The organism is Micromonospora sp. NPDC049679 (genome assembly GCF_040659735.1).
Taxonomy (GTDB): Bacteria; Actinomycetota; Actinomycetes; order Mycobacteriales; family Micromonosporaceae; genus Micromonospora_I.
Genome location: NZ_JBFANZ010000042.1, coordinates 1 through 47,125, shown reverse-complemented (window position 1 = coordinate 47,125; position 47,125 = coordinate 1). Strand labels below are relative to the sequence as shown.

Genomic DNA, 47,125 nt, shown 5'->3' with positions numbered 1-47,125 from the left:
CCGACGTCAGCACGGCACCGTCGCTCTCGAACACGAAGGTCCACCGGAAAGAGACAAGGTTGCCCCGAACGTCGGTCACGTCCACCCGCCCCCCGCGTTTCTCCTCAATCAGACGCCCCGACGGTCGATGGATATACGACGGGGCCACGGACGGCACCCGACGCAGTGACGACCCAAGGACGGATAGTCGTGATACTCGTGACGCGCCTCAACGGTGCCGCGTTCGCTCTGAACCCGGACCTGGTCGAGCGTGCCGACTGCACGCCCGACACGGTCATCACCCTGGTCGACGGCACCAAGTACGTGATCTCCGAATCGGTGCCCACCTTGATCGAGCTCGTGCGGCACTACCGCGCGTCCGTGATCGCGCAGGCGCACCGCATGGAAATTGAGCCCCCTGTCGTACGGGAGCACTCCGACGCGCAGGACGTGGACGCGACGGTCCTGCGGCTGCACCGGAAGGAACGCTGATGGACCTCGCCGTGATTGTCGGGCTGGTGGTCGCCTTCGGCGCGATCTTCGCCGCCCAGATCCTGGATGGCGGCAGCCCCACGTCGCTCTTCCTGGCCGCGCCGCTCCTGCTGGTTTTCCTGGGCACCTTCGGCGCCGCCATGATCGGCGGCATCATGAAGGACAGCCTGGGCATGTTCGCCCAGATGAAGCGGGCGGTGACCGCCAAGGTGACGCCACCGAACGAGCTGGTCGACAGCGTGGTGAGGCTCGCCGAGCGGGCCCGCCGGGAAGGGCTGCTGGCGCTGGAGGACACGGTCAAGGAGGTCAACGACCCGTTCCTCAAGCGCGGCCTGCAGCTCGCCATCGACGGCACCGACCCGGAAGAGCTGAACGAGATCCTCTACGCCGAGGTCGGCGCCAAGCGCAAGGCCGACAAGGTGGGCTACAAGATCTTCGAAACGATGGGTGGATACGCGCCCACCATCGGCATCGTCGGCACCGTCATGGGCCTGGTGCACGTGCTGGAGAACCTCGACAAGCCGGAGACACTCGGCCACTCGATCGCGGCGGCCTTCGTCGCCACCCTCTGGGGCGTCATGAGCGCGAACGTGATCTGGCTGCCGCTGGCCGGCCGCCTCAAGCGGATCAGTGACCTGGAGTGTGAGCAGATGGAGCTCGCCATCGAGGGGGTGCTCGCGATCCAGGCGGGCTCGAACCCGCGTCTGGTCGCCCAGAAGCTGCGCAGCCTGCTGCCGCCGGGTGCGGCCAGCGGCGACGGCGGCGACAAGGCGAAGAAGGCGGCCTGACATGTCGCACAAGAAGCGCGGCAACCACCATGAGGAAGAGGAGCACGTCAACCACGAGCGGTGGCTCGTCTCGTACGCGGACATGCTGACGCTGCTCTTCGTGCTCTTCGTGGTGCTGTTCGCGATGAGCAACGTGGACAAGGCGAAGTACGAGAAGCTCGCCACCAGCCTCGCCAGCGGCTTCGGCGCGTCCACCGCGGCCATCTCCGGCAACCCGCAACCGCTGCAGGGCTCCGGCAACGAATCCAACGTGTTCCCGATCGACCCCGGCGCCAACCCGGGGCTCGAGCAGGAGGTCAGCAAGGGCGCTCCGCAGTCAGCGGAGGAGAAGGCCCGCAAGGCGGGCGCCGCCGCTGCCGATCGCGCCCGGGCCTCCGCGAACGCCCGTGCCGCGAACCGTGAGGTCAAGAACCTCAAGGAGATCGAAAGGAAGATCAAGAACGCACTGGAGCGGGCGGGCCTGCAGGACACCGTGCAGTTCGCGATCGACGAGCGCGGTCTGCACGTCACGGTCGTGACCAGCGAGGTCGTCTTCGCCGGCGACCGCGCCGATCTGCTGGCCGCGGGCCGGGAAATCATGGACACGGTCGCCCCGGCGCTGCGCCCCCTGCCGAACAACATCCAGGTCGACGGGCACACCAACCAGCTTCCGGTGCCGACCCGCAACTACCCCAGCGCGTGGGAGCTCTCCACCGCCCGCGCCTCCACCGTCGTCCGCTACCTCAACGGCAAGGGGATCGAGTCCGTCCGGCTGTCCGCCGCGGGCTACGCCGGCACCCGGCCGCTGATCCCGGCGGACAACCCGCAATCGGTGACCATGAACCGCCGGGTCGACATCGTCGTCCTGTCCAGCCTTCCCCCCGAACAGCGCGCGCTGCTGCCGTCCGCAGCCGGATGATCCCGTCCCGCGCAACTCCCGTCCCGCACGATCAGCAGTTGAGGTTCTGATGAGCAAGAACGACAAGGACGCGTCGGCCGAGGCCGAGGCGAAGCCGAAGAAGTCCAAGAAGATGCTGATGTTGATCCTGGCCGTCGCGCTCCTCGGCGGCGCGGGCGGCGGCGGCTACTTCATGTTCATCGGCGGATCGAGCGCGGAGACCGCACCGCCCGCGCCGACCCCGGGGGTGGTGGTCGCCATGGACTCGGTGACGGTGAACCTCGCGGACGGGCACTACCTCAAGATGAAGATCGCTCTGCAGGCCACCGCCGAGGCGACCGAGGAGCCGAACGGCAGCAAGGCGCTCGACCTGGCCATCACGAAGTACACCGACATGCAGCTCGGCGAGCTCTCCTCGGCGGCGGGGCGGGCGAAGGCGAAGGCCGAGCTGTTGGAAAAGGTCAAAGAGGCGTACGACGGAAAGGTGATGGACATCTACTTCACGGAGTTCGTGATGCAGTGACCGACTCGGAGTGACCTGGCGGGGTTTATCCGCCGGGTTTCCTCACACCGCCACCGGTCGCGCCGATGGATACGCCGTGACCAAGTCGCCGTCCGCGGTCTCCACCACCCGTACCCGAGGCGCCATGACGCGCCGCGCCGGAGGGGGTGGGCCCCAGCCCTATGACTTCCGCCGGCCCATCAAGCTCTCCCGTGAGCACGTGCGCACGCTGCAGATCGCGTTCGAGACGTACGCCCGGAGCGGCAGCACCCTGCTGACCACCCGGTTGCGGACCGTCTCGAACATGAACCTGCTCGCGATCGAGCAGCTCACGTACGAGGAGTACGTCGCCTCGCTGAACAACCCGACCGTGCTGGCCGCCGTCACCGTGGAGCCGCTCGCCGGGTCGATCCTGTTTGAGATCTCTCTCGCCACGGCAATGGCCGCGATCGACCACATGCTGGGCGGCCCGGGCGGCCCCCAGCCGGAACGGCCGCTGACCGACATCGAGCTCCCGCTGCTGCGGGGGTTGCTCGACCGTCTGCTGGACGAGATGCGCTACGCCTTCGAGCAGCTCGTCGACATCCACCCCAAGCTCGGCGTCATCGAGTACAACCCGCAGTTCGTCCGCAGTCACTCCCCCGGCGACGCCGTCGTGGTCGCCTCCTTCGAGCTGAAGGTGGGCCAGGAGGAGTGTGTGGCGAGCATCTGTCTCCCCTTCGCCTCGATCCTGCCGGTGCTGGAGGCCGAGGGGGGCGAGGCGGTGCTCTCGGAGAAGGAGCAGGCCGCGCGCCGCAGCGCCCGCCGCAACGTGACGGCGGGGCTCTCGGCCGCGCCGCTGGACGTCGCCGTGCGGTTCCAACCGATCCGGATGCGCACCGACGACATCGTCCAGCTCCGCCCCGGTGACGTCGTGCCGCTCGGCCACCCGGTCAGCCGCCCGCTCGCGGTCACCGTCAACGACACCACGTTCGCCCAAGCCGTACCCGGCAACCAGGGGTCCCGCCTGGCCTGCCTGATCGTGCCTTCGCCCACCGAGGAGAACCGCCGATGACGTCCCCTACCCTCGCCGACGCCCATCTCGACCTCGTCCGGACCGCCGCGCGCGCCGCGCTGGCCGTTCTGCCGACGAGTGAGGCGCTGCACGCCGACGAGCCGCGCGCCGACATCCCCCAGCCACTGCCGTCCGGGCAGGCGGTGACGGCCCGCTTCACCGGTTCGGCCACCGGCGAGGTGGTCGTCGTGGTCGGCCAGGACCTCGCCGACGCGCTCCGCGAGAGCCCGCTGGGCGCGCTCGACCTGACCACCGCCGTGCGCCCGGCCCTGGAGGCCGCCGCCAGCACCTTCGGCCCGGTCGTGCTCGACCCGGGCCTCGCCATGGAGCCGTCGGTGGCGCTGAGCGCGCTCACCGCCAAGGGCGGCGCCGTCCTGGTCCCGCTCAGCGACGACACGCAGATCCGCGGACTGGTCGCGCTGCGGCTGGAGCCGTGGCCGGGCGAGAGCGCGCCGAGCCAGCCGGCGAACTGGAACGCGGCCCAGGCCGCGCCGAACACCGCTCAGCGCAGCCGCGGGCTGGATCTCCTGCACGACGTGGAGATGGAGGTCTCGGCCGAGCTGGGCAGGACGCGGATGAGCGTACGGGAGCTGCTCTCGCTGACCCCGGGCGCGATCATCGAGCTCGACCGGGCCGCGGGCACCCCCGCCGACCTCCTGGTCAACGGCCGGCTCATCGCCCGCGGCGAGGTCGTCGTCATCGACGAGAACTTCGGGCTGCGGATCACCGAGCTCGTCGCGCCCGGCAACGAGCACGCGTAGGGAATCGGTGTGATCGAACTAGTCCTCCGGATCACGCTGTCCCTCCTGGTCGTCCTCGGCCTGATGTGGGGGCTGGCCAAGCTGGCCCGCCGCCCCCTGTCGGGTCGGGGCGGGGCGGCGCTCGCCGTCATCTCCCGGCAGCAGCTCACCCGCGGCTCCTCCGTCGCGCTGCTGCGCGTGGTCGACCGGGCGCTCGTCGTCGGCATCACCGACGGCCAGGTCACCCTCCTCGCCGAGACCGATCTGGCGGCTGTGGAGCGTCAGCTGCAGGAGCCGGCGGAGCAGCGCGCCGCGGTGGAGCTGGAGCCGCACCCCGCGGACCCGGAAGCCCGTCCGGGCCGGCTCGACGGCTCCCTCCTCTCCCCCGCCACCTGGGTGCGCACCGTGAACCTCCTGCGTGAACGGACGGTGCGTCGCTGATGCGCCGGATCCTCACCACGCTCCTGCTCGGAGCGGGACTGATGCTGGCCGGGCTCCTCGGCGGCCTCACCCCCGCGGCGCCGGCGCTCGCCGCGCCGACCGCGCTCACCGCCCCGGTGGCGGCAGCACCGGTCGCCGTCACATCGGTGGCGGCCGTCATGGCGTTGCCGGCGGCACCGGTGCCGCCGACCGAGCCCACCGAGCCGAACGACGGAACGATCTCGGTCAACGTCGGGGGCGGCAGCGGCAAGCCGACCAGTTCGCTCGTCGTGCTGCTGGGGCTGACCGTGCTCTCGGTGGCCCCCGCGCTGCTGCTGCTCTGCACCAGCTTCACCAAGGTGTTCGTGGTGCTCAGCATCACCCGCAACGCGCTGGGTCTCACCACCGTACCGCCGAACCAGGTACTCGCCGGGCTGGCGCTCTTCCTGAGCCTGTTCATCATGGGTCCGGTTCTCTCGGAGGTGAACTCCCAGGGCGTGCAGCCCTTCCTGAAGGGCGACAAGACCCAGTCGCAGGCGTTCAACGACGGGGTCCAGCCGCTGCGGGAGTTCATGCTCAAGCAGACCCGCAAGGACGAGATCGCGTTGCTGACGAAGGCGGCGAACGATCCGCAGCCGGCCACGCCGAAGGACGTCCCGCTCACCACGCTGGTGCCGGCGTTCGTCCTCTCCGAACTGCGCGCCGCGTTCATCATCGGGTTCGTCATCTTCGTGCCGTTCCTCGTCATCGACATGGTCGTCGCGGCCTCGCTGATGTCGCTGGGCATGATGATGCTGCCGCCGGTCATGGTCTCCCTGCCGTTCAAACTGCTGCTCTTCGTGCTGGTCAACGGGTGGGGTCTGATCGTCACCGCCCTGATCGCGAGTTATTAGCGATCCCCTTCCGGCCGACTCTCCGCCACCAACAGAAGGTGCCTCGACAGATGACCGACACCCAGGTCCTCCACATCGGGCTGCAGGCCATGACCATGACGGCCAAGCTCGGCGCGCCCATCCTGCTGACCGCCCTGCTGATCGGCTTCACGATCTCGCTGTTCCAGTCCGTGACGCAGATCCAGGAAGCAACGCTCTCCTTCGTGCCGAAGGCGATCGGGATCGCCGTCGCGCTGCTGTTCAGCGGCAACTGGATGCTGCACGAGCTGATCTCGTTCACCACTTCGCTGTTCGATCAGATCCCCCGCCTGCTGGGCAGCGCCTAAACCATGACCTGGCAGGTTCCGACCGCCACCCTGGTGACCCTGCTGCTGGCCACGCTGCGCGCGTCCGCCTGGCTGGTGGTCTGCCCGCCGTTCCAGGGGCGGATGATCCCGGCCGCGGTCAAGCCGCTGCTCGCCGTGGCGCTCGCGCTGCCGGTCACACCCGACCTGGTCGACCGGGCGCCCGAGCCGACGGTGCCGGTGCTGATGGCCAGCGCCGCCGAGCAGGTGGTCATCGGGGTGGCGCTGGGCTTCCTGACCGCGCTCTTCTTCGCCGCGATCCAGGTGGCCGGCGACCTGATCGATTTGTTCGGCGGCTTCTCCCTCGCCTACGCGTTCGATCCGCTCTCCGCCACGCAGAGTTCCGTCTTCGGTCGCTTCTACAACCTGATCGCGGTCACCCTGCTCTTCGCCAGCGACGGGCATCAGATGGTGCTGCACGGGTTCCTGCAGTCCTATCGCACGCTCCCGCTGGACGGGGCGCTGTCGCTGGCCAACCTGAGCCGGCTGCTGACCGACGGGCTGGGTGAGATGTTCCTGGCCGGGCTGCAGATCGCCGGGCCGCTGATCGCCGTGCTCTTCCTCACCGACGTCGCCTTCGGCCTGCTCAACCGGGTCGCGCCCTCGCTGAACGCGTTCGCGCTCGGCTTCCCCGCGAAGATCTTCCTGACCGTCGCGCTGGCCGGGACGGCGATCGCCGTGCTCCCCAACGCGCTGGACAACCTGCTCCGCAAGGCCGTCTCCGCCGTGCTCACGGTGGCCGGCGGATGAGCGCGCGGAGCGGAGCCGTGGCGTGAGCGGGGAAAAGACCGAGAAGCCCACACCGCAGAAGCGCAAGCAGGCGCGGCGGGAAGGCCAGATCGCCCGCTCGCCCGACGTGGGGGCGTGGGCCGGGATGCTGGCGGCGACCCTGCTGCTGCCGATCACCCTGCGGATGGCGACCGGCACCATGCAGACCCTGCTGGCACGCGTGCCCTCGGTGATCGAGAACCCGGACCCGGCCGCCGCGATGGCTTTGCTGCGGACCGGTCTTATCGGTGCGGCGCTGGCGGTGGCGCCGCTGGCCGGCGCCCTCCTGGTGATCGGTATCGCGGCCGCGGGCGCGCAGGGCGGCATCCATGTGGCGACCAAGCTCTTCGTGCCGAAGTTCTCCCGGCTCAATCCGCTGCAGGGGTTCAAGCGGACGCTGGGCCCCCAAGCCTGGTGGGAGGCGGCGAAGGCGACCGTGAAGACGGCCGTCCTCGCCGGCGTTCTCTACTGGACCGTGAAGGACCTGGTCCCGCTGCTGATGACCGCCGGACAGCTGCCGCTCGGCGCGCTGATGCACATCGTCGGCGGCACCGTGCTCACCCTGATCCGCACCGCCGCCGTCGCCGGCCTGGTCATGGCCGCCGCCGACTACATCGTCGTGCGCCGGCGGACGGACAAGCAGATCCGGATGAGCAAGCAGGAGGTCAAGGACGAACACAAGCGCTCGGAGGGCGACCCCATGATCAAGGGTCAGATCCGGGCCCGGCAGCTGGCGATGAGCCGGAACCGCATGATGTCGGAGCTGCCGAAGGCCGACGTCGTGGTGGTCAACCCGACGCACGTCGCGGTGGCGCTCCGCTACGACCCGGCGAAGGGCGCGCCGCGGGTGATCGCGAAGGGCGCCGGCACGATCGCCAGCAAGATCCGCGAGGTCGCGACGCAGCACCGCATCCCTCTCGTGCAGGACGTGCCGCTCGCCCGGGCACTGCACGCCAGCTGCGAACTGGGCGACGAGATCCCGCCGGAGCTGTACGGCGCGGTGGCCAAGGTGCTCGCGTTCGTGATGGGGCTCAAGGCACGCGGCTCCGCCGCGGGCGTGCACCGGCCCTTCGCCGATTCGTCGCAGATCTCCTGATCGCTGCGGAAATTCTCAGCTCCGCCCTCCGGCGTCCGATAGGAGGGGGCCAGGACGGCACGCGATAGGGCATGGACAGGCCCGGCATAGCTCCCACCCGTGGAAGGTGCCGTGAATCCGAGGCGACTGAGCCAGTTCGTCGTGCCGATCGGCGTAATCATGATCATCGTAATGATGGTCGTGCCGCTGCCGACGATGCTGCTCGATCTGCTGATCGCGCTGAACATCATCGGCGCGCTGCTGATCCTGCTCGTGAGCATGTTCGTGCAGCGCCCGCTCGATTTCTCCATCTTCCCGTCGCTGCTTCTGGTGGCCACCCTCTTCCGGCTGGCGCTGAACATCAGCGCCACCCGGCTCGTGCTGCTGGACGGCTTCGCCGGCAACGTCATCGAGGCGTTCGGGCATTTCGTCGTCGGTGGCTCACTCGTCGTCGGCATGGTGATCTTCCTGATCCTGATCATCGTGCAGATCGTCGTGGTCACCAAGGGCGCCGAACGCGTCGCCGAGGTGGGCGCGCGGTTCACCCTCGACGCCATGCCCGGTAAGCAGATGGCGATCGACGCCGACCTCAACGCCGGCCTGATCGACGAGTCCGAGGCCCGTCGACGCCGCGCCGAGGTCGCCTCCGAGGCCGACTTCTACGGTGCGATGGACGGCGCCTCGAAGTTCGTCAAGGGCGACGCGATCGCCGCCATCATCATCACCCTGGTCAACCTCGTCGGTGGCTTCATCGTCGGGATGATGCAGCACGGCATGTCGGCCGGCGAGGCGATCCAGACGTACAGCCTGCTCAGCGTCGGCGACGGCCTCGTTTCGCAGATCCCGGCGCTGCTGTTGTCGGTCGCGACCGGCCTGATCGTCACCCGGTCCGCGACCGAGGGCGACATGGGCACCAACGTGGCGCAGCAGCTCGGCCAGCACAAGCTCGCTCTGCAGATCGGCGGCGGCGCCTCGTTGGCCCTCTGCGCCATCCCCGGCCTACCCAAGATCCCGTTCCTCCTGGTCGGCGGCGGCATCCTGCTTCTCGCGCAGCGGCTGCCGTCGGCGAATTCCCCGACAACCGACACGCCGGAGATCCCGAGCGGCACCGCCCCGGACTCGACCGAATCGCTCATCGGCGAGATGCGGGTCGACCCGCTGGAGCTGGCCCTCTCCCCCGACCTGGTCGACCTGGTCGACCCCTCGAGCGGGGACCTGCTCGACCGGGTCCGGGCCCTGCGCCGCAAGATGGCGATGGAACTGGGCATGGTGATGCCCCCGGTACGCACCCACGACGACCTCGATCTGCCGCTCTCCACGTACGTCATCCGGATCAGCGGCGTCGAGGTCGGGCGGGGGCAGGCGCCGCCGGGCACCGTCCTCGCCATCGGCGACGGGCTGCAGTCGCTGCCCGGTCGCGCCGGCACCGAGCCCGTCTTCGGCTTGGCCGGCAAGTGGGTCCCGGCCGAGCTGCACTATCAGGCCGAGCTGACCGGGGCGACCGTCGTCGACCGCGCATCAGTGATCATCACGCACCTCGCGGAAGTGGTCCGGAGCAACGCGAGCCGGCTGCTGGGCCGCGAGGACGTACGGGCCCTCGCCGAGATGACCAAGCGGACCCATCCGATCGTCGTCGAGGAGTTGACCCCGACGCTGCTGAGTCTCGGCCAGATCCAGAAGGTGCTGCAGTCCCTGCTCGACGAGGGCGTACCGATCCGCGACCTGGTGCGCATCTTCGAGTCCCTCTCACTGCGGGCCAAGGTGTCGACGGACGCGGACGGTCTGGTCGAAGCGGCCCGGGCCGCGCTGGGCCCGGCGATCGCCGCCCAGCGCGCCACCGGCGGCGCCCTCCCCGTGATCACCCTCGACCCGCAGCTGGAGCAGGCGCTGCTCGAGTCGCTGCGCCCGGCCGAGGCCGGGGCGTTCCTCGCGATCGACGGCGGCCGGGCCGAAGCGATCGTCAGCGAGATCGGCCGCCTCGCCGAGGCGGCCGAGCAGGCCGGCACCACGTGTGTCGTCGCCTGCTCACCACAGTTGCGCGCGCCGCTGAGTCGGCTCCTGCACGCGGCGGCCCGGAAGGTGGCGGTCCTGTCCTACTCGGAAATCTCCGGTTCTGTATCGCACATCGAGACGATGGGAGTGGTGAACGGTGCCTACGCGAGTGCTGCTTGAGGGTCCGGAAATTGAGCCGCTGCTGGCGCAGGTGCGTGACGAGTACGGTGCCTCGGCGCGGATCGTCAACGCCGAGAAGGTGCGCAGCGGTGGTGTCGGCGGGTTCTTCGCCCGCGAGCACTTCGAACTGTCGGTCGAGGTGCCGGACGGTGCCGTGACAGGGCCGGCCGCGACCAACCAGGCGGGCATGTCCCGCCCCACGACGTCGAGCGCCCCGTGGCCGGCGAATCCATCGGGCGCGGGGGGCATGGCGCCGTCCCCTCCGGGTGGAAGCGGTGGACCCGCCGCGCAGAACGCGCCGCGCTCCCTCGACGACCTGCTCAACCTGGCCGAAGCGCAGGAGGAGCGGCTCCCGGCGCGGCCGCTCGCGACCCCCGCCGAGCCGACCCCCACGAACGCGCCGCCGACTCCGGCCGCCACTGCGACGCCCGAGGCCGTGGCTCCGGAGCCCGTGACTCCCGGCCGCGTCACTCCCGGCCCCGTGACTCCCGGCGCTTCGGCCGCGCCCACCGCGAGCCCCTTCGTGGCGAGCACGTTCGCCACCGCCTCCATTCCGTCGCCGGCGGCCACACCGGCGACCGGCATGCCGCTGAAGCGGCCGATCCGGTCCGCGTCGGCTGTCCCGCGCGCCGCGCTCGTCTCCACGACCGGACCTGCGTTCGCCGAGATCATGGCGGAGCTGAACGCGCCTGCGGTCACCGAGCCGTCGACCACCGTGGCGACGCGGCCACACCACGCGGCCACGGTGGCCACCGTCGCCACGACGGCCGCGCCGGCGCCGGTCGTCGCCCGGCTGGTCGACCTGGGCCTGCCCGAGCCGCTCGCCACGCGCGTGATCGGCAACGACCCGTACCAGGAAGTGCTGGACGCCCTCGCGGCGCTGCCCGCGCCGCCGCGCGAGCCGCGCAAGGCGGGCGACGTGCTGGTGATCACCGGAGAGTTGGCGCATGCCCTCCCCATCGCCCGCGAGGTCGCGCAGCGGATGCACCTGGATCCCGCGAAGATCCTGCTCGCGGCGCCGACCACCGGCGGCACCGGGCTGCACGCGTCGCGCCGGATCTCCGGCCCGGCCGAAGCGCACCGGCGCGCGCGGATGCTGCACCGCGCCGAGGTGCCGCACGTCGTGGTGATCGACACGCCGATCACGACCGCGGACGACGGCTGGGGGCGGTCGATCTGCGACGCGCTCGGCGCGACCGCGGTCTGGGCGGCGGTGGACGCCACCCGGAAGCTCGCGGACACCGCGCGGCATCTGCGGCTGATGGGACCGGTCAACGCGACGGCGGTGTACGCCACGTCGGTCTGCTCGGACCCGGCCGCGGTGCTCGCGCTCGACCCACCGGTGGCCCTGCTTGAGAGCCGCCCCGCCACGCCCGCGGCCTGGGCGCAGCTGCTGACCGAGCGCCTGCGGGGGATCGCGGGCGACGCGGAGTACGGAACGGATGTGAGGTCCCTATGTCGCTGATCAGGCCCGCCGCGCTCGGGTTGGCCGCGCTGATGACCGCGCCGGCGCTGTACCGCGCGTTCGTCACCCAGACGCTGGACGTGCAGAGCGCGCTGGCACGGTTCCTCATCGCCGTGCCGATCGCGGCGCTCATGCTCGCCGCGCTCCGCACGATCACCGAGAGCTACCGCAGTCGCCCGCGCCTCTTCGACGCGCAACTCCAGGCGCAGTCCCGCAATCCCGAGATACCACCGCCACCGTCCTGACCACCGCGACCTGGCAGTTGTGGTCCCGCTTGTGCCGGCTTAGCCGGCACAAGCGGCGGCCACAGCTGCAAGATCGCCGGGTACGGGGCCGCGGTCAGGCCGCCACGTCCCGACCCACCGGCAGCGACACCCGAACCCTCGTCCCCTCCGCCGGCGTCGATTCGACGCCGACGCTGCCGCCGTGCGCGTCCACGATCGCCTTGACCACGCTGAGGCCGAGCCCGAGACCGGCGATCGCCTGATCGCGGGCGTACGCGCCACGAAAGAACCGCTCGAACAGATGCCGTCGCTCATGCGGGGGAATTCCGACCCCGGTGTCACTGACCTCGATGATCACGTCGGGCCCGCTCGTCACCCGGACGTCCACGCGGCCGCCGGCCGGCGTGAAGGCGATCGCGTTGTCGACCAGGTTCGCCGCCACCCGCGTCAGTTGGCCGTCACTGACGTGGACCAGTGCGGGGCCGTCCGTCACCAGGGTGAGCCCCACACCGGCGCGCGTGGCGTCGGAGCGGCAGCGGTCGACCACCGTTGTCACGATCGCCCCGACGTCCACGAGGGACACCTCGGGGCCGCTTCCGACCGTGCGTCGCGCCGAGGCCGCCTCCAGATCGTCGATCAGCCGGACCAGCCGCTCACCGTTGCGCCGGACTCGTTCGATGATCCGCGTGAGCTGCGCGGGATCGCTCCCGTCGCCGAGCAGTTCCAGATAGCCCTGGATCACCGTGATCGGTGTGCGCACCTCGTGCGCCATTTCGGAGAGGAACTCCCCTTCGCGCGTACGGGCGGCGGCGAGCCGACGTTGCAGATCGGTGGCCGCGGCGCGCGCACGTCGCAAGGTCAACTGCCCGACGGTGAGTTCGCCGAGCATGGTCAGGCCGTCCCGCTGGTCGGCGGAGAGTTCCCGCGGCCTGGGGTCCATGACAGAGAGCGCGCCGAGCGCGTAGCCGTCCGGGTCGATGAGCGGCACCCCCGCATAGAACCGGATGTTCGGGTCGCCGGTGACCTGCGGGTTCTCCCGGAACCTCGGATCCGCCGTGGCGTCGGGCACGACCAGCACCTGGCGGTGGGCGAGGGTGTGCGCGCAGAAGGAGATGTCCCGCGGGGCGCGCGAGAACTCCAGGCCGGTCTGACCGAGGAACCGCTGTTCGTGCTCGTAGATCAGGGAGACCGCGGACATCGGGGCGCCGCACAGGACGGACGCTAGCCAGGCGATCCGGTCGAACATCGGCGTGCCCGGGTCGCCGGGCAGGCCGTAGCTCTGCAGGGCAGCAAGACGGGCGCCCTCGTCCGAGGGTATCGGTGCGCTCATCCTCGGCCGCCGATCATCCATGTGTAACGGGGCCTGAGAGCGCCCCGACTCGTGTCCCCGAGCCTTATGAACATCCCGTTACTCCGTCGTGCTTCGGGCAGGCGACGGTTGCAAAACAGGTGCATCCGATTACCCGCGTGAAAGACCGCCGGCAAACCACCCTCTATCAGATGAAATAGACCGCCATTACGCATTTGTAGCGTTACTCTGATCCATATGGCAACAGAAAAGCGGCGTGAGCGGGAGCAAGCGTGACGACGGTACTCATAGCCGAGGACGACGAGGACATCCGTGACCTCGTGGTGTTCAAGCTCGAGCAGGCGGGGTTCACCGTCATCGCCGCCCCGGACGGCACCGCTGCGCTCGCAGCGGCCCAGGCGCAGACGCCCGACCTCGCCGTGATCGACGTGTCGATGCCACAACTGTCCGGACTGGACCTCTGCCGCCTGCTGCGGGCCGATCCCCGGACCGCCGGGACGCTGATCATCATGCTGACCGCGCGCTCGCAGGAGGGCGACGTCGAGGCCGGCTTCTCGGCCGGCGCCGACGACTACATCGTCAAGCCGTTCAGTCCACGCGAACTCACCTCCCGCATCCGCGCGCTGATGCAGCGGCACGGCCGGGAAGAGGCCCGGCGGAGCGAGGCGCTCGGGTGATCCAGTTGGCGTCGGTGACGATCGGCGTCCTGCTCGGCATCTCGACCGCCGCGGCCCTGCTCATCGCCGTACTGCGTGCCGCTCGCGGCCTGCGGCAACGCCGCCGCGCCGAACGCGCCGCCGCCCCGCGGCGGGCCCTGCTGGCGCTCGCCGCCGGCGGCGAGGGCGCGCCGGAGCTGGAAGCCGTGGCGGGCATGCCGGACGACGCCTGGCGCGCCGTGGAACCGACGGCGCTGGACCTGCTGGCCAAGGTACGCGGGGAGGCGCGCGAGAGCCTGGCGGAGGTCTTCGCGCGTCGGGGCGTGGTCGCCCGGGCGCTGCGGGACCTGCGCGACGGCCGTCCGATCACCCAGGCCCGGGCGGCCGAGCTGCTGGGTAGGTTGGGCCGCCGGGAAGCGGTCCCGGCGCTCTGCTCGCTCGTCGCCGACCCCCGCGCGCACAGCCGTCGCGGGACGGTCACCGGTGTTCGGGCCGAGTTGCGCGTGGTGGCGATCCGGGCGCTCGGCCGGCTCGGGGACCCCTCCGCCGTCGCTCCGCTGGTGTCGAGCCTCGGCGGCGCCGATCCCGCGCCCTCCCAGTTGGTGGCGCACGCGCTGATCCAGCTCGGACCCGACGCCGCGCCCGCGCTGATGACCGCGCTGAACGCCCCGCAACCACTGGTCCGGATGACCGTCCTGGACGCGCTCGGCCGGCTCGGCGCGGCCGGCGCCGAGCAGCGCGTCGCCGCGTTGCTCCACGACGACCCATCGCCCTCCGTACGGGAGACCGCGGCCACCGCGCTCGGCCGGTTGGGCACCGGCTCCGCTCTGCGACCACTGCTCGACGCGGCCAACTCCGACGAATCGCTGGCACTGCGCGCGTCGGCGGTGCGCGCCCTCGGGCAGCTCGGGGCGCGCGAGGCGATCGCCCCGCTCACGGCGCTGATCGCCAGTCCGCATTACCGCATCGCCCACGAGGCCGCCGGCGCGCTGCGGCGGCTCGGGTCGGCGGGGCACGCAACGCTGCGGGAGCTGGCCGGCCGATCGGGCACGGACGGGGCGGGCGCGCACGCCCGGGAAGCACTCGGCATGGCCGAGCTGACGGGTCAGCGGTGACCTCCCTCGCCGGCGTGCTGCACACCCTGCTGCGGTCCGCCGACACCGCGGTCCTCGTCTACTTCTTCCTCATCAACACGAGCTACCTGATCCTCGTCGTGCTGGCCGCGACGGAGTTCGTCCGGCACCGGCGGCGGATTCCGTTCGACGGCGCGGAGGAGGCCTACCGGAACCCGTTGACCCCGCCCGCGTCGGTCCTCGTGCCGGCGTACAACGAGGGGCCGGGCGTCGTGGCCGCCGTGCACGCCATGCTCAATCTCTGGTACCCGACGCTCGAGGTCGTGGTCGTCGACGACGGCTCCACCGACGACACGTTCGAGCGGCTTCGCGCGGAGTTCGACCTCGTCGAGGTGCCCCGCGTGCTGCCGACCGACGTTCCGGTGACCGGCCGGGTCCGGTCGGTGCACGTGCCGCGCTCCGGCACGGGCGCGCTGGTCGTCGTCCGCAAGGACAACGGCGGTAAGGCGGACGCCCTCAACGCCGGCATCAACCTGGCCCGGTATCCGCTGATCACGATGGTGGACGCCGACTCGATCCTGGACCCGCGCGCGCTGCTCTCGGTCGCCAAGCCGTTCGCCGACGACCCGCTCCGCGTCGTCGCCTCCGGCGGTGTGGTCCGCGTCGCGAACGGCTGCACCATCCTGGGCGGCCGGGTCGTCGAGGTGCGCATGCCGCGCCGCTGGCTGGAGCGCATCCAGGTGGTCGAATACCTGCGCAGCTTTCTGCTCGGGCGCACCGGGTGGTCGCGGCTCGGCGGGCTGCTCATCATCTCGGGCGCGTTCGGCTTGTTCCGCCGTGACCTGCTGGTGGAGGTCGGCGGGATGGCCGAGGACTGCATCGGCGAGGACGCCGAGCTCGTCGTACGGCTGCACCGGCATCTCCGTGCGCAGCGCCGCGACTACCGCATCGTCTTCGTGGCGGAGCCGGTCTGCTGGAGTGAGGTTCCGGCCACCGCGCGGGTCCTCGGGCGGCAGCGGCGGCGTTGGCACCGCGGCCTCACCGAGATCCTGCGCAAGCACCGCGGCATGATCGGCAACCCGCGGTACGGACGGATCGGGCTCCTCGCGCTCCCCCACTTCCTCCTCTTCGAGTTTCTGGCACCGGTAGTGGAGATCCTCGGTCTGCTGATCGTTCCGGTCGCCCTGACCGTCGAATCGGTGGACCTGGAGTTCGCCTGGCGGTTCATCCTGGTCGCCTACGGCTACGGCACTCTCGTCACGCTCATCGCACTGCTGCTCGAGGAGTCGGTGTTCCACCGGTACAACCGGCCGCGCGACGTCGTCAGCGCGCTGATCGCCGCGCTGCTGGAGAACCTGGGATACCGGCAGCTCACCGCCGTGTGGCGACTGCAGGGCGCCTGGGCGGCGCTGCGGGGCCACCGTCCGGTGTGGGGGGTCATGACGCGGCAGGGCTTCGACAGCCGGTCGCCGGTCGCGCACAGCCAACGGAGTTCCGGCGGCCGACACCGGGTGCGGTGACCCGCCGAGCTCTCCCGCAGCGCCTCCGCGCTGCGGCTCAGGCGGCGAAGGAGACGCCGGAGCGGCCGCGCTTGGCGATGTACATCGCCTCGTCCGCCGACCGGATGACCTCTTCCGGCCCGCGCTGCGGTGCGGCCGCGGCGTCGACCAGCGTGACCCCGATGCTCGGGGTCACCCGCACCGTCCGCCCGGCCACCACGATCGGCTCACCGATGGAGGCGATCAGGCGACGGCCCAGGTCTTCCGCGTTCCAGCGGTCCCCGACCTGCTCCGCCACCACCACGAACTCGTCGCCACCGAGGCGGGCCGCGACGTCGTGACGGCGCACCGACGCCCAGAGCCGCTCGGCGGTCACCCGAAGCACCTCGTCGCCGGCCTCGTGCCCGAGGTCGTCGTTGATCCGCTTGAACCCGTCGAGGTCGAGGAAGAGGACCGCCACCAGCCCGGCGCCGGCCGCGCACCGGTTGAGCACCTGGGCCAGGTGGTCGAGGAGGAAACGTCGGTTGGGGAGCCCGGTGAGCGGGTCGTGCAGCGCGAGTCGCTCCTCGCGGCGCTGCTCGGTGACGTCGCGGTTGATCGCGATGGCACCGGCGAGGTGCCCCAACTGATCGGTCATCGCGGTCATCGAGCAGAGCAACTGGACCTCATCGCCGTCCGCGCGCCGCTGCCGCAGCTCACCGTTCCACACACCGGTCCGGCCGAGTTCGGCGAGCAGGTCGGCGCGGGTGACCGCCTCACCGCCGTTGGCGATGAACTGCGTGGCGAGCAGGGCCTGCGCGTCGCAGCCGAGCGCCTCCGCCGCTGAATACAGGTAGACCCGCTCCGCGGCGCTGTTCCAGTTGACGATCCGGTCCTCGGAGTCCCACGCGATGATCACATCGGAGACCTGGTCGACGAGTTCGGCCTGCCGGCGCATGTCGTCCAGCGCGGCGGTCGAGAAGTGCAACCGGTCGATGGCGACCAGGGTGGCGGCGGCGGTGTCGGCGATCGCGTGCAGGAAGGCGACGTCGCCGTCGGCGTACGTCGGGTTTCCGGCGTCCCGGGTGGCGACGAGCACCCCCCGGACGGACCCGTCACCGCCGAGTGGAACGACCGCCACGGCGCCGAGGCCGTTGGCCGCGTTCCACGGCGCGGCCGCGAGTTCGGGGCCGTCGAGGTGCGCGGTGACCTCGGCCGGTCCGAGAACGGCCGGCACGCCCGCCTCCAGGACGGCGTAGAGCAGGTCCGCTCCCCACGAGTCCTCGATCAGGTCACCGGCGTGCCGCAGCAGGCGTTCGGCCCGCGCGTCGCGGTGGGCGGCGCCGTCGCGCGTCAGCCCGGTGCGCTCCCCGGGCATCGTCAGCCACAGGCTGCATCCGTCGCCGAGCAGGTCGGCGACGGCGCGGACGACGGACTCGGTCACCCGCCGTTGCTCCAGGACCGGGCCGGTCATGGTCCGGGCGATGTCCACGACAGCCTGCAGTCGCCGGGCATCCATCGGCCTCGCCGTCATCCCATTCCTCCATCAGCGGCGACACGGAGCGGGGCCCGACAGCCTGCCGGGCACCCGCGGACCCACCGTCGCCCACAGGTACGTAACGTCATGATCGGCCGATCCGGACTGAACATGAGGCTGCTGAGGATGGATCCTCGGCCGGTTCCCGACTCGGCGTTGGAGGGAATTCCATGCTGACCATCGGCATGCTCGGCGGAATGAGCTGGGAAAGCAGCGCGCAGTACTACCAGCTCGCCAACGAGCTGGTCCGCGCGCGGCTGGGCGGGCTGCATTCCGCCCGATGCCTGCTGCACTCGGTCGACTTCGCGGAGGTGGAACGCCTCCAGGTGGAAGGCCGATGGGAGGAGGCCGGCGCGCTGCTGGCCACGGCCGCCGCGGGGGTGCAGGCCGGCGGGGCGGATCTGCTGCTGCTCTGCACGAACACCATGCACAAGGTCGCCGATCGGGTGCAGGCCGCGATCGGCATCCCGCTGCTGCACATCGCCGACGTGACCGCCGAGGCGGTCCGGGCCGCCGGACTGCGCACGGTGGGACTTCTCGGCACCGCCTTCACGATGGAACAGGACTTCTACCGCGACCGGCTCGCGGGTCACGGGCTCGACGTGCTCACCCCCGAGCCCGACGACCGTTCGCTCGTCCACCGCGTCATCTACGACGAGCTCTGCGTGGGTGTGATAAGCGACCACTCGCGCGCGGCGTACCAGCAGGTGATCGGTCGTCTCGTCACGGCCGGCGCGGAGGGCGTCATTCTCGGCTGCACCGAGATCGAGCTCCTGGTCACCGCGGCCGACAGCCCGGTGCCGCTCTTTCCCACCACCCGCCTGCACGTCGAGGCCGCCGTCGACCGGGCCCTGCGCCGGTAGCCCCGGCGCACCGCGCTCCCCCGTTCCTTCCGGGACGCCGAGCGGGGGGCCGGGGCGGGCGCTCAACGGCGATCAGCCGACGTTGCTGGGTCCCAGCACGGTCTTGAGGTCGGCCATCAGCGCGGTGGTGGACGCCACCCGGACGGCGTTGAGTCGCAGCAGGGTCGTCCGGCTGCCGTTGAGGAGCTTCACGTGCACCTCGGAGTCGCCGGGGTGCCGGGTGAGGACCTCTTTGAGGCTGTCGACCAGCGGCGGGGTGCACCGGGTGATCGGCACGGTGAGGGTCACCGGCTTCGTGGTGCCGGGTTCGGTGATTTCCGGCATGGACATGTCCATCGCCATGATCCGGGGGGTGTCGTCGCGGCGGTCGATCCGCCCCTTGACGATCACGATCGCGTCTTCGGCGATGTACTGGCCGACCAACTCGTACGTATTCGGGAAGAAGAGCGTCTCGACGCCGCCGGCGAGGTCCTCCAGGGTGGCGGACGCCCAGGCCCGCCCCTGCTTCGTGACCCGCCGCTGGACGCCGGAGAGGATGCCGGCGAGCGTGACGACGGCGCCGTCGGGCACGGCGCCGTCCTCCGAGAGCGCGGCGATGGTGGTGTCCGCGGCCGACGAGAGCACGTGTTCGAGGCCGAAGAGCGGGTGGTCGGAGACGTAGAGGCCGAGCATCTCGCGCTCGAACGCGAGCCGGTCGCGCTTCTCCCACTCGGCCGTGCCGATGGTCGGCATGACCAGCGTGCTGCCCCCACCGTTGCCGTCACCGAAGCCCGCACCGAAGAGGTCGTACTGGCCCACGGCCTCGTTGCGCTTGACGTCGGCGTACGCGTCGATGGCCTCGGCGTGCACGGCGAGCAGCCCCTTGCGGGTGTGGCCCATGGAATCGAACGCCCCGGCCTTGATCAGGGATTCGATCGTCTTCTTGTTGCAGGCCACGGCGTCCACTTTGGCGAGAAAGTCGTAGAAGTCGCCGTAGTCGCCCTTTTCCTTGCGGCACCGCATGATCGCGTCGACGACGTTGTTGCCGACGTTGCGCACGGCGGCCAGGCCGAACCGGATGTCGTTGCCGACCGGGGTGAAGGGCCCGGCCGAGGTGTTGACGTCCGGGGGCAGGACGCTGATCCCCATGCGCCGGCACTCGGCCAGGTACAGGGCCATCTTGTCCTTGTCGTCACCGACCGAGGTAAGCAGACCGGCCATGTATTCGGCCGGGTAGTTGGCCTTGAGGTAGCCGGTCCAGTAGGAGACCAGGCCGTAGCCGGCGGTGTGCGCCTTGTTGAAGGCGTAGTCGGCGAACGGGACGAGGATGTCCCAGAGCTTCTTGATGGCCTCATCGGAGTAGCCGTTGGCCCGCATGCCGTCGCGGAACGGGATGTACTCCTTGTCGAGGACCTCCTTCTTCTTCTTACCCATCGCGCGGCGCAGCAGGTCGGCCTGGCCCAGGCTGTAGCCGGCGAGCTTCTGTGCCGCGCGCTGCACCTGCTCCTGGTAGACGATCAGTCCGTACGTCGGCCCCAGAATCTCGGAAAGGGGCTCCTCCAGCTCCGGGTGGATCGGGATGATCTCCTGCTGGCCGTTCTTGCGGAGCGCGTAGTTGGTGTGCGAGTTCGCGCCCATCGGGCCGGGGCGGTAGAGCGCGAGCACCGCGGAGATGTCTTCGAAGTTGTCCGGCTTCATCAGGCGGAGCAGCGAGCGCATGGGGCCGCCGTCGAGCTGGAAGACGCCGAGGGTGTCACCGCGGGAGAGCAGATCGTACGTGGGCTTGTCGTCCAGCGGCAGCGCCAGCAGGTCGACCTTGAGCCCGTGGTTGATCTCGATGTTCTTGAGCGCGTCGTCGATGATCGTCAGGTTGCGCAGGCCGAGGAAGTCCATCTTCAGCAGCCCGAGCGACTCGCAGGTCGGATAGTCGAACTGCGTGATGATCGCCCCGTCGGCGTCGCGGCGCATCAGCGGGATGTGGTCGATGATCGGCTCGGCGGACATGATGACGCCGGCGGCGTGCACCCCGGTCTGCCGGATCAGCCCCTCGATCCCGCGCGCGGTGTCGATGACCTTCTTGACGTCGGGGTCGGACTCGTAGAGGCCGCGGATCTCGTTGGCCTCGGAGTACCGCGGGTGCGACGAGTCGAAGATCCCGGTGAGCGGGATGTCCTTGCCCATCACCGCCGGCGGCATCGCCTTGGTGATCCGGTCCCCCACCGCGTACGGGAAGCCGAGGACGCGGGCGGAGTCCTTGATCGCGGCCTTCGCCTTGATCGTGCCGAAGGTCGCGATCTGGGCGACCTTGTCCTCGCCCCACTTCTGCGTGACGTAGCGGATGACGTCACCGCGCCGACGCTCGTCGAAGTCGATGTCGACATCCGGCATCGACACACGCTCGGGGTTGAGGAACCGCTCGAAGATCAGACCGTGCGGGAGCGGATCGAGGTCGGTGATGCCCAGCGCGTACGCGACGAGCGAGCCGGCGGCGGATCCACGGCCCGGACCGACCGCGATGCCCTGGCTCTTGGCCCACTGGATGAAGTCGGCGACCACGAGGAAGTACGACGGGAAGCCCATCTGGAGGATGACGCCGAGCTCGTACTCCGCCTGCGTGACGTGGGTCTCCGGCACCCCGTTCGGGAACCGGCGGGCCAATCCGGCGAACGTCTCCTTGCGGAACCAGCTCTCCTCGGTCTCCCCCTCGGGCACCGGGAAGCGGGGCATCAGGTTGCGGAAGGTGAACATCCCGGTGGTGTCGACCTTCTCCGCGATCAGCAGCGTGTTGCGACACCCCTCCAGCCAGATGTCCGAGTTGTCCACGGCGCGCATCTGGTCGGCCGACTTGACGAAGTAGCCGGCGCCGTCGAAGCGGAAGCGGTTGGGGTCGGAGACGTTGCTGCCGGTCTGCACGCAGAGCAGCACGTCGTGCGCCTCGGCTTGCGCCTCGTGCGTGTAGTGGGAGTCGTTGGTGACCACGGGCGGGATGCTCAGGCGACGTCCGATTTCCACCAGGTCGTCGCGGACCCGCCGCTCGATGTCGAGCCCGTGGTCCATCAGCTCCAGAAAATAGTGCTCTTTGCCGAAAATGTCCTGGTACGCGGCGGCGGTCTTGAGCGCCTCGTCGAACTGCCCGAGCCGCAGCCGGGTCTGCACCGCGCCGGACGGACAGCCGGTCGTCGCCATGATCCCGTCGGAGTACTGCGCGATCAACTCCATGTCCATGCGCGGCCACTTCACGTAGTGGCCCTCCATGGAGGCGCGCGAGTTGAGCGCGAAGAGGTTCTTCAGCCCGACCGCGTTGCGGGCCCACATGGTCATGTGGGTGATCGCGCCGTTTCCGGAGATGTCGTCGCGCTTCTGCTCCGGCCGGCCCCACTTCACCCGCTGCTTGTGGAAGCGCGACTCGGGCGCCACGTACGCCTCGACGCCGAGCAGCGGCGTGATCTCGGCGGCCATGGCCTGCTTGTAGAAGTCGTACGCGCCGTGCATGTTGCCGTGGTCGGTGATCGCCACCGCCGGCATGCCGAGCCGCTTGGCCTCGGCGAACAGGTCCTTCAGCCGCGCGGCGCCGTCAAGCATGGAGTACTCGGTATGGACGTGCAGGTGCACGAACGAGTCACCCATGGCGACGATCACCCCTTTTTGATCATGTGTTCCGGCGGCGGAGGTCCAGCCTATCGGCGTTACCGCCGGTCGCCGACGACCGACTCACGAGGCAACCATCACCCGGTCGATCCAGCGCCGCGGCCGGGCGTACGCGCGGGCGACCGGGTCGAGCCCGAACAACGCGGCCATGATCGTGAACCAGCCCGCGGTCATGACGACCATCACAGCGACCGCCGTGGCCCGCAGTCCGCCGCCCACGCCGGCCGGGAGCAGCGCGCTGAAGAGGCTGCCGAAGAAAACGGCGGCCTTGGGGTCGCGATCACCTGGGCGGCGCAGGACATCTACCGGGAGGTTCGCGAATCCCGCCGCGACCTTTCGCTCCTCACAGACCAGGAGGAGGCGCTGCAGCGGTCCCGGAAGGGCCTGGCGGCCCACGCGGTGGAGGTGACGTTCGAAGATGATCACGGACTGTGGCTACGGGACGGGAGGAACGGACGGTTGCAGGAACTACAGCCGCGTCTGACGAAGGTGCCGCGGACGCCGCCGATCAGGGCTGGGAACTCGTCCGGCAGCACCAGCGCGGTTGATCACGGCTCGATCAGCTCGGTGCGGAGTTCGTGGCTGCCGTCCGCGAGCGGCGCCTCGTAGTAGAGGCGGTAGCCACCGCGCGGCAGCGCAAGGACATCGAGATAGCGCACGGCGGCGGCGGGCACATCCGCCGTCGCCACGAGCTGCCCGCGCGGACCGACCCGGCGGGCCAGCCCCGTACGCTCGGCGAAGTTCTCCGCCGCGCTGGCCCGACCGTCATAGCTGGCCCGGCCGTCCGGCAGCACCGCCGTCACCCGCGCGCCGCGGGCGTCCCAGCGTCCGGGGCGACCGACGAGTGCCGGACCGTGCCACTGCCAGTCGAGGCCGTCGTCGCTCGTCGCGTACGCCGTGGTCATGCGATCCTCCGCACCCCGCTCGTCGAGGGGATGGCAGCAGATCCAGGCATGCCAGCGTCCGTCGAAGCGACGGATCACCGGGTCCTTCACCGCCGTACGCGCGTCGCCCGGGAAGACCACCCGGGACTCGGTATCGGCCAGCCCGGCCGGATCGTCCGCCTCGAGCGCCTCGATCCACCAGTGCTTGCTCTCCGGCCAGTCGCCGCTCGCGCAGCAGACGTAGAGCCGCCAGCGCCCCGTCCCGGTCCGCACCAGCGCGGGGCGTTGCAGCGAGAATGCACCGAAGCGCGCCCTGTCCAGCGTGGCGACGGTGCGGAGCCGCTCGCCGTCGGATGACCGGGCGACGACCGTCCTGGCGATCCCGTCAGCGGTCACCCGGACCCGGTAGGCGACGACAACGTTCCCGTCCGCGTCCAGCGTGGCGCTCGGCGCCCCCGCCCAACTCTCCGGGCCGGCGCCCGGCGCGGGGACCGCGACCGCGACGCGGCCCGCGCCGGGTAGCGGAAACCTGCTCATCGGGTCACCTTAACCAGTACGCGGGCTGACATCCATGGATCGGTCTGTGGCCCGCTCCGCCCGGGGGGCGACCGCGCAGACCCGCTCGCCGATGCCCATCCCGCTGCTCGCGCAGACCGTGAACGGGGCGTGCGGACCGGCTTCGTGGAGGTGAACGCGGCGGCTGCTCGCGCAGACGGCTCAGCTCGACAGGTTGCGGCGAACAGGTTTGACGGGCAGCGGGTGGTCTCGCACCGTGGATGTCCGACGCCGCCGTCCGTCCCCCTTGGACGGCGGCGTCAGACACGGGAAGGCCGGACACAACGGCGGCTCGGGCCCCGAATCGCGCCGCCGACTCCCGTATACATGCACCCGGCCTCGACGAATCCCATCGGCGTTTTCGTCCGCGCTGTAAGGGATTTGGAAAGGTGAACTGCGTCAGCGCCAGATGTCGTACTGGTAGAGGTTGTAGGTCTTCATGATGCCGGTCATCTTCGTGTAGTAGGCGGGATCCGTGGCGTAGCCGGCCTTCCAGATGCTGTAGATGAACTTGTTCGCATCGCGGTTGACGTTGAAGGAGGCGGCGTACCGGCTGTTGGCCTTGAGGAAGCTGCCGTGGTCGCGGTAGGAGTCCGTCATCGAGGAGTACGTCCGGAAGGTGGCCGAGGTGGTGAAGCACTTCCCGGCCTTGTCGCACTCGGTCGTCCGGTACGTGCGGCAACCGGCGGCGATCGGACCCGGGGTGCCGAAACACTTGATGCCGAAGTAGTTGCGGTCGTTGGCGGAGAGCTTGCTCCTCCCCCAACCCGACTCCAGGATCGCCTGCCCGATCGTGACGGAGGCCGGCACCCCGAATTCCCGCCACCCACGCTGCGCTCCCGGCACGGAAGCCGCGATGAACTGCGCATTGGTCATGGTGGGCGCGGGTGCGTCCGCGCACACCGCGAACGAGCCGGATACGACGTACGCATGGGAGACGAAACGGCCGTCGCTCAGCCGGTCCCACATCGAGCTCCCGCGCACGTCGCCCTTGATGTAGTCCCCCTCGATCTGGCAGGAGACCTTGATCGGGGCATTGTCGGCGAATGTCCCGACCACGTTCGAGGCCGTGCTCGGACCGCTCCGCACGTTCACCGAGCCGGCCACCTTGATCTTGGCATTGGTGCCCGCGGGTGAAGGAGCGGGAGCCGGCGCCGGTTTCGGCTTCGGTTTCGGCTTGGGCGGCGGCGGGCACCGGCGGATCGCCCCGGACACCACGTACGCGTGCGAGACGTAGCGGCCGTTCGTCAGCCGGTTCCACAGCGTCGTGCGGCGCACATCGCCCTTGACGGACTGGCCGACGACCTGGCAGTCGATGCTGATCCTGGCCTTGTTGCGCAGCTTGCCGACAACCTTGGAGCTGGTGGTGGCAGCGCTGCGCACGTTCAGGCTGCCGCTGACTTTGATCGTGCCGCCCACGGCGGCCTGCGCCGGGGACGGTGCGACGACCGTGCCGACGGTGACCGCGCAGATGGCCACCATCGGCCCGATGATCCAGCGTCGTGCGATGTGATGCATGGTGAGAGACCCCTCGGACGGCGATGTCAAGCAACACCATCGGCGCGGATCGGTCCCGGTCCAGGATCTGGCCAGTTGCGGATCAGTTGCGGGGCCGGCCGCGCGGCGCTCATGCGGAGCCGCGGACCCACAGGGCGGCGGACCCACAGAGCCGCGGAGGGCGGAGACGGAGATGGCTCAGGCGGTAGCGGCGCGGATCCGGTGCAGGATCACGCGCGCGGCGCGGGCGACCGTGACACGGTCGTAGAGCAGCCGGTACTCGTAGCCGCCGGCCGGCCGCCCGGGCAGCCGCTCCTGCGCGACCAGCATGGCCGCGTAGTGCGGTCCGATCAGGATGACCGAGAGCTCGTCCTGGAGTGGATCGTCGCCCGCCATGGCCGCCAGCCGAACTCCGGCTATGCGCTGGTGGGGCGGCCGGCGTACCAGCACGCCCGCATAGCTGGCGCCGGCGGCGACGGACTCCAGGGCGGTCAGCGGCGCGCCGGAGAGGAGCTTGTTGCCGGGGAGACAGGCCAGGAACATGATCGGGTCCGGGTCGGCGGTGACCCTCCGCTCCAGGTGCGCAGCGAGGGCCGTGAGGACCGCCTCGCTGGCCGGCAACGCCCGATCGGCGCCGGCCGCCAGCCGGAACGGGGTTTCGGCGAACTTCGGCGGGGGCAGCGGCTCGATCAGCCGGACCGGATTGGTCGGCGACGTGGAGGTGGTCGGCAGCGCGCCGGGCGCGCCGAAGAGATAACCCTGACCGAGTACGGCGCCGAGGCCGCGCGCGGTCCGCAGGTGGCCTTCGGTCTCGATGCCGACCGCCATGATGGACGCGTTCGTCCGCTCGGCGTGCGCGGTGACGGCATTCATCACCTGGGCCGCGTTCGGATGGGTGTCCTTGTGTACGAGCGAGACGTCGATCTTCGCCACGTCGGGGCGGGCGAACGGCATCAGCGCCAGGGCCTTCGTGTCGACCCCGATGCTGTCCAGCGAGACGCCCCAGCCCGAGGCGCGGGCCTTGTCGATGCTCGCCACGGTCGAGTGCGGGTCGACCATCAGCGCGTGCTCGGAAAACTCCAGGAAGACCTTGAACCGGCGGTGGGCGGCCACCAGCGCGTGCGCCAGGTCGTCCGGCAGGGGTCGGCCGAGGGTGGTCGGGTCCACGTTGATGAACAGCGACATCTCCGGCGGCAGTCCGATGTTCACCGCGGTGGTGAAGGCGGCGGCGACGGCCACGAGGTCGAGTTCCCAGGTGAGCCCGACCGCCTCGGCGGCCGCGAACATCTGGGTGGGCGTTTCGAACGGGGTCCCCGCCGGTCCCCGGGCGAATGCCTCGTAGCCGACCACTTCCCGTGTCTCGAGGTGCACGATCGGTTGGAACTGGCTCGTGACCATCCGGCCCCGAACCAGTTCCTCGATCGTCAGTTTCGCCCCGTCGTCCTCACCCGGCGTGAAGCGGCGCTGAAAAAGTACGACCACGTCACGCCCCTTCTCATGATGTTGTTCCGCTCGATCAGCCGGCCAGCGCCAGCGAGAACCGACCACCGCCGTACCGCGCCACCTCCACCCGCAGGTCCACCCGGCGCCCGAGCGCGAGCAGGTGGGCGCTGGCGTCGGCGGGCAGTGCCCCGCCGTTCAGGAAGACCTGATGCAGCTTCGAGCGGGGCGTGCCCTCCTCCCGGTTGAGCAACCCGGTCAGGATGTTGCACAACTCGGTGACGTTCTCCGCCAGCACCGGGGAGAGTTCCTTCTCCTCGATGCAGTCCTGCGCACCGCCGGGCGGCAGAAGCCCGAGTGCGGCGCCGGCGTACGCGGCCAGCGACAGTTCGAGCCCGAGCACGGCGGAGAGCCGGGACGTGCTGTCGACGTACAGCGCGACCACGGTGGTGGGGAGGTCCTTGGCGACCACGGGATCTGCGGGGCTGACCGTGACCTCCCGACCCAGGAGGTCTTCCAGCATGTTGCGAATTGCCAGCGGGGCAGGGAGATTTTGTGGCATGGTCCTTTTTATCCGATAATCGGGGTGAATACCTCGGCAAAACGCTCAGCCGTGAACGGTTTGATGATGAAGAAAAGCGCGCCCGCCGCCTCGGCCTGCTCCTGCATCTCCTGCGTGCATTCGGAGGTCACGAAGCCGAACTTCACCTCATTACCGCCGGCGCGCAACGCCCGGAGCACCTCTACGCCGGTCATCTCCGGCATGTTCCAGTCCGAGATGACGAGGTCCGGCTTCTCCTCGGCGACCTTGTCGAACGCCTGCCGCCCATCGGCCGCCTCAACCAGGTCGTGCCCGTCGAATCCCGCCTGCCGCAACGTACGTGTGACGATTTGCCGCATTACTCGGCTATCGTCCGCAATCAGGATCTTCATGCCCCCGATTCCTCCGTGAGCTCACTCTGGCTCTGCCACAAACTGATCGCGACAACCTCGCCCGACCAGAGACCGGCCAACTCGCAGATCTGCTCGGCCGCCGGCCAGTGGTTGGCGCGCGCGGGCGCGCTCACCACGTGCGGCAGCGACACGAAGCACCCGGCCGGCAGCATGCTCTTGACGTTGCCGCCGACGATGTTCGCCAGCTCGCCGAGCACGTCGATCAGGTCGGCCTCGGTCACCTCGTCCGGCTCCATGGCCAGGAAGGCCCCGGCGGCCAGCTTGGCCGCGGCGGTGGAACAGGCGACGACGACATGGCCATGCCAGGATCCGGTGATGGAGACCGAGGCGTGGATGTCGCTCTTGTCGCCGGCGATCTCCGCCACAATCAGCGGGTTGACGCCCTCCGGGTCCAGATAGGACGACCAGACCTGGTCGACGATCTCGTTCAGGTCCGTAACGGTGGGTACGTACTGCGCACTCATAAACTCGCTCCGCTTGGTACGAGGCCCAGCAGGGCCAATTTCTCGACCATGGCACCCGACGTGAACGGCTTGATCACGTATTCGTGGGCTCCGGCCGCGAGCGCCCGTACGATCTGGCTCTGCTCGCTTTCGGTGGTGACCATGACCAGCGTCATTTCCCGCAGCGCCGGGTCGTCACGGGCTGCCGTGACGAACTCCAGGCCGTTCATGTTCGGCATGTTCCAGTCGATCAGCGCCAGATCCGGCTTCTGGTCCATGCCCGCGAGGACGGCAAGCGCCGCCTGCCCGTCCTCCGCCTCAACCGCTTCGAAGCCGAGCTGGCCGAGGATCCGGCGCAGGATCAACCGCATCGCCCGGGAATCGTCGATCACGATGGCGTGCACCGGACATCACCCCTTTCCCGCGATGCCGGCCGGCACCGCCGCTCTGAGTCGGTACGCCGAGGTCCGTCCGGCAACGACCCGCTCGTAGTTGTCATCCACACCGATCGTGGTCTCGGCCGCGCCGAGGAAGAGGTACCCGTCCGGCCGCAGCAATCGACTCACGCTCTGCAGCACCGACCGCTTGGTCTCGACGTCGAAGTAGATCAGTACGTTCCGAAGGAAGATCACGTCGAACGGCGGCAGCGCCGGCAGCGGCGCGGTGAGGTTCAACCGCTGGAAGGTCACGGTCCGGCGCAATGCCGGCATCACCCGCCAGTGCGCGCCGACCCGCTCGAAGTTGTGCACCAACTTCTGCACGGGCAGACCGCGGTTCACCTCCACCTGGCTGAACTCGCCGCGATCGGCCCGCTCGATCATCTCCCCCGAGATGTCGGTACCGAAGATCTCGTACGTCCACCCCGCCGGCAGCGTCTCGCGCAGCGCGATGGCCAGGCTGTACGGCTCCTGCCCGCTGGAGCAGGCCGCCGACCAGACGCGGAGATGGCGGTTGGCCGCCCGCGCCCCGATCAGCTCGGGCAGGACGTGGCCGGTCAGCGCGGTGAACGGATCCTGGTCGCGGAACCACGACGTCTCGTTGGTGGTGAGCGCATCCACGATCCGGCGCTGAGCCACCGGGTCCGGATGCCGTTGGATGTCGGCGAGGAACTCGGCGACGCTCGCGGCGCCGATCTGCCTGGCGACCGGGATGAGCCTGGCCTCGACCAGGTACTCCTTTCCTGGTCCCAGGACAATTGCGGACTCGCGGCGTACCAGTGCGGAGACGAACGCGAAATCCGTAGCGGACAGAGTCATCGGGTCACCACCTTCGGCCGGGCCTGTCGCCCAGCGGTCATACGGGTATTGAGGTATGTGCCGATCTCCGCGAGCGGCAGCACGGTGTGCGCGAGTCCGGCCTCGACGACGGCGCCGGGCATGCCCCACACCACCGAGCTCGCCTCGTCCTGAGCGATCACCTCGGCGCCCGCGGCGTGCAGCGTCTCGCAGCCGCGACGACCGTCATGACCCATCCCGGTCAGGATCAGCGCGAGCGACGACGCGCCGTACACGCGGTTCACGGACCGGAAGAGCACGTCGACGGCCGGGCGGCACGAGTTCTCCGGCGGCGCGTCGGTCAGCCGGGTGACACGGCTGGTTCCCCGTTGCGTCACCTCGAGGTGGCGGTCACCGGGGGCGATGTAGACGACGCCCGGGTTGATCGGCATGTCGTCCTCGGCTTCTACGACGCGCAGCCCGGCCATCCGGTTGAGCCGCTCGGCGAACATCCGGGTGAAGACCGGCGGCATGTGCTGGACGACCACCACCGGCACGTCCAGGTCTGCCGGCAGGGCGCCGATCACCTTGGCCAGGGCGTCGGGGCCACCGGTCGAGGCGCCGATGGTGATGACGTCGATGCGGTTCCGTGGCGGTGTGGTGCGTACCGGTCGTGTTACGGGTCCCGCGGTCGGCCGCGCCGCGGGCGACGTGAACGGGGTCCGGGTCCGGGTCGGCGGCGCCGACCGACCGCCGCGACCGGCCAGGGCCCGCATCCGCGGCACCAACTGCTCACGAACCGCCTGGATCGACGCGGCCACGCTGCCGACGTTCGCCGGCTTGGTCACGTAGTCCGTCGCGCCCGCCGCGAGGGCGTCCAGAGTGGCCGCGGCCCCGGCCGAGCTGAGGGTGCTGAACATGATGATCGGCAGCATGCGGTGTGACCTACGCAGCGCCCGCACGGCGCTGATGCCGTCCATCTCCGGCATTTCGATGTCCATCGTCACCACGTCGGGTGTGAGCTGGTCCACCTTCGCCAGGGCGATCCGCCCGTTGGCAGCCGTCCCGACGACCCGGATATCGGGTAGCCCGGTCAGGGCGTCCACGATCAGGCGACGGACGACGACCGAGTCGTCTACCACCAGAACTGAGATCACTTCGGTCGCCTTCCTGGACCCGGGACGAAACGGGCGGCTGCCCGGTGTCGCGCACTCCCTATCGCCCGGATCGGAGCGGACCTGAGGAGTGCGGGCGAACCGGTCATTTCTGGTTGTCAGAAGGGCCGATCAGTTGAGCCATGCCGGCCCGAGCGCCCCGATCACGGGTGCCAGGAGCCGGTGTGCGGTCGCCTCGTCCAGCAGGTCGCGGACGACCAACGCCTGGACCGCGCCGCTGAGCAGGTTCCACACGCCACCGGCCCGATCGGCCAGCGGAATGGCCGAGGTATCCATCGCCTGCACCAGCAGCAGCTGCGCGGCGGCCGCGGTGCGCACACGGTCGGAGAGGTACGCCCCCCACGACGCGGAGTGCACCGCCGTCGCCCACCCGGTGCGCTGTTCGCGCGCCTCGTTGGCCGAGCGCGCCAGTCGGCGGGCCTCGGCTTCACGCAGCGTGCGGAGCCGGTCAAGGAGCCGGGAGATGGTGTAGTGGTGGGGACCGAGATCGACCGGGCGGCCGACCGGAAGCTTCCGCGTCGCGGCGACCCATCCGGCGGCGAGTCCGCGCCGGGTGGTGTCCGCGAGGACGTCGCGCAGATAACTGGCGACGGTCGCGTCACAGAGCAGCGAGGTGGCCCGCTCGGCGATCAGGTCCTGCCGTGCCGCGCGCCCCTGCCCCGTCCAGGTCCAGGACATCACGTCGTAGCGCACGCAGCGCAGCAGCGAGTCCATCGACCCGATCGGCGCGCGTTCGACGAGCGCGAGCGACCCGGCCGGGTCGTCGGAATCGGCGACCCCCCGCAGCGTCGGCATGCGCAGCGCCGCCTCGTCCACCGCGACCCACAGCGGGGCGCGGATGCCCTCGTCCGGGAGTTGGCCGGCGAGCACCGGCAGGTCCTCCTGGGTCAGGCAGAGCGCGCGCAGCAGCACCTCGGCGGTGGCCGAGCCGCCACCGAGTCGCGTGAGGTCGAAGCCTAGAACGGGTGCGCTGACGAGGCTGTACACGAGATCACGTCCACGACGGACATCCTCTCTCCGCCGGACACCTCTGCGCCGGTGGACCACCGATTGTCGCGGTGGTCCACCGGCGCAGGGGTTTTTCCGGTCCGGTGGGGCTCAGGCCGGCGGTTCACCGCACGACCAGCCATGGTTTGTGACGTCGTTCCGCCCGGTCAGCTCGCGACCCGGTAGGTGTCGACCGCGTTACGGACGTCGAGTGCGAGCATCAGCCGGCCATCAAGCTTGAACGTGCCCACGACCAGGTCGCGGGTCGGGCCGCTGAGGGTGTCCGGCGGCGGCTCGAAGGCCGACTCCTCGAGGTCGATGACCTCGCCGATCCGGTCCACCAGCAGGCTGACCGGCTCGTCGTCACCGCGCAGGATCACGTTCATCACCGGGCCGTCGAGGACCTGCCGGTCCAGCCCCAGCTGGACCCGCAGGTCGACGGCCGCGATGACCTGGCCGCGGAGGTTGAACAGCCCGCCGACCGCGGACGGCGCGAGCGGCACCGAGGTGTACTCGTGGAACGAGAGCACCTCCTGTACGGCTTCCACCTCGACCCCGAAGAGCTGGTCGGCCACTTCGAACGTGGCGTACTGACGGCTGGACATCTCAGGCCTCCACCAACATCGGGTCGGGCAGCTCGGTGTAGAAGTTGGGGTCCGCGGCGAGGATCGCCCGGCGCACGTCGAGCAGCTCGGTCACGCGCTGCTGGACGACCGCCGTGCCGAGCAGACCGTCGTCGTCCACCTCGCGGCGAACGGTCACGGTGTCCTCGACGATGTCGACGATCTTGTCGACGACGAGGGCGACGCTGCGGCCGCGCTCCGTGTAGACCACCACCGAGATCCGCTCCTCGTCCAGCTCGGTCATCACGCCGAGCAGGTGCGACAGGCGCGCCAGCGGAAGGATCTGGTCGCGGTACTGGACGACCTCACGCATGCCGGCCCGCTCGATGCGGTCGACTGCGAACTCCTCCAGTCGCGTGACGGTGTCCAGCGGGATCGCGACCCGGCGGTCCCCGACGCCGGCGATGAGCAGCCGGTCGACGGGGCCGGCCTTGGCCGCCGCTTCGAGTGCGGTGGCCGCCGCCTGCCGCTCCGTCGAGGCCACAGCCAGGTGCGACCGGCGGGCCAGCGACGACACGTCGAGGATCAGCGCGACCTTGCCGTCACCGAGAATGGTCGCCCCGGCGTACAGCCCGATGTCCTTGAACCGGGCGGTCAGCGCCTTGACGACGACCTCTTCGGTGTTGAGGACGCGGTCGACGACCATGCCGAACCGGCGGCCGTCGGCCTGCAGGACGATCACGTACGCGCCCTGGTCGCCGCCGACCGGCAGGTCGAGGGCGCGGTCGAGGCGGACGAGCGGCAGCAACTTGCCGCGCAGCCGGTAGACCGGAGCGCCCGAGGCGTACTCGATCTTGGTGTTCTGTCCGTCGATGAAGACGAGCTCGTGGACCGCGACCTGGGGTACGACGTACCGCTCGCCGGCACACTCCACGGTCAACGCCTGGATGATCGCCAGGGTGAGCGGGATGGTCAGCCGCAGGGTCGTGCCGACGCCCGGCGTCGAGTCCACGTCGACGGCGCCACCGATGCGCTCGATGTTCGTCTTGACGACGTCCATCCCGACGCCACGTCCGGAGACGTTGGTGACCGTCTTCGCGGTCGAGAAACCGGGCTGGAAGATCAGCATCATGATCTCGCGCGGGTCCATCGTGGCGAGCTGCTCGGGCCGCATCAGCCCGCGCTCGATCGCGGTACGCGCGACGCGCTCCACGTTGATGCCGCAACCGTCGTCGGCGACCTCGACCGTGACGTGCCCACCTTCGTGGTACGCCCGCAGCGTCAGGGTGCCCTCCGGGTCCTTGCCGGCCGCGATCCGCTCCTCGGACGTCTCGACGCCGTGGTCGACGGCGTTGCGGACCAGGTGGGTCAGCGGGTCCTTGACCGCCTCGAGCAGGCTCCGGTCGAGCTCGGTCTCCTTGCCCTCCTGGACCAGCTTCACCTGCTTGCCGCAGGCCTGCGCGAGGTCGCGGACGACGCGGGGCAGCTTGGACCAGAGGTGCTCGATGGGCTGCATCCGGGTCTTCATGATGCCCTCTTGCAGCTCACTGGTGATCAGGTTGAGCCGCTGGGTGGTACGCATCAGCGTCGGGTCGGCAGCCTCGGCGACACCCCGGACGAGCTGGTTGCGGGCAAGGACAAGCTCGCCGACCAGGTTCATCAGGTTGTCGAGCAGGTCGACGTCGACCCGGATCGCGCTGTCGGCGACGCTGCGCTTGTTCTGCGCCTGAAGCGCCTCGCCCACCGCGGCCGGAGCCGCCTTGCCCTCTTCGAGCAGGATGGTGCCGAGCTTGCGCTCGTCGCCCTCGACCTGGCGTTGCACCGCCCACGTGACGTCGGAGGGCGAGGTCGCACCGCTGTCGACCAGCAGCTCCCCGATGGGGCGCCGGCCGGACTTGTCGTCGTGCACGTCCCGCACCGGCGTCGCCGGCGCGTCGAGAGAGACCGGCGACTTCGCCGCGTCGGACGCGAACGGCTCGGGCGCCGACACGGCGACCGCTACATCGGCCTGCGGCTCGTCGGCCGCGGACTGCGCGGCGTCCGACATCTGCCGGTGCACACTCGCGATGACGGCCTCGACGTCCACGTCGCCCTCGGCGCCGCTCTCCTCGATGGTGGCGAGCAGCGCGCGGACCCCGTCGAGCATCGCCAGCAGAGTGGTGATGGTCTCCGGAGTGACCGGCTGCACGCCGTCGCGCAACCGGGAGAGCAGTGACTCACCGGCGTGCGTGAGGGTCTCCAGCCTGGAGAATGCCAGGAAACCGCTGGTCCCCTTGATCGTATGGATCGTCCGGAAAATACGTGAGATCAGCTCACGTGATCCGGGTTCCTGCTCGAGCGCCACCAGATCGCGATCCAGTTGATCGAGATTCTCGTGGCTCTCCATAAGGAACTCGTGGACGATCTCCCCCAGCTCTTCCACTGGCTACCTCCCTGCCTTCATCCACTGATCTCATCGGCCCATGCGCGCCTGACCTGAGGAAAGCCAGCCGGGACATCGACTGAAGACCAGCAGCCGTGGAGGTGCCTCAGGCGTGGGACGGGAGGCGGAGCTGCGGCGCCAACTGGCGGACGTACCGCCAGCGGCCGACCTGCGCGGCGTAGCGGGCGTCGCTGGCGGCGACGAGTGGGACGCCGGCGGCCGAGAACATCTGCGCCATCCGGGCGGAGGGGCGTCGCCACGCCTCGCTGACCTCGACGGTCGTGTTGGTGACCCGACACCCCTCCACGCATTCGCGCAGCAGGGACTCGTCGATGTCGCCGTCGTCGATGCCGAGTTCGGCCAGCAGGCTCAGCGGCCGGGCCAGCTGGGTCGGGGCGTACCGGCTGGCCCGCTCCACACCCAGGATCGTGGCGGACACCACGAGCTCGACCGCGTCGGCGGCCCGCAGGGCGCCCGAGGCGAGCAGCGCCCGCGCGTCGGGCAAGCCGACGAGACGGCTGCCGATCGGCAGCCGGGACACCGCCACGGTGACGGCGTCCAGGCCGCCCAGGTCCGCGGGGAACGCCAACCAACCGTCGGCGCGGATCACCTCGATCTCCGCCGAGATCCGCAGATCCATCTCGGTGCGGCGCTGCGCCCGCAGCACCGACTCGCGGTACGCGGGCAGCCAGGCTGTCTCCGAGTCGACCTGATCGGCGAAGGTCAGTCGGCTCAGACCGGCGAGGTTGGCGGCGGTGACGAGGGTGCCGATGCTGTCGTGCCCGGCGGCGAACCCCGAGTGCACGTGGGCGTCGGCGGTCGGGTCGAGCGGCGACGGCAGGTCACCGGCCGGCTGGTCCCACGCCATGATCTCGGGCGCGGCCGACGGTTGCCCCCGCCCGGGCAGGCCGGCGCGGACTCCGACGATTCCGCCGTCACCGCGCTCGATCGCGCCCTCTACCCCCACGCACCGCTCCTCGCGCTATCCCCGGGGGCGGCCGTGCGCCGGCACCTCCGTGGGGCACTGACTTGCTGTGTCACCACGATGCTGCGTCTGAGGCGTCTCGGCCAGTGCTGGACGGGTGCAGAACGGTTGCGACACGAACAGATACCGCTTGCTCACTCTGTGCTCTGACCCTGAACGGCCACGACATCGTTGCGCGGCGCGGGCGCGGCGGGACGGCTGTACCGGTAGCCGAACCCACGCACCGACTGCACCGGCGAATCCTCCGGATCCGACCAGCCGAGCTTGCGCCGCAACCGGAGCACGGCGAACTTCACCCGCTCCTGGCCGATGCCGGTCGGGTCGTCCCAGGCCTGGCTCAGCAGCTGGTTGGGGCTCAGCACCGCGCCGGCGTGTCGGACGAGGACGTTGAGCAGGCGGAACTCCGTCGGCGTCAACCGCACCTCCTCGCCGCTCACGTACACCCGACGCTGCACCGGGTCGAGATGCACGAGTCCGTCGTCGTACACCTGGCTGGCCCAGCTCGCCGCGTTGCTCGACCGCCGCAGCAGCGCCTCGACCCGCGCCAGCAGCTCGGCGTTGGCGAAGGGTTTGGTCAGGTAGTCGTCGGCGCCGGCGCGCAGCCCGCGCACCTTCTCCGTCTCCTGCCCGTGCGCGGTCAGCATCAGCACCGGCACGTCGCTGATGTCCCGCAGACGCTCGAGCACCTGCCAACCGTCCATCTCCGGGAGCCCGACATCGAGTACCACGAGATCGGGGCGCTCGGCATACGCCTCCCGCAGCCCGGTCCGACCACTGGCGGCGTGCGCGACCTCGTACCCCGCACGACTGAAGAGCAGCCGTAACGCCAGCGTGATGTCGGGATCGTCCTCAACCACCAAAAGGCGACTCACAAGCCCCACCCCCTCCCCATCCCCGTTCGACGGCTAACGCAACGTCACCCCATAATGAGATGATTTGACTGCTCTATCACGCTTCGCCGCAGAGGCTATACTTTAGCGTGGGATTTGATCGTGCGTGTCGATCCGGGAGGAACTGATGGCTGTGCCCCCGGCAAAAGCGACGCGACAGCGTACGAACGACGGCGGCGGCGCGTCCCAGCCATCACGACCAGCCACAACGCGCCCGACAGAAGGAGCGCATGGAACGCACGGGTCCGCTCAGAGCATCCCGGCGGCGTCGATGAACGACGTCATCGACTCCCTCGACGTCGGCATCCTCGTGGAGGACGCCGACCGCAATCTCCTGCTGGCCAATCCGGCCTTCACCGAGATGTTCCAGGCCGGTCCGCCCGAGCTGCTCTCCGACACGACCGAGCTGAGCCTGCCCGACGGTCGGATCGTCGAGGGCACCCATCGCCCCGTGCCGCTCGACGGGGCCGCCCCCGGCGATCTGTGGATGTTCCGCGACGTCACCGCCGAGGTGCACGCCCGGCGCGAGGTCGCCGAAGAGCGCCGCCGTCTGGCGGAGCTGAAGTCGCGCTTCATCGCCTGCGCCTCGCATGAGCTGCGCACGCCGCTGACCACGATCTCGTCCTTCGCGCAGATGCTCGGCGACGGTCCCCCGAGCCACCAGGAGCTCGCCGCCACCATGGCCGCGATCCAGCGCAACTCGGAGCGGATGCTGCTCCTGATGGACGATCTGACCCTGCTGTCCCGGATCGAATCCGGTGACCGGGCACTGGAGACCACGCCGGTCGACCTCGCCCGCCTCGCACGCGACACGGCCGAGCGGCTCACCGCGCTGGTTCCGCAGTCCCCCGTACGCGTCACGGCCGCGCCCGGCCCCTTGCTCAACGGGGACGAGCAACTGCTGCGGCAACTGCTCTACGCGGTGGCCGGGATCGTGGCCGCGACCCAGGGCTCGGTGGTGGTCTCCACCCACGCCGATCAGAACGGTTGGACAATCACGGCGGCTGCGCCGGCCGCCACGCCGCTGACCGACGAGTACCTGCTCGCGGCGGCGTTGCCGACGCTCGATGCGGCCGCCCGGCGACGCAGCGTCGCGCTGTGGCTGCTGATCGCGCACGCGATCGCGACGCGGCACCGCGGCGTCGTGACCACCTCGGGGGACGCCACCGAGGGCACCCGGATCCGGGCGCATCTCCCCCTGATTTGAGACAGCGGCGGGCCGGGCCGAGCATCGCTCATCCCCGGTTCCGCTTGTTGTGCTGGTCCAGCCGTGGGTGGCGCGCTCAGACGCGGCCGAAGTCCTGGGTCCACATCAGGGTGCCGTTGGCCTTGCGGGCCACCCCGACCCCGACCGCCTTCGCGGAGCAGTTGAGGATGTTGCGGCGGTGGCCAGGGCTCTTCATCAGGGCGGCGACCACGTGGTCGGCGTTCTTGTAGCCCCAGGCGATGTTCTCGCTGAGCGCGTACTTGTAACCGGCCCGCGTGGCGCGGGTGGTGAACCGGCTGCCGTCGCTGCCGGTGTGGCTGAAGAAGTTCTTCCGGATCATGTCAGCGGTGTGCGCGCGAGCGGCCTTGACCAGGCGGCTGTCCGAGCGCACCGCCTTGCAGCCACTCTTGGCACGCGCGGCGTTGGTCAGCTTGACCACCTGCGCTTCCAGCGTGGTGGTCGAGGTGAGCGCGGCGCTCGCCGGGGAACCCGTCAGGGCCACGCCGAGAAGAACGGCGGGGACGGTGGCGAGCAGCACCACGCGGCGGAGAGCAGTGAACATGGGGGCACCTTTCGATCCGGTTACGCCGGCAGAACGGGAATTCCCGGCGGTGCCATCCCCATCGGTGGGACTCATCCACCGACCAAGATCTATTTCACGAAAGTGCAATGCACCACAGCTGTCCACTCCGGCCGGGTGATTCTTCCGGTGGTCGCCCGGCCGAACCGGCCGCCCCTGGCCGGGCACGTGCTCAGCCGCGCCGGGTCGCGCCCGGCGCGTCGGGCCCGTCGCACCCATCGCCCGCCGGGTCCAGCGCCTCAGCGCGGGTCGCGATCCGCTGCAACAGCACCCGGAAAATCGCCCGCTCCTCGCCATCCAGACCAGCCAGCACCTGCTCCTCGGTCTGGCGCAGCCGCTGATCGAGGTCGGCCAGGCGCTCCCGACCCCGGTCGGTCGCGGTGACCCGACGGGCCCGCCGATCGGTCGGATCGGGCTGGCGTTCGACCAGCCCCGCCCGCTCGAGGTCATCGAGGAGATAGGTCATCACCGTACGGTCGACGCCGAGCTGCTGCGCGAGCGCCAGCTGCGTCTTCGGCAGGTCACGGGCGGCCGCCGCGAGCACCTGATAGCCGCGATGACCCCCGGGCAGGTCCTCGACCGCCGCGCCCGCCGCCCTGCAGTAGGAGCGGAAGACGACCCCGAGTGCCCAGCCCAGATCGGTGTCGAGCGCACGGCATCCCGCCGCGGGGTCGCGACCCGCGCCCGCGTCACTGGCCTGGGGCGAGAGGGCAGTCACCAACCCATGGTAGAGCGACCAGCCGTCCGACCGAAGGTTTTGCAGGTACATGTTCTGCGTGACAGACTTTCTGTCGAACCCCTTAGCTAGCCACTCCCAGGAGCCCTTGTGACCCTCTTCCGTCTCGACGCCAGCATCCGCCCCGAGGGCTCGGTGACCCGCGAGGTCGCCGACACCGTCCAGGCCGCCTGGCACGCGGAACACCCCGACGCCGCCGTGATCCGGCGTGACCTCGGCGCGGCGCCCCTGCCGGCCGAGACGTGGCTGACCGCGGCGGCCGCCTCGATGACCCCCGCCGAAGAGCGCAGCCCGGAGCAGAACGAGGCCGTCGCCTTCGCGGCGAGCCTGGCGGACGAACTGCTCGCGGCCGACGCCTACGTCCTGGCCGTGCCGCTCTACAACTACGGCGTCCCGCACCACGTGAAGGCCTGGATCGACGTCCTCCTCACCGATCCGCGGCTCGGGCCCGCAGGTGACCAGCCGCTCGCCGGGCGCCCCGCCGTCCTCGTGCTCGCACGCGGCGGCGGCTACGGGCCGGGCACCCCGCGCGAGGGGTGGGACCACGCCAGCCCGTGGCTGCGACGGATCTTCGCCGACGTACTCGGGCTGGATCTGCACGTGACGGAGGCCGAGCTGACGCTCGCCGGGGTGAACCCGGCGATGGCCGAGCTGCGCGGATTGGCGGAGCAGTCCCTCAACGAGGCGCACAGCACGGCGGAGAGCCACGGACGCGCCATCGGCAAGCGCGTACGCGACGCCGCCTGACCGCGACGCCGAAACCGCCCGCCCCGGTCGCTGACCTCGCGACCGGGGCGGCGCGCATCCGAGGCCGCGCCACCCGTCCGCCCTCGGCAACGCCACGCGCGCGCTCTTGCGGTGGCTTCCGCTCGCCCCGGCGCGGCGGAATCTTGTCAGAGGCCGCCGTTACGGTGTCGACCGTCGATGTGCCGGCTCGACTCCGCCGGCGCGTGAGGCCGGCGCTCCCTGGCTCAGGCCAGGCGCGGGCGGCCCCGGCCGGGCCCTCCCGTCCGGTCCGACCGCCGCGTCGACCTCCACCGCCCGATCTGACGGGGGCGGGCGGCGGAGGCCCGACGGCGCGCAGTCAGCTGAGACCGCCGGGAAGCGGCCCGGCCGCGAGCAGGGCCACCACGCCGAGCAGCGCCTGACGGAGCCGATCGTCGTCGACCTCCGCGTTGAGCCCGAGACGGACGCCGTGTGCCGGCGTCGCGCGGCTGGCCGCATAGTCGTCGCCCGGTGAGAGCAGGAGACCGGCCGCCGCGGTCCTACTCTCGGCGGTACGGCACCTGCGCGACATGCCCGTGGCGGATGAACCCGTGCCGAACGAACCGCTGGTGCCGGTTCCGGCCTCATCAGCGCTCGGTCTCCTCCGGCTCACCCCCCGGTGAGGGTGCGCGCATCTCCGCCCTGGTCTGCCCCGGCCGCGGCCGGCGCGTGTCGACCGGTCGGTCCAGCTGGTCACCCGGAAGGGTCGCCTCCTCCGCGCCAGCGGGCAGGACCGGGCCGGGCGGTTCCTCGTCGTGCCGTACGGGCTCACCCATCCGCTGCCCGTACCCGCCCAGCCTCCGAATACGCCCACCGCCCCACCCACCCGCCCCCTCCGCCCCGCCCCGTCGACCCGCCCCGTCGATCAAGGACGTATGCGCACGGAATGATCTCCGATCGTGTGCATACGTCCTTGATCGACGCGGAAGTCCTTGATCGACGGGGAGGCGCTGGGCGCTTCGGGGTGCGTGGCGGCGCGTCGGGGGCAGATACGCCAGTGGGCGCCCCCTCCGGATGGAGGGGGCGCCCACGTGGTGTGCGCTGCTGTTGGTTATCAGGCCTTGGCGATGTTGGCGTACGGGCCGTGCCCGTACGTGCCCTGCACCAGCTCAGCGGCCATCTTCTCCCACTGCGCATAGTGGTCCGGGAACGCCGAAACCTGCACGGTCTGGGCGGCCTCGGTCAGCGGCATCGTCTCGTAGCCATCGACGTTCTTCAGGCCCTTGTAGAACGCCTTCGCCGAGTAGTTGGGGTCGGTGATCTGCTTAGGGGTGCCCCAACCCGAGGACGGGCGCTGCTGGAACAGACCCAGCGAGTCGTGGTCGTTACGGTCACCCAGGTGACCCAGGTTGTCCAGCTTCGACTCCTGCAGCGACGTCGCGATCGCGATCACCCACGCCCGCGGCGGCAGGTTCATCTCCTTACCCGCCTCGATGATGGCCTTGACGTTCGCCATCCGCTCCGGGGTCATCTCATAGGTCGACTGGTCGCTCGGCACACCGCGGGTCATGAGCTGCTTGACCGACGGGGCGTCCGCCTTCTTGGCCTTGTCCTTGGCGTCGGCCTGCGCCACGATCTGCTGCGCCACGACGCTGGCCGTGGTGCTCGTGGTGGCAGCGTCGGCCTGCGCCGCGCTCGCCGGACCGGCGACCACGCCACCGACGATCGCCAGACCGCCGACGGCCAGCACGGCACGCTTCTTGTTCTCGGACATGAACTGCTTGAACATTTCACGGTTGAAAGTCACGACAAAAGTCCAATCACTCGGGGGGTTTGAAAAGCTTTCGGGGGGTTAAGAAAAAGCAAAGTCGAAGAGGCGCCGACGTCACGGCAACGCGTCACAAACCGACATCAGGCACACAAGAGCCGGGGGCTGGACACCCGGAACACGGAACACAAAATCCCACTCACGCGACCGCGATCTGCGGCGCGGATCTATCGGGGGGACCATCTACAACCACCAACCGGCGTCGGTGATTCCCGCTCGCTTTACTACCGCCGGCTTTCAGCGCGGGGACCATATGTAACGACCGGAACCGGTCCGTGATTCCCCCATCCCGGCGGCCCGAAAAAACGAGCGGCGCGGGGACCATGTATAACGACCCGAGTTCACCGGGGATTCCCGCATCCGACGGCGCGACAAGAGCCGGCGGCGCGGGACCAGATGTAACGACGGGCGGCGACCACCAATTCCGAGGGCGCATCCGCTCGTCGTCGTACGGCCTACACAACGACGGGTGGGCGCGGCCCATTCCGCCGATCGCGCGCTACGGCTGCAACCGGAGCCAGCCACAAGCCGGGATTCGGTCGGATCGGACAGACGGGGGTACGCCGCCCTCGCGCTCACTGCGTTATGCGCTCGGATGTCTCCCCTGGTTGCCGAAGGGTGGTCTGGTGGGATATACGACCGCGTCCTGCCCCGCGCCCGCCTCCAACTGCCGGGCGATCCGGCTCTGCCATTGAGACAGCCCGCGCTTTATGCGTTCATTTTCTTCGAGGATCGCCCTGGTGGTCACGTTCTGCGCGGCGACCTGATGGGCTAGGCGGTACAGCAGTTGGTAGACCGCTTCCGGTTCGAGTCCGCGTTTCCGGAGGCGGCCGACGTACGGCAATTCGTACTCCCGGATCTGCCGGGGGCTGAGTGGAATCACCTCGCGCGGCAGATGTTCTCGGTGCCACCCGGTCATCTCTGTCTCCTTTCCGGTTCACGAGTTGAGCGCGACGGCGAGGGACGGACCGAGTCGGGAAGCGGCGCTGAAATGGCAGTCGTCGCAAGGATTCGTGCAGGGAGACATGCAACCGCCCTCCGTGATGAGGCGTGACGAAGCCTGATCTGCATGGTTCAACCACAGGAGGCAGCGGCCAGCGCCCCCTGTCTCCCCGTTGCGAACACCGCCTCCCCATCGCCGGGTTTTCCGGGAAGGCCGCCGGACGAGGGACCGACGACCTTCCCCTCTCACACCCACCGCCCCAGCATCCGAGGCATGAAGCGATGAGGAGTTTGGAACCGGGGCAGACCGCAGACCGCCCCGGCACGAGCCGCACCAGGTTTGGAGACCAGGGTGAAGACTCGCCCTCGCAACTTACGATGACTACCGATATCCGGTCAACCCAAACTTACGATGTCTTGTTAGCGGTTGCGACTCCCACTCCCGACGTGATCTCATGGCTGGCGGAGACCAGGGAGCGCCACATGCCCGCGACATCAAAGTGGCAGCAACTTGCTGACCACATCCGCACTCAGATCACTACCGGTGAGCTGCAGCCCGGAGACAAGCTGCCCTCGACCGCCCAGCTCAAGGCTCAACACAGCGTGTCCGAGATGGTGATTCGGTATGCGATGCATGCGTTGAAGCAAGAAGGGCTCGTCTACAGCGTTCATGGACTCGGCGTGTTCGTGTCGGAGAAGCCGACCGAAGGCTGACCACGGACTGCGGATGCGCGCGCCATCTAGAGTCCTAGATGGAGTCAGAGGGGGCGCACCATGGCCGTAGTGAAACGGGGCCTGCCGGAGACCTCAATACTCATCGTCATCGCGGCGGCGCTCGCCTTCGTGGCCGCCCTGGTCTGGGTCGCGCTCACCGCCGGGGTCAGCTGAGCAGCTCGGCGGGGGCGAAGACGGTGCCGGCACGCCGGTGCACTGGTCGATCAACGACGACACCCTCACAGCTCTGATCGGCCCAGACGACGAAACCTGGCACCACGCCATCTCCATGCCCTTCGACACGCTCGACCGCCTCACAGACGAAGCCCGCGAACCTCCTCCCCCCGCCAGAACCACCGACGCCATACCCTGGCCAACTAGAAATCTTCTAGCCGGACGTGTCACCCACGTCCCGAGACTGATCTGTCACGCACGTCCTGAGACCCGACACCGGCATCACTCTGCTGTCCTGCGCCGGGTGATGGTTGACACCGCGACCTCGGATGATGCTTTACATGATCGCGATGCCCGCGCTACTCGCGGCATGAGCGTACGTCCAGCGGGAGGTCAAGCCTGGTCATCCCAGGCCTCGGCGAGCCGCTTGATATGGGCTGAGCGCTGCTTCAGCAGCCGTCGCAGGTACGGCGCGAGCAGCACCCGGGTCACCAGGGCTCCCAGTAGACCCAACGGCGCACTGACCGTCATGCGGTCGGTCATCCGCGTCCGGCCGTCACCGAGGTCATCGAAGACGTGTTCGTGGCGAAGAGCGCGGAAGGGGCCACGGACCTGCTCGTCAACGAAGCGGCGCGGAGGCTCATAAGCGGTAATTCGGCTGGTCATGCGCCACACAAGACCGAAGTGGTGCGCCCGGAAGGTGACCTCGTCCCCGAGCGCAACTCGCCGCTGCCCCGTGCTCGTGGTGGCAGTCTCCCCGCTCGCTGCCAGGGAGGCGGCGTGCACATCCATATCGAGTTCCAGGCCGAAGACCACGTCCGAGGCGGCATCAATCTCCGTCACGACCACTAACAGCGCAGGCACCTCGCAAGCGTATGACGATCTACGGGAACATCCGCTCATCGGCAGATCCGGTCGTTCGTCGACGAAGGTCACGCCCGGATCGCGGCATGAGCGTTCATTTTTAGGCTGATTGGCCGGCCCACTCGACGCTTGTCGTGGGGAAGGTTCCTGGGTCGTTTCGGGCGGGGCCCGGCTGCTGCTTATCCGCTGGCGTCAGCGTCGGTGAGCAGTCGGGCGGCTAGGGCGCGTATCTCGTCCTTGAGTTTGTCCGGTCGGTCGATCGTGAATGGCCAGCCGAGCCCGGCGAGCATCTGTGCTGCACCGTCGAGCCGTTCGGCCCGGGCCGTGAGGCGCACTCCATCGGACACCTCAGTAAGCGTGCCGACCGACGGCGGGATCCGTCGCTGCGCCTGAGCCATGCTGGTGTGTAGCACCACGGAAATGTCGTGCGCGTACGGCACGGCTGCCAGACCGGCTAGCACCTGCGTGGTCGGGTCGAAGCCGGCCGGGATGTCGAACCTACCCTGGGCGGGGCGGGCCGTCCCGATCCGGTCGAGCCGGAACGTCCGCACGGCCTGGCGGTTGTGGTCGTGACCGGTGACGTACCACCGGCCAGCGTGGAAGACCAGCCCGTACGGGTCGAGCCGCCGCTCGCCGGACCGGCCGCGCCAGGTGGTGTAGGCGATGCTCACCGGTTGCCGGTGTCGGGCCGCCTCGGCGAGCACCAGCAGCACCTCGATGCCGGGCGAGGCGGGCTGACGGACCGGCGCGGTGAAGTCAACGGTGGCCAGCAGCGAATCGATCCGCCGGGCGAGGACGGCCGGCAGTACCCGGCGGATCTTCGCGGTCGCGCTCTCGGCTGCCGCGCCTTCGGCGGTGGCCAGCCCCGCCCGGGAGGCGGCGACAAGCCCGAGCATGACAGCGACCGCCTCCTCGTCGGTGAGCATGAGTGGCGGCAACTTGTATCCGGGCGCGAGCCGGTACCCGCCGTAGCGACCGCGCCGGGCCTCGACCGGGATGCCGAGGTCGGCGAGGTGCGCGGCGTAGCGGCGGACCGTGCGCTCGTCGACGCCCAGCCGACCCGCCAGGTCGGCGAGAGTGAAGCCGCCACCGACTTGGAGGATCTCCAGCAACGCCAGCACACGCGCGGTAGGCCGGACCAATAATCTGACTCCCAATCTGGGCGGAATCTGTCCAGTATTGATCGTAGCGTGTGATGCATGACGACATTCGTACTAGTTCCCGGTTTCTGGCTCGGCGCGTGGGCCTGGCGCCCGGTCACCGCCGCTCTGCGTGGGCACGGCCACGAGGTGTACCCGCTGAGTCTGACCGGCCTGGGCGAGCGCGCCCACCTGGCCCGCCCGGACACCGACCTCGACGTCCACGTCACCGACGTGGTCAACCTGCTGCGCTACGAGGACCTACACGACGTCGTCCTCGTCGGGCACAGCTACGCCGGCGCAGTCGTGACGACCGCCGCCGCCGACCGCATGACCGACCGCATCGCCCAGCTGGTTTTCGTCGACACCGGCCCACTACCCGACGGGGTGGCTAACGAAGAGTTCAGCCCACCCCAGGAACGTGAACGCAACGCGGCGGTAGTCGCCGAACACGGCGATGGCTGGCGGCTGCCGCCCCCGCCGTGGGCCGAACTAGCGGCGGGAGCATCCGATGTGGACGAATCGACCCTCGCGCTGCTCGGTGAGCGGTCGGTGGCCCAACCGTGGGCGACCGCCACCACGCCGGTGCGGCTCACCGGGGCGTGGGAAAAGCTGCCCCGCCTCGGCGTGCTGTCGAGCTTCACCATCCAACAGGCACGTGAGATGGCCGCCGCCATGCCGCTGTGCCAGCACATGGCCGGCAACTCGTGGCGGTACGAGGAACTGCCGACGTGGCACTGGCCGATGCTCAGCCGACCGGCCGAGCTGGCCCAGATCCTGCACGAAGCCAGGCCGACGGCATAGCCTGCGGTGCCCGGGTGACCTCGCGCACCGAGGTCACCTGGGGCACCGGGGCACAGTCGGGGATGGGCATCGAAACCACACAGCACCGCGCAGCCTCGTCACCTGCACAAACCCCTGTAGTCACGGTCTCGCGACGTCAACGTCCGCTCATCGGCATGAGCGGACGTCTCGCAGCGCCATGTCATGGCCAGTCCGCGCAGGCCCTTGGGTCGGTCAGCGCTCAGGCCGTGTCGGAGCTGCCCGGTGGTCCGGTCCTCGCGACCCCGAAGAGTCACCAGCGTCGGGAACTGCTCGTCCCGGCATTCGTGGTCACGCTCCTCGGCGAGCACCTTGCGACACTGCCGGACGACCCGGATGGCTTTGCTTTCCCCGGTCGGCAGAAGCACACCCAGCACCGGCAGCAGAGCTACCACGGCTTTCGCCGCCGGTTCCAGCTCGCCGTCACGGCCGCCGGCCTTTCCGACATCACCCCGCACGATCTGCGCGCTACGCATGCGAGTTGGGTGGCTGACTCACACGGGGTCATGGTCGCCGCTCGGAGGCTCGGGCACGCCAACGCGAGCGTTACCACCAGGCACTACGCCCGCGCAATTGATCAGCGTGACGCCGAGGTCGCCAAGCACCTGGACAAGCTCGGGGGCGCGAAGCCATCGGGCACGCAACGGGCACGAAAGTCCCGGATGGCGGGGAAATGATCGCTGATCAATGGTCTGACCTGGTGCCCCCGGCAGGATTCGAACCTGCGACACACGGTTTAGGAAACCGATGCTCTATCCCCTGAGCTACGAGGGCGCGAGGTCCCAGGGTACCTGCCAGCGACTATCAACGAGCGCCAGGGACCACCACACGCCCCCAACGTTCACCGCGTCGACCGCCGATCGCACAGCGATCATGATCTTGGTCGCCGTAACCTGTCTACCATCGTCGACCACTACCAATCATCGTGGCCGGCCGCTATTGCTGACACAGGTGCCGTTGCGTTGGTCGCATGCAAGATCGAGGCAGGCTTGAGCGGTGAAGCTGTCGATCCGTTCCCGTACCTTGCTGCCGCCAAAGTCTGCCTTCGCCGGGTTCCGGTTCCCGGCTG

Annotated in this window: 49 protein-coding genes and 1 tRNA gene; 23 read left to right on the top strand and 27 right to left on the bottom strand. The window is 69.8% G+C overall.

From position 1 onward, the window contains the following. Window positions 1-189 precede the first annotated feature (189 nt). The 14 genes from AB0J06_RS22540 (at window position 190) to AB0J06_RS22475 (ending at window position 11,814) form a co-directional block, all read left to right on the top strand. A complete protein-coding gene (locus AB0J06_RS22540) occupies window positions 190-471 on the top strand; it encodes a flagellar FlbD family protein (RefSeq protein ID WP_357430989.1) in 282 nt (93 codons plus the stop codon). Then, window positions 471-1,259, top strand: a complete 789-nt coding sequence (locus AB0J06_RS22535) for a flagellar motor protein (protein WP_357430987.1) — start codon at window positions 471-473, stop codon at window positions 1,257-1,259. The genes AB0J06_RS22540 and AB0J06_RS22535 overlap by 1 nt, the downstream gene beginning before the upstream one ends. Before the next feature lies 1 nt (window position 1,260). Next, the gene (locus AB0J06_RS22530; RefSeq protein WP_357430985.1) at window positions 1,261-2,157 is read left to right on the top strand and encodes a flagellar motor protein MotB; all 897 of its coding nucleotides are present in this window, start codon (window positions 1,261-1,263) and stop codon (window positions 2,155-2,157) included. Window positions 2,158-2,206: 49 nt separating this feature from the next. Further along, complete coding sequence (locus AB0J06_RS22525; protein ID WP_357430983.1) at window positions 2,207-2,659, top strand: flagellar basal body-associated FliL family protein; 453 nt, start codon at window positions 2,207-2,209, stop codon at window positions 2,657-2,659. Window positions 2,660-2,735: 76 nt separating this feature from the next. Further along, entirely contained in the window at window positions 2,736-3,692 is a 957-nt protein-coding gene (locus tag AB0J06_RS22520) for a flagellar motor switch protein FliM (protein ID WP_357430981.1), read from the top strand. Continuing rightward, entirely contained in the window at window positions 3,689-4,453 is a 765-nt protein-coding gene (fliN, locus tag AB0J06_RS22515) for a flagellar motor switch protein FliN (RefSeq protein ID WP_357430979.1), read from the top strand. Before AB0J06_RS22520 ends, fliN begins: the two co-directional genes overlap by 4 nt. A gap of 9 nt (window positions 4,454-4,462) precedes the next feature. Continuing rightward, window positions 4,463-4,873, top strand: a complete 411-nt coding sequence (locus AB0J06_RS22510) for a flagellar biosynthetic protein FliO (RefSeq protein ID WP_357430977.1) — start codon at window positions 4,463-4,465, stop codon at window positions 4,871-4,873. Further along, window positions 4,873-5,745: a flagellar type III secretion system pore protein FliP gene (gene fliP, locus AB0J06_RS22505; RefSeq protein WP_357430975.1), complete on the top strand. Its 873-nt coding sequence runs from the start codon at window positions 4,873-4,875 to the stop codon at window positions 5,743-5,745. Before AB0J06_RS22510 ends, fliP begins: the two co-directional genes overlap by 1 nt. Window positions 5,746-5,795: 50 nt before the next feature. Beyond that, entirely contained in the window at window positions 5,796-6,071 is a 276-nt protein-coding gene (gene fliQ, locus AB0J06_RS22500; RefSeq protein WP_357430973.1) for a flagellar biosynthesis protein FliQ, read from the top strand. A 3-nt stretch (window positions 6,072-6,074) separates the two neighbouring features. Further along, window positions 6,075-6,839: a flagellar biosynthetic protein FliR gene (gene fliR / locus AB0J06_RS22495; protein ID WP_357430971.1), complete on the top strand. Its 765-nt coding sequence runs from the start codon at window positions 6,075-6,077 to the stop codon at window positions 6,837-6,839. 22 nt (window positions 6,840-6,861) lie between these two features. Then, entirely contained in the window at window positions 6,862-7,953 is a 1,092-nt protein-coding gene (locus tag AB0J06_RS22490) for an EscU/YscU/HrcU family type III secretion system export apparatus switch protein (RefSeq protein ID WP_357430969.1), read from the top strand. Between the two features lie 99 nt (window positions 7,954-8,052). Beyond that, window positions 8,053-10,104 carry a flagellar biosynthesis protein FlhA gene (gene flhA / locus AB0J06_RS22485; RefSeq protein WP_357430967.1) on the top strand — a complete coding sequence of 684 codons (2,052 nt, stop codon included), beginning with the start codon at window positions 8,053-8,055 and terminating at the stop codon, window positions 10,102-10,104. Next, window positions 10,094-11,569, top strand: a complete 1,476-nt coding sequence (locus AB0J06_RS22480) for a hypothetical protein (protein ID WP_357430965.1) — start codon at window positions 10,094-10,096, stop codon at window positions 11,567-11,569. Before flhA ends, AB0J06_RS22480 begins: the two co-directional genes overlap by 11 nt. After that, window positions 11,560-11,814, top strand: a complete 255-nt coding sequence (locus AB0J06_RS22475; RefSeq protein ID WP_357430963.1) for a hypothetical protein — start codon at window positions 11,560-11,562, stop codon at window positions 11,812-11,814. The genes AB0J06_RS22480 and AB0J06_RS22475 overlap by 10 nt, the downstream gene beginning before the upstream one ends. Before the next feature lie 94 nt (window positions 11,815-11,908). Here AB0J06_RS22475 and AB0J06_RS22470 read toward each other — a convergent pair whose 3' ends face one another. Further along, the gene (locus AB0J06_RS22470) at window positions 11,909-13,123 is read right to left on the bottom strand and encodes a GAF domain-containing sensor histidine kinase (protein ID WP_357430961.1); all 1,215 of its coding nucleotides are present in this window, start codon (window positions 13,121-13,123) and stop codon (window positions 11,909-11,911) included. 251 nt (window positions 13,124-13,374) lie between these two features. On the opposite strand from AB0J06_RS22470, the gene AB0J06_RS22465 reads away from it, so the two are divergent. Genes AB0J06_RS22465 through AB0J06_RS22455 form a run of 3 tightly spaced genes read left to right on the top strand, consistent with a single transcriptional unit; the run spans window position 13,375 to window position 16,351 of the window. Then, entirely contained in the window at window positions 13,375-13,779 is a 405-nt protein-coding gene (locus tag AB0J06_RS22465; protein WP_357430959.1) for a response regulator, read from the top strand. Beyond that, window positions 13,776-14,873, top strand: a complete 1,098-nt coding sequence (locus AB0J06_RS22460; RefSeq protein ID WP_357430957.1) for a HEAT repeat domain-containing protein — start codon at window positions 13,776-13,778, stop codon at window positions 14,871-14,873. The genes AB0J06_RS22465 and AB0J06_RS22460 overlap by 4 nt, the downstream gene beginning before the upstream one ends. Further along, complete coding sequence (locus AB0J06_RS22455) at window positions 14,870-16,351, top strand: glycosyltransferase (RefSeq protein WP_357430955.1); 1,482 nt, start codon at window positions 14,870-14,872, stop codon at window positions 16,349-16,351. Before AB0J06_RS22460 ends, AB0J06_RS22455 begins: the two co-directional genes overlap by 4 nt. A gap of 37 nt (window positions 16,352-16,388) precedes the next feature. Here the strand turns inward: AB0J06_RS22455 and AB0J06_RS22450 are convergent, their stop codons facing one another. After that, window positions 16,389-17,843, bottom strand: a complete 1,455-nt coding sequence (locus AB0J06_RS22450) for a diguanylate cyclase (RefSeq protein ID WP_357430953.1) — start codon at window positions 17,841-17,843, stop codon at window positions 16,389-16,391. A 173-nt stretch (window positions 17,844-18,016) separates the two neighbouring features. On the opposite strand from AB0J06_RS22450, the gene AB0J06_RS22445 reads away from it, so the two are divergent. After that, a complete protein-coding gene (locus AB0J06_RS22445; protein WP_357430951.1) occupies window positions 18,017-18,709 on the top strand; it encodes an aspartate/glutamate racemase family protein in 693 nt (230 codons plus the stop codon). Between the two features lie 72 nt (window positions 18,710-18,781). Here AB0J06_RS22445 and dnaE read toward each other — a convergent pair whose 3' ends face one another. The 16 genes from dnaE to AB0J06_RS22365 form a co-directional block, all read right to left on the bottom strand. Beyond that, window positions 18,782-22,315 (bottom strand): DNA polymerase III subunit alpha, encoded by a 3,534-nt coding sequence (gene dnaE / locus AB0J06_RS22440; protein ID WP_357430950.1) that lies wholly within the window; start codon window positions 22,313-22,315, stop codon window positions 18,782-18,784. Window positions 22,316-22,399: 84 nt separating this feature from the next. Continuing rightward, window positions 22,400-22,762, bottom strand: coding sequence for a hypothetical protein (locus AB0J06_RS22435; RefSeq protein ID WP_357430948.1), 363 nt, complete (start codon window positions 22,760-22,762; stop codon window positions 22,400-22,402). A gap of 122 nt (window positions 22,763-22,884) precedes the next feature. Beyond that, window positions 22,885-23,757, bottom strand: coding sequence for a hypothetical protein (locus tag AB0J06_RS22430; protein ID WP_357430946.1), 873 nt, complete (start codon window positions 23,755-23,757; stop codon window positions 22,885-22,887). 417 nt (window positions 23,758-24,174) lie between these two features. Beyond that, window positions 24,175-25,257 carry a sporangiospore maturation cell wall hydrolase GsmA gene (gsmA, locus tag AB0J06_RS22425; protein WP_357430944.1) on the bottom strand — a complete coding sequence of 361 codons (1,083 nt, stop codon included), beginning with the start codon at window positions 25,255-25,257 and terminating at the stop codon, window positions 24,175-24,177. A gap of 213 nt (window positions 25,258-25,470) precedes the next feature. Then, a complete protein-coding gene (locus tag AB0J06_RS22420; RefSeq protein ID WP_357430942.1) occupies window positions 25,471-26,754 on the bottom strand; it encodes an EAL domain-containing protein in 1,284 nt (427 codons plus the stop codon). 34 nt (window positions 26,755-26,788) lie between these two features. After that, window positions 26,789-27,235: a hypothetical protein gene (locus AB0J06_RS22415; RefSeq protein ID WP_357430940.1), complete on the bottom strand. Its 447-nt coding sequence runs from the start codon at window positions 27,233-27,235 to the stop codon at window positions 26,789-26,791. Window positions 27,236-27,282: 47 nt separating this feature from the next. Beyond that, window positions 27,283-27,645 carry a response regulator gene (locus AB0J06_RS22410; protein WP_357430938.1) on the bottom strand — a complete coding sequence of 121 codons (363 nt, stop codon included), beginning with the start codon at window positions 27,643-27,645 and terminating at the stop codon, window positions 27,283-27,285. Then, window positions 27,642-28,130 carry a chemotaxis protein CheX gene (locus AB0J06_RS22405; protein WP_357430936.1) on the bottom strand — a complete coding sequence of 163 codons (489 nt, stop codon included), beginning with the start codon at window positions 28,128-28,130 and terminating at the stop codon, window positions 27,642-27,644. The genes AB0J06_RS22410 and AB0J06_RS22405 overlap by 4 nt, the downstream gene beginning before the upstream one ends. Continuing rightward, a complete protein-coding gene (locus tag AB0J06_RS22400) occupies window positions 28,127-28,513 on the bottom strand; it encodes a response regulator (protein WP_357430934.1) in 387 nt (128 codons plus the stop codon). Before AB0J06_RS22400 ends, AB0J06_RS22405 begins: the two co-directional genes overlap by 4 nt. Before the next feature lie 6 nt (window positions 28,514-28,519). Further along, on the bottom strand, window positions 28,520-29,365 hold the full coding sequence (locus AB0J06_RS22395) for a CheR family methyltransferase (RefSeq protein WP_357430932.1): 846 nt from the start codon (window positions 29,363-29,365) through the stop codon (window positions 28,520-28,522). Further along, window positions 29,362-30,480, bottom strand: a complete 1,119-nt coding sequence (locus AB0J06_RS22390; protein WP_357430930.1) for a chemotaxis response regulator protein-glutamate methylesterase — start codon at window positions 30,478-30,480, stop codon at window positions 29,362-29,364. Before AB0J06_RS22390 ends, AB0J06_RS22395 begins: the two co-directional genes overlap by 4 nt. A 129-nt stretch (window positions 30,481-30,609) precedes the next feature. Then, entirely contained in the window at window positions 30,610-31,485 is an 876-nt protein-coding gene (locus AB0J06_RS22385; RefSeq protein WP_357430928.1) for a hypothetical protein, read from the bottom strand. Between the two features lie 167 nt (window positions 31,486-31,652). Beyond that, entirely contained in the window at window positions 31,653-32,090 is a 438-nt protein-coding gene (locus tag AB0J06_RS22380) for a chemotaxis protein CheW (protein WP_357430926.1), read from the bottom strand. A gap of 1 nt (window position 32,091) precedes the next feature. After that, complete coding sequence (locus AB0J06_RS22375; protein WP_357430924.1) at window positions 32,092-34,470, bottom strand: chemotaxis protein CheW; 2,379 nt, start codon at window positions 34,468-34,470, stop codon at window positions 32,092-32,094. A 106-nt stretch (window positions 34,471-34,576) separates the two neighbouring features. Further along, on the bottom strand, window positions 34,577-35,437 hold the full coding sequence (locus tag AB0J06_RS22370) for a hydrolase (RefSeq protein ID WP_357430922.1): 861 nt from the start codon (window positions 35,435-35,437) through the stop codon (window positions 34,577-34,579). A 152-nt stretch (window positions 35,438-35,589) separates the two neighbouring features. Then, complete coding sequence (locus AB0J06_RS22365) at window positions 35,590-36,327, bottom strand: response regulator transcription factor (protein WP_357430920.1); 738 nt, start codon at window positions 36,325-36,327, stop codon at window positions 35,590-35,592. A gap of 289 nt (window positions 36,328-36,616) precedes the next feature. On the opposite strand from AB0J06_RS22365, the gene AB0J06_RS22360 reads away from it, so the two are divergent. Further along, the gene (locus AB0J06_RS22360; RefSeq protein ID WP_357430918.1) at window positions 36,617-37,552 is read left to right on the top strand and encodes a histidine kinase dimerization/phospho-acceptor domain-containing protein; all 936 of its coding nucleotides are present in this window, start codon (window positions 36,617-36,619) and stop codon (window positions 37,550-37,552) included. Window positions 37,553-37,628: 76 nt separating this feature from the next. Here the strand turns inward: AB0J06_RS22360 and AB0J06_RS22355 are convergent, their stop codons facing one another. Both AB0J06_RS22355 and AB0J06_RS22350 read right to left on the bottom strand, forming a co-directional pair. Further along, window positions 37,629-38,114, bottom strand: a complete 486-nt coding sequence (locus AB0J06_RS22355) for a CAP domain-containing protein (RefSeq protein ID WP_357430916.1) — start codon at window positions 38,112-38,114, stop codon at window positions 37,629-37,631. Window positions 38,115-38,304: 190 nt separating this feature from the next. Further along, on the bottom strand, window positions 38,305-38,850 hold the full coding sequence (locus AB0J06_RS22350; protein WP_357430914.1) for a MarR family transcriptional regulator: 546 nt from the start codon (window positions 38,848-38,850) through the stop codon (window positions 38,305-38,307). A 108-nt stretch (window positions 38,851-38,958) separates the two neighbouring features. Between AB0J06_RS22350 and AB0J06_RS22345 the strand changes: the two genes are divergently transcribed. Continuing rightward, window positions 38,959-39,615 (top strand): NAD(P)H-dependent oxidoreductase, encoded by a 657-nt coding sequence (locus tag AB0J06_RS22345; RefSeq protein WP_357430912.1) that lies wholly within the window; start codon window positions 38,959-38,961, stop codon window positions 39,613-39,615. 337 nt (window positions 39,616-39,952) lie between these two features. On the opposite strand, the gene AB0J06_RS22340 is transcribed toward AB0J06_RS22345, so the two are convergent. The 4 genes from AB0J06_RS22340 to AB0J06_RS22325 all read right to left on the bottom strand — a co-directional run bounded on the left by AB0J06_RS22340 (window position 39,953) and on the right by AB0J06_RS22325 (window position 42,320). After that, entirely contained in the window at window positions 39,953-40,165 is a 213-nt protein-coding gene (locus AB0J06_RS22340) for a hypothetical protein (RefSeq protein ID WP_357430910.1), read from the bottom strand. A 55-nt stretch (window positions 40,166-40,220) separates the two neighbouring features. Continuing rightward, on the bottom strand, window positions 40,221-40,409 hold the full coding sequence (locus AB0J06_RS22335) for a hypothetical protein (protein ID WP_357430908.1): 189 nt from the start codon (window positions 40,407-40,409) through the stop codon (window positions 40,221-40,223). 278 nt (window positions 40,410-40,687) lie between these two features. Continuing rightward, window positions 40,688-41,347 carry a hypothetical protein gene (locus AB0J06_RS22330; protein WP_357430991.1) on the bottom strand — a complete coding sequence of 220 codons (660 nt, stop codon included), beginning with the start codon at window positions 41,345-41,347 and terminating at the stop codon, window positions 40,688-40,690. Between the two features lie 637 nt (window positions 41,348-41,984). Next, a complete protein-coding gene (locus AB0J06_RS22325) occupies window positions 41,985-42,320 on the bottom strand; it encodes a hypothetical protein (RefSeq protein ID WP_357430906.1) in 336 nt (111 codons plus the stop codon). A gap of 506 nt (window positions 42,321-42,826) precedes the next feature. Between AB0J06_RS22325 and AB0J06_RS22320 the strand changes: the two genes are divergently transcribed. Further along, window positions 42,827-43,057 carry a winged helix-turn-helix domain-containing protein gene (locus tag AB0J06_RS22320; protein ID WP_357430904.1) on the top strand — a complete coding sequence of 77 codons (231 nt, stop codon included), beginning with the start codon at window positions 42,827-42,829 and terminating at the stop codon, window positions 43,055-43,057. 567 nt (window positions 43,058-43,624) lie between these two features. Here the strand turns inward: AB0J06_RS22320 and AB0J06_RS22315 are convergent. Both AB0J06_RS22315 and AB0J06_RS22310 read right to left on the bottom strand, forming a co-directional pair. After that, the gene (locus AB0J06_RS22315; protein WP_357430902.1) at window positions 43,625-44,167 is read right to left on the bottom strand and encodes an SRPBCC family protein; all 543 of its coding nucleotides are present in this window, start codon (window positions 44,165-44,167) and stop codon (window positions 43,625-43,627) included. Window positions 44,168-44,274: 107 nt separating this feature from the next. Beyond that, window positions 44,275-45,237, bottom strand: a complete 963-nt coding sequence (locus AB0J06_RS22310; protein ID WP_357430900.1) for a YafY family protein — start codon at window positions 45,235-45,237, stop codon at window positions 44,275-44,277. Between the two features lie 57 nt (window positions 45,238-45,294). Here AB0J06_RS22310 and AB0J06_RS22305 point away from each other — a divergent pair, with 57 nt between their 5' ends. Both AB0J06_RS22305 and AB0J06_RS22300 read left to right on the top strand, forming a co-directional pair. Further along, window positions 45,295-46,038: an alpha/beta hydrolase gene (locus tag AB0J06_RS22305; protein WP_357430898.1), complete on the top strand. Its 744-nt coding sequence runs from the start codon at window positions 45,295-45,297 to the stop codon at window positions 46,036-46,038. Between the two features lie 14 nt (window positions 46,039-46,052). After that, window positions 46,053-46,733 (top strand): tyrosine-type recombinase/integrase, encoded by a 681-nt coding sequence (locus AB0J06_RS22300; RefSeq protein WP_357430896.1) that lies wholly within the window; start codon window positions 46,053-46,055, stop codon window positions 46,731-46,733. A gap of 21 nt (window positions 46,734-46,754) precedes the next feature. Here AB0J06_RS22300 and AB0J06_RS22295 read toward each other — a convergent pair. Beyond that, window positions 46,755-46,830 (bottom strand) — tRNA-Arg (locus AB0J06_RS22295). Window positions 46,831-47,125 lie beyond the last annotated feature (295 nt).

Coding starts and splice junctions, on each gene's coding strand:
- AB0J06_RS22535 (WP_357430987.1), top strand. CDS start 471: ATGGACCTCGCCGTGATTGTCGGGCTGGTGGTCGCCTTCGGCGCGATC.
- AB0J06_RS22530 (WP_357430985.1), top strand. CDS start 1,261: ATGTCGCACAAGAAGCGCGGCAACCACCATGAGGAAGAGGAGCACGTC.
- AB0J06_RS22525 (WP_357430983.1), top strand. CDS start 2,207: ATGAGCAAGAACGACAAGGACGCGTCGGCCGAGGCCGAGGCGAAGCCG.
- fliN (WP_357430979.1), top strand. CDS start 3,689: ATGACGTCCCCTACCCTCGCCGACGCCCATCTCGACCTCGTCCGGACC.
- fliP (WP_357430975.1), top strand. CDS start 4,873: ATGCGCCGGATCCTCACCACGCTCCTGCTCGGAGCGGGACTGATGCTG.
- fliQ (WP_357430973.1), top strand. CDS start 5,796: ATGACCGACACCCAGGTCCTCCACATCGGGCTGCAGGCCATGACCATG.
- fliR (WP_357430971.1), top strand. CDS start 6,075: ATGACCTGGCAGGTTCCGACCGCCACCCTGGTGACCCTGCTGCTGGCC.
- AB0J06_RS22475 (WP_357430963.1), top strand. CDS start 11,560: ATGTCGCTGATCAGGCCCGCCGCGCTCGGGTTGGCCGCGCTGATGACC.
- AB0J06_RS22470 (WP_357430961.1), bottom strand. CDS start 13,123: ATGAGCGCACCGATACCCTCGGACGAGGGCGCCCGTCTTGCTGCCCTG.
- AB0J06_RS22450 (WP_357430953.1), bottom strand. CDS start 17,843: ATGACGGCGAGGCCGATGGATGCCCGGCGACTGCAGGCTGTCGTGGAC.
- AB0J06_RS22445 (WP_357430951.1), top strand. CDS start 18,017: ATGCTGACCATCGGCATGCTCGGCGGAATGAGCTGGGAAAGCAGCGCG.
- dnaE (WP_357430950.1), bottom strand. CDS start 22,315: ATGGGTGACTCGTTCGTGCACCTGCACGTCCATACCGAGTACTCCATG.
- AB0J06_RS22430 (WP_357430946.1), bottom strand. CDS start 23,757: ATGAGCAGGTTTCCGCTACCCGGCGCGGGCCGCGTCGCGGTCGCGGTC.
- gsmA (WP_357430944.1), bottom strand. CDS start 25,257: ATGGTGGCCATCTGCGCGGTCACCGTCGGCACGGTCGTCGCACCGTCC.
- AB0J06_RS22415 (WP_357430940.1), bottom strand. CDS start 27,235: ATGCTGGAAGACCTCCTGGGTCGGGAGGTCACGGTCAGCCCCGCAGAT.
- AB0J06_RS22410 (WP_357430938.1), bottom strand. CDS start 27,645: ATGAAGATCCTGATTGCGGACGATAGCCGAGTAATGCGGCAAATCGTC.
- AB0J06_RS22405 (WP_357430936.1), bottom strand. CDS start 28,130: ATGAGTGCGCAGTACGTACCCACCGTTACGGACCTGAACGAGATCGTC.
- AB0J06_RS22395 (WP_357430932.1), bottom strand. CDS start 29,365: ATGACTCTGTCCGCTACGGATTTCGCGTTCGTCTCCGCACTGGTACGC.
- AB0J06_RS22380 (WP_357430926.1), bottom strand. CDS start 32,090: ATGTCCAGCCGTCAGTACGCCACGTTCGAAGTGGCCGACCAGCTCTTC.
- AB0J06_RS22360 (WP_357430918.1), top strand. CDS start 36,617: ATGAACGACGTCATCGACTCCCTCGACGTCGGCATCCTCGTGGAGGAC.
- AB0J06_RS22355 (WP_357430916.1), bottom strand. CDS start 38,114: ATGTTCACTGCTCTCCGCCGCGTGGTGCTGCTCGCCACCGTCCCCGCC.
- AB0J06_RS22340 (WP_357430910.1), bottom strand. CDS start 40,165: ATGTCGCGCAGGTGCCGTACCGCCGAGAGTAGGACCGCGGCGGCCGGT.
- AB0J06_RS22335 (WP_357430908.1), bottom strand. CDS start 40,409: ATGGGTGAGCCCGTACGGCACGACGAGGAACCGCCCGGCCCGGTCCTG.
- AB0J06_RS22330 (WP_357430991.1), bottom strand. CDS start 41,347: ATGTCCGAGAACAAGAAGCGTGCCGTGCTGGCCGTCGGCGGTCTGGCG.
- AB0J06_RS22325 (WP_357430906.1), bottom strand. CDS start 42,320: ATGACCGGGTGGCACCGAGAACATCTGCCGCGCGAGGTGATTCCACTC.
- AB0J06_RS22320 (WP_357430904.1), top strand. CDS start 42,827: ATGCCCGCGACATCAAAGTGGCAGCAACTTGCTGACCACATCCGCACT.
- AB0J06_RS22305 (WP_357430898.1), top strand. CDS start 45,295: ATGACGACATTCGTACTAGTTCCCGGTTTCTGGCTCGGCGCGTGGGCC.